This window comes from Kordia sp. (genome assembly GCF_050633145.1).
Lineage (GTDB): Bacteria > Bacteroidota > Bacteroidia > Flavobacteriales > Flavobacteriaceae > Kordia.
Window position 1 is genome coordinate 115,343 of sequence record NZ_JBOEFY010000026.1, and the last position, 57,671, is coordinate 173,013.

Here is a 57,671-nt window from a genome sequence, read left to right on the forward strand (position 1 = left end):
TTAGGAGGTATTTTTTAAATTTGATTTATATTTGCAAACGTAATAATTAATATGAACAGCAATTATCATGAGTAAAATTAAACTTGAATACATTTGGTTAGATGGTTATAAGCCAACTCAAAACTTACGAAGTAAAACTAAGGTTGAAGAACATGAGAACTTTCAAGGAACTGTAGAAGAACTTGACAATTGGTCTTTTGATGGTTCATCTACTCAACAAGCTTCTGGAGGAGCATCAGATTGTTTATTAAAGCCCGTTGCTATTTATCCAGATCCAACGAGAAGAAACGGTTATTTAGTAATGACTGAAGTTTTAAATGCAGATGGTACACCGCACGAATCTAACGGACGTGCTGCTATTGAGGATGAAGATAATGACTTTTGGTTTGGTTTTGAACAAGAGTACTTTATTATGGATAAAGAAACTCAATTACCTTTAGGGTTCCCAATTGGTGGATATCCTGGTCCTCAAGGAATGTATTATTGCTCTGTTGGAGGAAGAAATACACATGGTAGAGATTTTGTTGAAGAGCATGCTGATTTATGTATTGATGCTGGGTTGAACTTTGAAGGAATTAACCAAGAAGTAGCTTCTGGACAATGGGAGTTTCAATTGTTTGCAAAAGGAGCTAAGAAAGCTGGAGATGAAATTTGGATTGCTCGCTATTTATTAGATCGTTTAACAGAAAAGTATGGTTACTATATTGAATATCACCCAAAACCAGTAAAAGGTGATTGGAATGGTTCAGGAATGCATGCCAATTTCTCTAATACTGTATTAAGAACTTGTGGTTCTCAAGAAACATACGAGAAAATTTGTGAAGCATTTAGACCTGTTACTGCAGAACATATTGCTGTGTATGGGGAATTTAATGATCAACGTTTAACAGGAGATCATGAAACTGCTTCTATTCACGACTTTAGCTATGGTATTTCTGATAGAGGTGCTTCAATCCGTATTCCTATTATTACTGTGGAAAAAGGATGGAAAGGTTGGTTAGAAGATAGAAGACCAGCTTCTAACGGTGATCCTTATAAGATTGCAGGTAGAATTATTAAAACTGTAAAATCGGCTAATATTAAGTAATTAGCTTTGATTTTTTAGATATAAAAAAGTGCTTACGATATGTAAGCACTTTTTTTATGCTGTTATTTCGTATTGTATATACTTATTTTATTTTTTTAATGATTCCATAATCAACGATGTCATCAAATTTTGTAGTTGATCTATATACGTAGCTTCCATTTTTTAAGACATCAATAATTTCAACGTGAATTTCTTTTCCTATTAAATGCTTCAACCTTGGTTCAGTCATTCTTTTATACGTTAAAACATACGTACAGTTTGACAACCATTTTATAGAATATATTTGTTTATCATCTGCTCCAATTTCTTTTTGCACTTTTCGCTTTCGCTTGATTTTTACTCCTTGATACAATACATGTTCATATCCAAAAAGCCCCGTTTTAAATTTCTCGCAAGCGTAACATTCTTCTTTACTTAAACTCTTATCTTCATATTTATAATTTATATATGTAAATGTAGAATCATAACAATTGTTTTTCAACTTACTGTCTGAATAAAATTGAATTCCTAATAAATATTCACGAAGAAGCTTTATATTCTCTTCATTCTTATACGTAGTTTTATCTTTATCAATAGTAACCTTACTTATTTTCGCTTCGTTATCCACACAAAAATTAACAGTTACATATTCAACACCTTGAATGTCGTTCACAAAGATTTTTTTTTGAACTTGTCCTGTTAGTGTTAAGGAAACTAGCAAGCATATACATACTATACTGTTTCTAATTTTTTCTTTTGTGAATACGATTTTCATGGTACTATTATCTAAAATTAATATCTATTAAAAAACCGTATATATAAAGAATATGTATGTTAAAAATAATATGATTCCTTGATAGCGATCAATCGTAAACTTTTTTGGAATTAGTGTAAACGGCAAAAGAATAAAAGCAAAACCTAGCATCCAAAAGATGTCTCTTGCCAATATTTGTGGTTCTATTACTGGAATTTCTTTGATGATAGACGTTAATCCTAATACAGAAGCAATATTGAATATGTTGGATCCGATAAGATTCCCTAAAGAGATTGCTTTCTCTTTCTTTATTGCTGCTATGATTGAAGCTGCCAATTCTGGTACGCTTGTACCAATAGCAATCATAGTAATGGAAATAACACCTTCACTCACGCCCATATTTTGTGCGACTGCTTTGGCTCCTTCCACCAAAAATTCTGAACCAAAGTATAAAGCTGCACCACCAATAGCCAACCAAAGAAATATTTTTGCATACGAAACAGTTGCGGCAGCATCATCTACTTCTTCAATGTCAACTTCGTCTTTGTTTTTTCGCGCAGAGCGAATTAGAATTACTAAAAACAATATTAGTCCTACTAATAAAACAATGCCTTCCCATCGTGCTAGTAGGTTTCCTGTCCATAAAAAATAATAGATTATTAATGAGAAAATCATTAATACTGGCCAGGTAAGTTTATAAAATGTATTGTTAATTGCCAACGGACCAATAATAGCCGTAATTCCTAATACTAGCCCAATATTGGCTATGTTTGAACCAATGACATTGTTAATGGCAATAGCGGGCGAATCGTTGATAGCCGCATTGATACTTACTAATAATTCGGGTGCAGAAGTAGCAAAAGATACCACAGTAAGACCAATGACCATTTTAGATATGCTCAATTTAAAAGACAATCCTACTGAAGCTCTTACAAGAAATTCTCCTCCTAAAACCAATAGCGCTAACCCTCCAAGCACATACAATATGTTTTCCATTAAAATATTTTTTTTGCGAAGATACTATTTCCTTTTACATGTGAAATAGGAATTGTGAAACAGAAGAAAAACGAATTAAATAAACATACGATTTTCTAAATACGTTTTTTGTACCTCGTTTTATTTTTTTTGTAATTTATTTAATTGATCTGTTGCATAGGTATTTTTGTGAATAGCATTTGATTTTTTAAAATTTTCAATCGCTTTTTTTGTATTTCCTCGTGTTACATAAAAATCTCCTAGTGTACTATAAACATAGAAATCGTTTGGATAATTTGTAATATTGAGCTTTAAAAATTGTTCAGCTTTTTTAAATTGTTTCATTTCCATAAACCGATATGCTATGTCTTCGATATAGTATTGTTTTGGTTTGATTTCTCTCCCGAATTCCTTTGATAATCGTTGGTAATACTTTTTTACTTTACCTAAAACATCGTTTTCTGAATTCATTAGCTCATCCTGCATAATATTTAGTTGATAGAAATCAAAAATATAACGCAAGGCATCATACGTTGCTATTAGTGGTATAGAACCATGCGTATCATCTTTATAGTATTTCCTTTTATAGGATACATTAGTAAGAATGTCTTTTTTTAATACTGAATGTAGTTCTAATATAGCTCTGATATGCCTAGTAGCATACGTTGTGTCTTTTTTCACTTTTATGGTATCCATTTCTTTGCTCATGGTATTAGCTACTGCTAGAAAAAGTGATTTATTACTGTATTTTTCATCAAACTTTGTATTCTTTATTGTGCGCAAGAGATTTTTATTATCCCACCACATTGAAGGATCAATAGCAACATACGCATTAAACAATTCAGGTTTGTGTATTAATGTATTCATAACCGTCAAACCTCCAAGAGAATGCCCAATAAACACGCGATATGATTCTGTGGCATATTTAGAATCTATATAAGGAATTAATTCTTTTTCGATGAATGAAATAAATGCTTCTCCTCCACCCGAGTTTTCAACCATGTGGCGGCTTAAATGTGAAGATTTTTTGCTTGGTTTTGTAGGTGTTAAATCTCTTGTTCTATTGGTATTTAATATTCCAACTATTATCATTTCTGGGCAAATCGTGTTTCCTTTTGCAGGACTTAATTGATGCATCATTCCTACTACAGAATGAAAATGTGAACTTCCATCTAATAGATAAAGAACTGGGTATTTTTTCTTTTTTGTAACTCCATCATAATCACCATCAGGAACATGAATCCATATGTCTCTCGTTTCATTCAATATTTTAGACTGTATACTATCAGTTTTACCAATAGTTATCATATCATCTTGCGCATTCACATAGTTAAGACAAAAACAAACCAAAAAGAGTATCTGTAGTTTTTTCATAGTTGACTGATATCATTTTATATAAAAAGCTCAAGTGATCACATATCTTAGTGACTTCCCATAAAAACAAGTTTCTTATTTCACTTTACAATTTAGGAATGTTTTATAAATTATCTAATGGATTTTTAATCTTTCTAAAGTAATAGATAGCAAAGCGACGCCACAATATACCTAGCATCTTCCATTTTAACAACAGATATACATGCGCATTCTTTTTTGTTAAATAAACTATAAAATTCGTTGATTAACTATTTTTATAGTTGCGTAACTATTTTTTTAGTTTATATTTGTATTGAAATTAATTTTACATCACACCAATTTGTATTCAATTATGCAAAAACTCACAAATAAAGAAGAAGAAATTATGCAGATCATCTGGAAGCTTGAAAAGGCTTTTGTAAAAGATGTGATGGCAGAAATTCAAACAAAGAAACCACATTACAATACCTTATCGACTATTGTGCGCAATTTGGAAGAGAAAGGATATGTAGGGCATCAAGCATACGGAAATACGCATCAGTATTTTCCTGTAGTGACCAAAGAAGCGTATCGAAAAAAATATATGGCTTCTGCTATTCAGCATTATTTTAATGATTCATATAAGAACGTAATTTCCTTTTTTGCGAAAGAAGAAAAAATTAGCGTTGACGATTTGAAAGAGATTATTAATCTGATAGAAAAAGAACAGTAATGGAAGAGTTAGCTATTTATTTTACCAAAAGTACTGGAACCTTACTGCTATTTTTAGGCTTGTATTTTTTAGTGCTACGCAGCGAAACCTTTTTTAAAGAAAATCGTTTTTTCTTGTTGACTGGAATGCTTATTTCACTGGTTTTACCGTTTTTGGTGATTACTAAGTATATTGAAATTCCTGTGATGAGTTCTGAAACCACAGGTACATTTATATATGCTACCAACAATGTTCCGATTGAAGCTAGTATTTCTTGGACATCTATTTTATTATATACGTATGTAGCTGGAATCGTTTTCTTCTTTTGTAAGTTTTTGATTGAACTTTTTTCGCTGTTCCGATTACTTTGGAAATCGACAGTTGCTAGAAGAGACGAACAGTTTATATATATTGAAACCAATGCTTCTTTTTCGCCTTTTTCATTTTTTAATTATATCGTGTACAATCCTGAGTTGTATTCTGACTCCGAATTGGAAGCTATTTTAAAGCATGAACAAGCGCATAGTCGTCAGTTTCACTCTATCGATGTTTTTGTGTCCAAATTGTATTGTATTTTCTTCTGGTTCAATCCTTTTGCATGGTTACACAAGAAATTCGTGTTACAAAATTTAGAGTTTTTGGCAGATAAAGCTGCTATCCAAGAAACGCCTTCTAAAAAAGAATATCAATTAACCTTATTAAAAGTTTCAGGCAATAGTTATTGTCCTGCACTTACCAATAATTTTTATAATTCACTAATTAAAAAACGAATAGTTATGTTACAAAAAACACAATCCACACATTTAAACCGATGGAAACAAGCGCTTATTATACCAATGTTAATTGCTTTTGTTTTTCTGTTTAATACAGAAGTTGTTGCAAAAGAAATCACTACCACTAGTCCAACTCCTATAATAGAAACTATTACTGAGCCGAATAACGCTGTTGGAGATTTGGTTGTTGTGATTACTAAAAATACTACTATTGAAGAGTTAAAGGCATATAAAAAGTTGTTCAAATCACAAAAAATTAAATTTGAGTACAACGACGTAGATTTTAATTCGAAAGGAGAAATTAGCAGTATTTCTTTAGTCTTAACTTCAAAAAATACTGAAACAGCCAAAGGGAAGTTTGCGACTATTGATGATAAAGCAATTTCAGACATTCAATTAGGAAAACGTGGAGATGAATTATTTATAAAGTCAAAAGCTATTGAAAGTGTTTCAAAAGGAACATATACATTTAAAGTAAATTCAGAATATCACGAAGGTGATGATGAAGATCAGAGAATCGTCATTACATCAAGTGGCGACGGAAATTCAACAGTAAATACTTGGGTACATAAAGATGGTGATGTAAAAACAATTGACATTAAAAAAGTAGATGGGAAGAAAGTAATTTTTGTGAATGGAGAAAAATTATCTGTTGATGTAGATCAAATTGTTGAAGATGCTATTGAAGGTGACGGACATAAAACTACCTACAAGTACGTTATTTCTTCCAATCATGATGATGATGATGAGAAGAAAGAAAAAAGAAAATTTAAAGTTGTAAAAGATAAAGAAACTAAGATTGTTTTTAATTCTTCAAATGGAAAAGACAAACCACTTTTTATTGTAGATGGAAAAGAAGTTTCAAACGAAAAATTTACAAAGTTAGACCCTGACACTATTGAATCTGTAAGTGTATTGAAAGGAAAATCTGCTACAGAAAAATATGGTGACAAAGGAAAAAATGGAGTTGTTGTTGTGAAAACAAAGAAAAAGAAATAGTTTTTACAAACTTCTATGAAATAGAAAGAGGCTGTCTAAAAAATTTTAGACAGCCTTTTTTTCATGATTATATTTTCAATCTTACAATAAGAATGAAATTCCATTAAGACTTGTCCAAGTTGTACTATAATCGAAGCATATTACAGTTCCATCTGCATAAATATCGACTCTAGCAATTTCATTTCCAGACACTATCGTCTGAAAAACTAATCGTTTGCTTGGTCTAAACCCTGCAGGCAATGTAAAAATGATTATTTGATTTCCGCCTATCGTTGGTGTCGGCGTTCCGTTACGTACTAAACCTTCCAAATAAACGACATCGTCTTTTTTGCGATATCTAGCTGTTTGAAATAAAGAACCTGGATAGTTTTCAACTCCATTCAATAATGTTGGGTTTTGCCACCCAGAATCACTTCCTGAAGTTACAATAGTTACTGCTCCTGTTTGCCCGTTTACGCTTGTTACAGGCGCATGCACTTCTGCTGCACGCTTTGCTCCTTGCGGTGTTACAGCTCTTTGGGTATCAGTTCCTGTTGTTACTTCTGTGAGTGTTGCTATTTCTATTTTCCCTTGAGTAGAAATAGTTGCATTTGGCACAGCATTGTCTACAATATGATTTGCCGTTTTTGGCGTAATATACTTTGTGTCATTTGTTGTTAATGCTTCTGCTAAACTTGCTTTGTCTTGCCCTCTATTGACTCCGCTATCAATAAGATCTACAAATTCGTCTTCTGTTGGGCGATCTCCTGTTTCAAAATATGATTTTAGCTCTGTTCTATTTTTTTCTGCCATGATCTAATTTTTTTATGTGTATTATATTTGTGAACTCGTTCAAACTTTTTCTAATAATCTGATAAATAGTTGCTGTTTTTAGTTTTACTTTTCGCTTGAAATTTTAAAGTTCAAACGAGTTCACGGGTTTTATCTAATAGTAAATGTGGTTCCAATAACCATATCTCCAACACCTCCAATGTCAATCCAATTGTCTTCGTTTGGCATTGTTAATATGTTCTCTTCAGTACTTTGCATTCCAGATGTGTTTTGCGCCACAACTTTGAAATGGTGATATACAGTGTTTCCATTAGCATCTTGTGTTGCGAGACTATGATCTTGCAGTGTTGTGTCTGCTAACAAGACGAAAACTTCTGACTCATTGGTGGTAACTTCATGTATTTTTACCCAGTTTCCTTGTGCGTTCATTTTGTACACATGATAGGTTCCTTTGTAACATGTTTTTTCCCACTGCAATGCTATTTCATTGATATCTCCATTTGCCGCAATTGGCTCAGCAATATATTTCATTGTTGGTGCTGGCGGATTTGCAACTTCTACCATCATAGTCGCTACAATTTTTGAAGCTTGTGATGGCGCATATTCTGTGACAATTTGTGGTGAATTGGTTCCATAGTCAGCTTCCGAATATTCTATTTGTCTTGACACTGTCAATCGGTAGAATAATCCGTCGCCATACGGTACTTCATCCAAGTCATTAAAGTCGTCATATACAGTCCATAACTCATTGCCTTGTAATCCTGCAGCGTCTACATCAATAGTATCTACTAAGGTCATTGTTCGAATAGATTGTGCATCTAATTTGTTGAATGCGCGATAGATATTTACTTTTTTGATGTCCTGAATTTCTGGATATGAATTAATTTCCAATTGAATCCTTGATGACGTTCCTAAGACTACATTTTCTAAAACTGGCATAATGCGTTTTACCTCTGGTGCTTCTGGAGCATTTGAAGTAACTAGCTTTATTGGTCCTAAAGCACTACTGAATTCTCCCAATTTCATTTTCGAACTTAATTCTCGTGCCGCATAGAAATAAATGTTGTTTGATGTTCCATCTAAGTTAAAGTCTGTAAACTGTGTTGTGTGCGGACTTGTACTTGTGGTTTTCATCATTGGCGCCATTTTAAATGCTGGATCGGTAGGCATTAATACACTACCATTTTCATCACGCAATACTTGCTTTTCATTGACAGGTTGATGATCTGGTCCATTTATGTATGCATATACTACTGGCACTTTGGTCAATGGTACAAATGCATTGAAAATGACTCCTTTTATAAAACCTAACAATCGTGGATCTCCAACTGCAATATTTCCAACGTCTGTATTTGTCGCTTCAGGATCTGCCTCAAAAGGCGTTACTGGTTGCGGTGGCGGAAATGCTGTATTGCTATTGATTCGATCAATAATATCATTTGCCCATTCAAATAACGCTACCTTATCAGGATTTGGAAATTTGTAATTGTTGTCTGGATCTACATCTACTGGCGGATAGGTTCTGAAATCGCCTTCCGAACTTAGTGTTGCAAAGTCTAAGAAATTTTCCCAACGATTTGCGAAATATTGCTCATTGTTTCCTCCCAGAACTTTGAGCGCTGACCTGATTTCGCGAACTGTTGCTTTTTCATAGAGTGCATTTAAGATAGCTTCGTCATTTGCTCTGTAGAACAATACACCATGCGGTTTGTGCTGGTATTCCGTTGTGATCGTATATGTTGAACGTCCAAAGAAATCTGGTCGTGTTGCATATTTTGCTCCGTCCGGTTGTTCTGGTTGCAATGCTGGCACATCTTTTTGCGCAAACATGATTTTCGGAATACTGATGTTTGAATAAAACGGATCTGCTGTTTGATGACTTCGCAATCCTATAATTGAATTGTGTACTTCTTCATCGTCGCCAGGCAACAGATTTGCTTCTGTTAAACCGTATGTTTGATTTTCGTATAAGTACACTTTGTATCCAGGATAGAAGTTTACCGAAACATTTGTTCCAATTTGAATTGGATCATAGTTAGTATCATCAGAAAATATTGGATCAAAAGCAAGTACTTGTACATCATTTCCAGTAGCATCTCCACTATATTTAATGTTTAGAATTTTTGCTACTTTCAATACTTTACGCTTTCCATTTGGATTACCATCTGTATGTACACGTACAATTCCTCGATACCATTCTACAGAATTGGTATTTCCATAATAGTCTTCATGCTGATCTAAGACAATTCCGTGGAAAGTAATATTATACATTCCTTTGTGCCCCATAATTGGATCGCCATTCGTATCTAAATCAATAACTTCATCTACTTCAGTAATTGTTGTATGATTGCTTGCTGCATCTGACCAAATTCCACGCGTCTTTTCTAAGTGACGTTCTTGTTCACCATTGTCACCTTCTACAATGACAACTTCACGGTGAATTTGATCAAAAGTATCTACTTTTACTTCTAATGGTTGCGGATTTGGTGCGCCCCAACTTGATGGAGTTTGCATGTTTTCAATCGCCATAAAAATACCATCATTCGTAATTTCAATTGCTTGCAATTCATCTGCATCTGCCGAAGGAATATCGTCTACCAACGCATCACTAATTTCTTTTTTGTATACTTTAAATTGTGGAAATCCTGATGTTTGAATTACTTCATGAATTATGTGTTGTTGTTCACCAATGATGAATACTCCACCTTCATAATTTGACTCTAATCCATTTGGAATACTTGGTGTTAATGTTTGATCAACACTTGACAGATAGTATTCATCAACCGTAACGATTGATACTAAATTGTTTCCTGGATCATCCACAACACTGATAACTTGCCCTGAGATATTGTTTGGTATTTCATTTCTGAAAAAGATATCTACATCATTTGCAAAAATTTCATCATCATCATCAAAAATAGACGTTGTATCTGTTACCAATTCTGCATCTGTAATTGCGGCATCTTCGGGTACTGAATAATCTATTAATTCTTGATATGAATGATAATCAAACGAGATTCTTACTAAAGTTTTATCCGAATTTGGATTCGTATCATAACGCTGTTGTTCTTCTTGCGATGTCAATAATAACGGCTGCTCCTTTTGAATGAGATGCGGCTGAATGTTTGACGGCGGCAATAACGGATTTGTTGGTTGTAAATCTGTAATAATTGATACTTCCGTTGGACTCGATGTTGCTCTTGAGAACCAGTTGATTCCGTACGAACCATAGTAATGCGTACCACTAATGATTTGTTTGTGAACAAATATTGGCTGTCCTACTTCTGGCAATGTAATAGGAAATGCTTCGTAACGTTCTGATGCATTAGAAACTGTAGGATCTAGATGTAAGTAACGCTTGTCATGCGAAATTTCAGGTTTCTCCCAAACACCTGGATCTGGCTGATTATTACGTTGCTTTCTATATTCTAATCCTCCATAGATTGGAATTGTATACTCTTTTGCTTCAAATTGTGTATTTTCTACATAGAATACAGGATTGTATACATCGTCTGGAATTTGGTCTGCGTATAACGTTACATACCTTTTTTTACCATCATGCGTATATCCGTCAACATCTGTAATACTTGAAGGTTCACTTGTTTCTGTTCCAAAATATGCTCCTGGAATTACTTCATCTAATGAAATTGGTAATGGCAAACGTTCGTCGGAAGTAGCCGTTGGCAAACTCATACTTAAATGCTGTACTTCACGTGCTCCTTGTCCATCTTCCAAATCGCCAAAAGTTACATATTCTGCAATGTATACAAAGTCACCTTGTTGTACTTGTGAAGTTGTGTCTAAGAAACCTAATCCTAACATACGTGCAACATGATAGTCAAAAGACGCAATGTTTAGCATGTCGAGATTCGAAATTTCCATTACATCATCTTCATCTTCTACGACAATGTTTTCGTCTACAGGAATTTCTTCAATGGCTTTCGGGTTGTCAATATCGTCACTTAACGTGATGTATTGCTCAACTACCTGTTTTATGTTTCTATCATAAATATCTGGTTCAACTACATTCCATTTATTAATGTAGTTCGCAACATTTACTGCGGCATCATCATTGAATCGTGGCCAGTTTCCATTCACCAAGCCTGTAGATGGTTCTAATTGCTGTAATGCAACAGTATCTTCAAGCGTTAATGCATAACTTCCCATTGGTGTCCATGCTTCATTTTCGTTAGCATCTTCAATGAAATCGCCATACAATTCAATACGCACTTGCGTCATAAAAGTATTTGTACCAATACATCTAAATGTACGTCCATTTTCACATAACAATCGAATGTTTTGCAAAGCTGTCCCTGCGTACGTTTTTCTGTTGGTTGCTTTTTTGAGTGCAATTAACGTGTTTGTAGATACCGACAATGTTTCAGTTTGTAATGAACTGTTGGAAGCTGACGAACTTACTTTTGCTTCTACTGCAAAGAATAAGTGTCGTTTACTTTCTACTTCAACCAACTCACTACCATAGTTTTGCATGAATCCTTGCGCATTGGTTGCGGGATTGATCACGGCGCGAACTTGCGTATATTTTGTTTGATTTTTAAAGTATACATGAAAGTCTTTTCCATCAACATTATAAATCCATAAACCATTTGCATCGTCTACAATGTTTGGTGCTGTTGTTAAGTCAATCGTTTTTACCACTTTTTTGTATGGCGCTCTATACACACGTACAAAGTCATCTTCTTTGTTGAAGTTGTTCATATTGCCCGCGTAGTTTCCTTTTGGCAAGTGCTTCTCCCCTAAAGCTCCTGAAAAGATCCAACGTGTATGAATTCCTTGTGCGCTACCATCGTTCCCTGTTGATCCGGCAGCTTGTAAGTAGAAATTAGGCGACTGAATTGCTGTATGTTCACTTGGTGGAATTGAAGTTGTATTACAATTCTCACTACAGTAGTCATTGCGTTCAGAGGCTAATTCTGTTACGTTAAGAGATGTATTTTGAAATGTGTGTGGTAAATCGCCAATAGTAGGTGCAAAATCGTCTGTAGTATACGTTTCTTGTACATATGGTGTTTCCGCAACATCTACTGAGATACAGTTTTGTAACTCTAGATTAGTTTTGGCTAAATATGCTGAGTTCGTTCCTACAATTCCTCCAACTAGATATAGTTGTTGGTCTGCATCATTAAACAACTGACTGATGCTGTTTTTACTTTCAAAATCGAGCTTTCTTCTCCATAATTCGTTCAAGTTATAATCGTACTTTATTACTTCTGCTGCACGACTTGAATTGTAATTTGCGATACAATAAAAAGTTCTATTCACACCTTTTACAAGTCTTACTGATGCACTCAATTTGTCTGATGCACTTCCTAAATTCGTAGTTTTTACACTGTAGGAAGTTGAAGCGTTATCGAAACTGGTAAGGAATAATTTGTTTGTATTATCATGAATACCAGCAACAATATATCGATCTGACACTGAAGATGTTGAAATAGCTCCTGTTGTATAAAGATATGTATTGTTTCCGAAACGTTTTCCCCAGTTTAATCCTAAGTTATCATTGAAAGATAATACAATACCATGGCGAATTGTTTGCCCTCCTGGTGTTGTAGCAGAACCTAAAATTGTAAATCCGAAAGGTGTAGTTACAACGCCCATGACTTGCTCATCAGAAACACCAGCTACTTTTCTAGAACTGACCATGTTTCCATTTTCATCGAGCTTGTACAATTCCATGTCATCAGTAGAACCAGATTGATTGAACCAAGCCGTGATTAGGTACTTTTGTGTTCCTCCACTATAGTCAAGCGCTTTAATTCCTGTACTGAATCGAGTATTTGGAGAGTATAGTAATTTAGACCATACAATTGTTCCCGTTATGTCAATTCTAAAGACTACTAAATGCGCTCTGTTTGTTTGTCCTGTTCCATAATGTCCAAGCACAATTGCACTTTGTCCATCTGGACATACTGCCACAGAAGATAACCCTAAGTTTCTTTCAACTAATACTATATGTTTACGCCATACAACATCACCATTGTCTGTTAATAAGGTTACAACTCCTCCGTTTCCGTTTCCACCAACTGTTAGTATACGATTGCTTCCAAGCTTACACACAGAACTATTACCGTCAAATACACCATTACTTCGGAATGAACTCGTGAAATAACAATCACTTGAAATGTAAAACTCTACAGGTGCAACTTGTGAACTTTGCGCTCCGTTGAGTGTAAAACTAGTAACTGCAATTTCTTCTACACTTGTTGATTGTAATATGGATGTGTAGCTTCCGTCATTGTTATCAACCGCAGCTGTAATGGTTCCTTTGTTTGTGGTAATTTGCACATTTTCGCCACCAGAAGTAAGGTTGTTTCCATCTGCATCTTTTAGCTGCACCGTAATTGTTGAAATACTGGTTCCATTTGCTGGAATTGCCGTAGGATTTGCAGTAATTGTACTGTTTTCCAAATCTGGTTCTGGAGTAGCCAAACAAAGTTCTACACTTTCATTGTTTTCGTTTGTTGCTTCTACAGCTTCGTGTCCTTGTTCTGTAATTGGAAAAAATTCAAACTCAAAACTTCCTGTTTCTCGAATTAGATTTTCTTTTGTAAGTGCGAAATTACTATTCTGATTCACACGAATACACGTGTTTTCATCTAATTCTGTGTCTGCTTTTACGATTGATTGATTGTCCCAAACATCATTGTCGTATCCAGTTCCAAAAGGAATGAACATTAATGCATCGTCAAGTGCATAGAATGTATCTGGATGCAAACTCATTTTATCAATCGTTTTTGACCATTGCAACGCTCGATTGAAGCCGTATTTATGAACTATTGTTGATCGCGGCGAAGTTGAATTGTCTGTATTGATTCGATAAAAACCATCATCAATATTAAATAGTTGCGAACTGTAGTTGAACGTATCGTCGTACCACATTGCGCTGGTTGCTTGTGGAAATGTGCTTCCATAAGGGAAAGACAATAAGAAAATTCTGTTTCCTATATTTCCCGAAGTCATCAGTGTTCCGTTGTTTTCAAACCCTGCTGTTCCAACTGCATACGGTCCTGAAGGTACAAATACTGTAGAGTATTCTACATTTTCTGTAGTTACCAAGTCTCCGTTTAGTTTGGCTAATGATACAACTCCACGTCTTCCGCTAGGAAAAGAACTTCCATTTCCAATAACAACCGCTTCTCCACTGTTGTCTACTACAACATCTTGCACACTTCTTGAAGAGGTTTCTACAACACTCTTAAGTACGTTTCCATTGTCGTTTATTGTAAAGAATAGGTTGTTGGCCCAAACCAAATAGTTAGGACCATTTGGTTTGAGCTCAACTTTGTATGAGTTATATATTGTTGGTTCGTGTTCATACGTTTTGAACCACAACATGTTATCATCGCTATCTAATTTTATGATACAATATTTATCACTTTGTTCACTATTGATATTGTTATAATATCCTGCTATCAATCGATCTCCATTGGGTGTTCGTACAATACTTTTTAAGAAACCAGTTCCTACTTCGCCATTTGTATATGTTTTTACCCAAATGAGCTCTAGATTACTATTGGTTTTTATAAGTGCTATTTTGTTTGAACTTACAGATGATCTTGTGCCCCAGTAGAAAAACCCATCGACTTCTCCTATGAAGCTCACATTAGCATAGCTATTGTTTACTTTGATTTTCTTTATAAAAAAGTCATTACTTAATGCCATCTTATTATTTTTTAAACTGTCAATTTTTATTTTTTATTACTGTGCTAGCAAGATATCTTCTGCTTTTGCAGTATCATCAATTACGTATTTGTTTACTTCCCAAATCAGGTATCTGAATTTGAAGCTTAACATTTCCGCTGTGATTTGCTTACTGTCATGCATGATGAATGCTTGTGAATAGTCTTTTGAGTATAATACCTTGTAAGTATCATCATCTACACCAGTTGCTTTGTCAAATACACGTATTGCGCCTCGATGTCCTACCGTACTTCCGTCTTCAAATATTTCTTCTTCTCCATTGATTTGTTCAATTGGAATTTTTGGAATATTGAATGGTTCTGGGTTACGAATAAGGATTGCAATTAGATTTCCGTCGCCATCAAGAATTTTGTTGAATTCTGTGTTAACTGGCGGATCTAATGGTGTCATTCCTAATACACCTTCTAATAGTCTGTCAAAGACATCTAGATATTGTGTTTCTAACGCATCACTATTTGCATCTGGGTTTCCATCTACAATGTTGTAAGCCGTAGTAATATCAGCTGGAGTTACGTTTGGAAGTTCCACATTAAATACAGCTTGTCTGTTATTGTCTGTGTTTTCTTCATCAATTAACATATAACTGTTTACTTGCGCTTCAAAGTTCTGGTAGCGTGATGTTTGGAATACGTAATTATGAACTTGCGCACTTGATACAACATCGTTGCTTTCCGTTTCAAACGCATTGTAAATCAACGCTGTATATAACTTTTGTGGTTTTAAATTCGTTAAGGTTACAGAGTATGCATAGCTTTGTGGCTGAATTGCATTTCCTATATCAAACGTACATTCGATTGCATCGTTGTTTTCGTTGATGTAGTTAATGAAATTGTTTAGCATTCTAATATTTAACGGAATTCTTGGGTCGTTATCATCAATCCATGGTACGCCACCTTCTCCATTTCCTTCTGGTAATGGTACAGTTTCGTCATTGAAATCGATTGGCAACGGATATGGAATTACCACATTACTTACTGGATCTTTGATTGCAATGTGCATTGAACCTGTTAATTCTGGCGAACCTAAATACGCTTCCCACGAACGTAACATGTGATATGCTAGTGGTTTTGTAAAGTATAGCGTAATTCTACATTGTTCTTGTCCGTAGAATACTGGTTTTGCTTGCAATAAGTTTCCATCTGCATTCGGATACGATTTGTCATAATCAATGTATTGACGTAACGACGTTAACGGATATGCATCTGGGTTTGTAAGTGTTCCTGATAAACTCGGATCTCCATTAGTATCTACACGATTTATAATTGTGTTGACATTCGTATTATCCTCATATTCATTCCCATACGTTACACCATCTGCATTGTGGAAGTGCCCAATTGGTCCTGCCGTTTTGAATCCGTAGTAATAGTCAAATAATTCAGAATTAGCGCCATTATCAACTTCATCTTTTAGTTGATAGTGAACATAAAACGTTGAGTTTGGTCTCCAGATAGGTTGTGCAGTTCGTTGTACTGCTTCTTCCATATCTTGTTGTTCTCCCACTATTTCTTCATATCCTGGAATTGTTTGATTGTACTCATGTTGTTCTATAGATAACCAACATACTTCTTGCACAGATGTATTACATATATGTGGTTCTTCAGTTGTTCCGCCACCATTACATCCGCAATCTCCAGCTTCTTCAAGAAGTTTTATCAACTCTATAGCAGAAGCATTCAAATCTCTGAATCTTAGTATTTGTTCATGATGCCCAACTAAACCTTCTATTCTGTTCAGTATGACAACATAGTTATCATATTCCGTTGATATTGCTGCTGGTAATGTTACACCTGGCACATTCGCTAAGTCTTTAATTACTTGTCTGAACGCTCGGAAACAATCTATGTTTGCATCTACTTGCTCGCTTGTTTCTGTATTTAAGAAACATTCATTGTAAAGACGAACCAATTCGTCATACGCTTCACAGATTATAGGATCTTTTTTACAATCTCCTGAGCAATCGCAATTGCCAAGCTCATACATTTTATCTAAAATTGTATTTGCATAGCCAACTGCAACATCTAGCATTGGTGGTCTTGCAATTTCTGGATATCTAATGAGTGTATTGATATCTGCATCTAATGCAACCAATAGTCCGTACTGCGGATTTTGCGCGTCAAATGATTCCATACTCGCAATCATTTTTAAGAAGCAATCCCAATTGTCATAGAACTGATCTTTTGCATTGTAATCGATACATGTAAATAATGCCTTTTTTAATAGTGCTTGGAAGTTGCAAAGCGTTTCATCTTTGTCACAGTCTCCATTTCCGCCACCATCATCTGCTGGACATAATTCGTCAATTAACTTTAAGTTTTGCTCTAACGTTCGAATCTCACTAATTATTTTTGGTTGCACTTTGAAGTCACCAATATTAGCATCCTGTTTTACATACGTGAATTCACGTTTTGGCAACTCAGTTATTATTTCTGATTTCTTCGTTACACAACTCGCCAAGTCTTCTTTTAGCAATGCTAAATATTCACTTGTTATTAATGTGTAATTCTTTTGTTGCTCATCATACCAGACATCTTTGATACCAGATAGTGTTGTTGGCGTATTGAAATCGAACTCAGCATCAATTGCTAAACTTTCATCACTTTGAATGCTAACTCTGTAAATTGGAGCTGCACTGTTGGCTACAATTACGCTATTCGTTTTATCGGAACCTGTAAGTTTCCAATTTTTGAATATTGGCAATTTACGAGAGCTGTATTCTTTGAATTCTTTGTCGTTGTACGGTATGTACGTAATCGTCGATTCTGAAGCCGTGATATTGTCAAGGATGAAGTATAATCTTTCTTCATGCATGATCATATCTGTGATTTCAACTTGTGATTTACTATTGATGAGATAGTTGAATTTAAGTTGTAAGCTTGCATCAAAATGTACAATGATACTACTGTGTGGATTTGGCGAACTTGTAGACCTTCTACGAATTCCAACAAGCAATCCTCCTTTAGGATCTAAACAGCTTGCACCAACTTCATACCAGTATTTTCCTCCGTTGTTTAATCCTGTTTGATTGACAACGTTACCATTTTCGTCAATTTCTAGTACATATAAAACATCTCTTCTGCTTGATAGACATGTGATAAAGAATGTTCTTTTTTGTGTTTTTACTACAGACATTCTATGTTCATCTAAACCTTGCTCACACGTAAAGTAACGTTGCCACAGAATGTTTCCGTTTGTATCTACTTTTAAGTAATATAATCTTCTAGAGTATCCTCTTCCGATGATTAATAGGTTTCCATCTGAAAGTTCTTCAATTTCCTTGAATCGGATTGGTTGTGAACCATCAATGTAATATGCCTTACTGAAAATTACTTTTCCGAACGCATCTAGTTTTGTCAATACACCATCGTTGTAACTCGATCCAGCTACATTTACAGATGGATATCCAACAGCATAACAGTTTCCTCCAATGAATTTCATTTTAGAATACCAGTTTACACGTTGTGAATTCGTTTCTGCATGTGTGTATTTGTACGAATTAAAGATTGTATTAGAAATACCAATATTAGTCGGATTTACTACAATACTTTTACTTGCCGCTAAGGCTATTGGTTGCTCCTCACCTTTGGTTTCACTGCAACCTACTTCTCCAATGACCATTGTACTTGTAGCTAATAATAGCTTGAGTCTTGCAATTTCGTTTTCACATTCTTTAAGCGTGTTAAAGTATTCTATACGTCTTGCTATTACTTCTCCTGTACTATCGATTACGTTAAAATAGTATCTATTGTCTACAGTTTCTTTGATTTCTATACTATCATTTTCATTAAGAACCGTAAATACAGATGTTTTTAATTCTCCAATTGCTGCTTCTTTTGAGTAATAACGTGTGCTACTGCTCAATACAATTTCACATTTTTCATTGTACACTCTGAAACGATATTCATCAATTCCATCGTTGTCAATTTCATTGTAAATTTCAGCTACAATTCGTTGTTTTGGTGTAGTATCTGTTTGTATAGAACAACCTTCTGCTTCTAGCTGTGCTAGTTCTGCTTGCAATGCTTCTAATTGTGCTTGTTGCTCTGCTGTTAGCGGAATAATTTGCCCTGTTTCACTATCATATGTAGCTTCTTGCAATTCTGCAATTTGTTCGCGAACAGCACGGATTAAGTGTGCATTTGCAGATTTTGGCGTTACCGTAATTTTCGAAGTTAATTCGTCTTCGTTTGTATACATAACTACGCTGTTTAATTCTGCCTTGGTTTTGTATACTTCTTCGATTAACTCATATTGCGGTGTACTCGCTGTATCACTTAAGATTGTTTTGTAGTAACGAATGGTTACTCCTTCTGCATAGGTTGTTAACTTTAATTTTGTTGTTACCGATGATTCTGGTAAAATGATGATTAATCGATCTGCATTACTAAATTGTAACGATTGTGCGAAATCGTGATTGTTTTCTACATCAGTCACTTCCATACAACCAACTGCAGTTGGTTCGTTTGATGAGATTATTAATGTTTCTGTTGTATTAGTGATTGATCCTAAAACCGAACTTGATCCATTTGGTCTAAAGCGCTTTAAGAATAAAGTGCTAAAGAATAATTCGTTTGTTCCTGTTGTTGGAAATGGATAATCTGCTTTTACTTCTACATTTACCGTTAATGTTCCGTTCTCGGCAGTTACATCCGTAATACTTAAACTATTTAGTGGTTCACTATCATTGTCTAGAAGGAAGGTGTTTATTGCGGTTAGGTATTGCTCTGAAATTTCAACAAGATTTGTTGCAACTCCATTTTCTAACGTATAAAAATCTTCATTGACACCAAGAGTTACATACGAGTTTGTTCCGTTAATTCGCATACGCATACGGTCAAAATTAGCTCTTGTAAATTCTTGTCCGCTCCCTGGATGAATTAAATCAAGTGACCAACTCATGTTTTGCACATAGATTGTTTGTTCTAAATCTCCAGTTCCTTCTTCAATAGAATAGTATGCACCATCAATATAGTGACCTACATAACCGTTTGGTCTGTAATATTTACTTCCTAATGGTTTTTCTAAGAAGTCTGAACAATCTCCTGTTTCTTCAGTTGTAACACAGTATAATTCTGATGGTGTAATTCCATATTCTTCAGGAATAAACCATCCTGGCTCACCAGCTTCCATATATGAGAATGGATTTGTAGCTAATAATCTGATAGAATCATATTGTTCTCCATTTCGTTGCCAGTATCCAATACGTAAGTGATTTACACTGTCGCGCTCATCAGTTGGTACTACTGCTTTAAATGGATGATATGGTCTCCAATTGCTTCCATCTGCCATAAATATTTCTATGTTTTCAATAGAATATTTGTGTTTTACTTGACGTAATTCGTGTCCACCACGTACTACTTTGTTTGGCGGAATTAAGTCTGTAAAGTTTTTAGCAGCGCCTGTATGTCCTCCAATTTTTTCAGAGACTTCACCTGGCACTAAACCTTTCATCGCTTTGAAATCGATATAAGTATCTAAAGGAATTACTTTATCAATATTGCCTGCACTTGGAACACTTGAGAAATAGTTGAGTTCAAATGTTTCATTCGTCATCATGTGAACACCTTGTACTGCTTCTTTTGTTCTGTCTGGGTAATTTGGATTGCTTCCGTCTGATAGCGCTGGAATTGGCGTTCTGTCTACCGAATTATCTTTTTCCCACTTCAGTTTAACCTTGAATGTTTTACAGATTTTCACAATGATTCTGATACATACACGGATACGAACTTGTGCAAATAGTAAGAATGGTTTTGCCGCTTCCGCAGATAGAATCGCATCGAGACTCACTCGGAATCCAACTAATTTCCATACACTAATAGCGATTGTTCCTCCAAAGGCAATATAACCTCCTAATTGGAATCGCTCAAAGCTTATAAATCCGCCAACTTCTACATAGGCACTAATTTCAACTTTAATTCCGAAGAAATTTTTCTTTAATGATATATCAACTCTCGCACCGGCTTCTATTCCTCTTGCCGAAAGCATTAAGTATGATTGCGCCGTTATGATTGTTAATACTCTTGCCGTAATTGGTGAATCTTTTGTACCAAAGTTAAGATACCAAGCAGACGGATTGTTAAAGAAGAATCCGGCTTGTACTTCAGCATATAAATCTATAATCCAACCATTAGATTTTGGTAATTGGTAATCGGCACCAAACCAGAATTCGAATGAATTATCTCCTACAGCTACACCTGCAAAGAATGGAGGTTCTGTATCGTCTATAATCCCTAATCGTTCTCCAAGTACATTGGCTCTACCATCTAAAATAAATACAGATGGTAAGGATAGGATTGCCATGAGTCGTGTGGAAAATAAGAATCCATCATCGTGCATAGTTCCTAAAACCGTTCCAGCTCCGACTGCAACTGGTAAGTCGTATTGATCGGTTCGCGGTGGCCCACTAAATTTCTCAATATTTACACCACGTTTTGGGTAGGTATAGTATTCGTACCAAGTATTTTCGCCCGATACTAACCCAACTGCTTCTTTTTCGGCAACATACTTGTATCCAAGTAATCCTCCAAATCCGTAGAAAGCTAGTCCTGTTGCCGCCAATGGAATTGGCGTTGGCATTTCAATTCCTGCTTCAATGATGAATGCAGGTTCTTTTGGTTGCAAGCGCATTTGTGCTGCTCCACTGATTCTTGCTTTTGGAAGTTTTAATCCAATTTTTCCGTGATATTCAGGAGATTCTCCTGGCTCAGGAATAGATAACATTCCGTTGATAATTGCTAAGGCAGAATCTGGATCTGCAGTTCCTGGAATGATTAAGTCAACCTCAATTGTTTGAATACGTAAGAAGCTGTCTTCATAGTCATCTTCATTTCCGCCATACAGATCAACCATTTCATCATTATCAGTAGTGTAATAGTATTTGATTCCTTCTCCACGTGCGTCAATTCCTAATGGATCAAGACTAATTGCTCCGTCAAATCCCCAATAGTTGTATTTACGCATCACGCCATCTTTTTCTTGCTGATGCGATCCGAAGTGAATTCCGGTAACGGCAATTTCAATTGGTCCAAGATTTAATGAGATATTTGTTGGAATGAATGCATTTCCTCCTACAATTTCGATAGATCCATCTTCGTATACGCGTAGTTTAGGTAATACAATTTTTTGATCGCCTAAAACTCGTTGCATGATTGCATTTTGGAACGAAATTTCGCAAGATGTTCCTAAGAAGAATTTATCATCATCTTTCCCAACTTCTGCTGTTAAGAAATTGATTGTCATAAAGTTGAAAAGTTTCAACGGAAATCCTGACGGTAAAAATGTAGCTGTTAATGAGAAATCATCTTCACTATACCAATGACCTTCTAAGTCTATGATTGCTTTTTCTGTAGGATTGTCTGGCTTTTTGAACTTTGGAATTTCAATTCGTGCTTTTAAGTTCGATTCTGTTACTTGTCCGTGATAGAACGTTAAGTCAAATCGGTTGAAACCTAATCGCCATGCTTTGTCAGGATTACTTCCTAACTGAAACCACATGAATTGATTTGGATCAATCGTGCTAATGAAATTGTTATAATCTGCTTCCTTTTCAAAGTTTAATACACCTGTATTCGTTGTGATTGATAACGGATACTTGAATTTTAATTGATATGGTGTGTTTAAAGTGTTGATATGTGCAACTAACTCAGGTAAAGAGTTTACCGTTTCTTCTACATTATTTGAAGTTACCGTTGTTGGATAGTTGACATCAAAATATTCTGAGAAATAATCTGTTACTTGTCCAGCCGCATCTACTGCATAGGTAGCTCTTAGTGCTATAGTACCTGACATTCCGCCAGTTCCTATAAGTAATCTTTCACCTGTAATTGCTAGTGTTTGTCCAGTTTCTTTTTTGAACCATTTTTTTGGCAGATAGATTGTAGTCAAATCAGTATAAACACCCATAAATTCTGGTGGTCTATTGTCTAAATCTGCTTCTACAATGTTAGAATTCCTACTTAAATCAATTTTTAAGTTTTGAATATCTATAATGAGTCCTGTATTTCCAATTTGTGCAGGAAAGTTGGTATTTAGTACTAAATCTAAATTATACCCAAATCCTTCTTCGGTATCTGCATAAAATAATGCTTCTCCAAAAGTCAACATTACTCTTGGTCCTCCATCTGCATCTTCAGGTAATTCCGTTAACGGTTCACCTGTTAGCGTGTTATCACAAGGATTGACTCCAAATTCGTCATATACAGGTTTTAGAATGCTTCTAGGAAATTCGATTCCTGCTGATAGTGTGAGTGTTGCTCTTGCTTTTGGAATAAGAATATTTTTGATGTATTCTTCAATATCTTGTGGCAATAACGATCGGAAAAACTCTTTTAGTTTTACTTTCGTTTCATTTAAATCATTCTTTAAAACGTAGGTTATAAAACCTATAAGCGTAGCATATTTTTGTGTTTGCGCATGTATTTCGGAAACAATATCTGTTAGTTTCGTTTCTTGCGTAGGCGTTAGTAAATTAAGATCACTATTTGCTGCATTGATGTCATTTACAAATTGTTCTAGACTTGTTGTAGTGTCGTCTATTGGTTCTGTAAATGTATTGATAAAGTTCGCAATAGCTTGCTCTTCTGATATATTTAGTACGCGTAATGCTATTTCAAAGAATTCTTGAGGAGCGAAAGAGAAATTATCTAAATTAAAGTCTCTTAAGTAGGCAAGTATTTGCCATTCGTATTCTACTGTGATTGGGAACGCAGATATTGATGCGTCGTCGGCATCAGGATTTAGTACTAAGTAAATTCCTGTGCTTGGTAATTCGATATCTAAACGTTGCGATACGATTGATAAGCTGTAAAAAGCCGCATCTCCTCTAGGGCTTTTATTGTATTGTAAATCCTTGTAGTGTATTTTATCGAACAAATACACGATTCCATCTTTGATGAAACCAAGAATATCCGGTATATCGTCTGTATTGACTACAGACGATAGTTTTGGATAATACCTATGCGCTACAACCGCTGTATTATTATTTTGACCTGACATATTATATTTTTTTATTTTTTGTGATCTTTTTTATTACAAAATTTGAGTTTAGCCAATAACCTTCTAACCCAATGACTATTAATCACTGAATTACAATGTATTACGGATTCAAATTGTTTTAGAAAGGATTATATCCCTCTAAATGGAGTCCAATCCTAGCTTCAATTAAGGATTTTAAAGAACCCTTTCCATTTTCTGTGTAATTAGCTTGAGTAGGATTATTTAGTATTTGATATAAAGGTGGATTATCTCCTTCATCTAAATACATAAATACGGGTCTTCCGTGTGAACTTAAATCGATAAAATAATGTGGTCGAGATATTGTAACACTATATAAACTAGTAAGTTCAGATCTTTCTTCATCTTGCATTTCTTGTTGACTATCATAAATACTAAAGTCAAGAAAGTTACAAAAGTTACCTGCTAGATAAAGTAGTTCTTTAAGCACTTTTGGAAAAGGATTTCCACTATTGTATAATTGTTCTAATTGTAGGATTTCAGTCTCTTGAATTCCTTCATCTATTAAACCATCTATCTGTGGATTATCTCTTAAAGTTTGTAAATATTCTATAATCATAACTCTTAATTTATTAATTTCTTAGTTTTACTGATAGTGGTAGCTCTTGGATCAGAAATCACTTCAAAAACTATACTTTTATTATACTTTTCTGCTAATTTTTGTAAATATACTAGATAGCCTTGGCAACTTGTACACGTATATAATGTAGATGCCGCCTTAATTTTAAATCGACTTCCGCTGTTCCAATGTTGTTCTAAGAAGCTAAAGATATATTTTAATTCAGTATCATTGTTTCTTGCGATATTGTTAGGATGTGTTCTATCTATCGCTTTTAATGTAAAAATATCAAACAAATCTTGATCTGGTGGGTTCGTGAGCCAATTAGGCACATTATTAGCAAACTTACTATTGACTGTAGTAATATCTCCAGAGACAAAATATTCATCCACTGTATTTAATAAATTACCATCATTATCAAATATTTCAGTCCTAGTTATATACTTATTTACCTTTTTAAGTTTATTCTTAATATTACTTGCTAAAGCATCGAATTCACCTATATTCCCTTTGTAAATATTATTTAATCCAGTTTGATCCATTATAGTATTTATAATGTTTCGCAGATATCTATCATTTGCTTTTCTTAATGCCATTGACATTTTAATATCCAATAAATCTACATGGATATCTATCAGGTCTGACTCTATAATTTTTTTAATATCAGCATCTTTAAATTTATCTACATGAATGGCTCTAGGATTGTTCATGTGCGATACCATCAAATTCATTCTTGGAGGGCTATTATTTATTTTATTAAGAATTTGATCCGTAAAATTAAATGGACTTCTATTATATTTCTGAATAAACTTTATCCTATCCGCAGAGTTCAAACTACGTAAAAAATCATTAATATTTGATTTACTACAAAACAGAATAAAACCATCATATAGACTATCGTTTGTTAGTATATTAATATTTTTTCTGTCAATAACATCTAAATCACGTAGTGCTTTCCATCGTTCAACAGCAACAGCATCATTTTGGGTTAATTTTGATAATGTAGAATTTGAAGATCCTAAAAAATCATCCATAAAGGCTATTTTGCCGTCAACATCTAACCCTAAATCATCTAATTTGTTTGCAATAGCTGGGTCAAGATCTGCTAAAAAATCAGCTAGATCAGCAGCTACATCATCAATTTGATTTAACTTATTCTTCAAGGCAATTAAATCTTGATTCTCAGGAGTATTTGGTAAATTATCTGGAATATTTTGATTTAATTGTCTTGTTGACTTTTTAAATAATCTTTTTGCTAAAAGGTCACCTGATAATGTTACTACTTCAAGAATTAATAACCATTTATTAATTTCTTGGCAACGCTTAAACTCATCATACTCAGGAGTTCCTTGAGCAGGTGGTGCACAAGGAGAATTACTATAAATAGTACAACCACCAGTAGATATTGAATATGCTAATGATGCTGCTCCTAAAATTAATTCCCAACTTTGAAATGCTATTTTTCTTAGTGTATTAACCGCAGCTGCTTCTAAGACTTCTCCAGCTAAAAATCTTCTAAGTACTCTACCTCCTCCAGTAGCTAAGTTTTTATAAATACCTATTCCTCCAATAAAAGTAAGAGCCACGTCTACTACTACTCCAACTGTTTCTTTAAAGTCACTATAATCACCTAAATCATCAACATATTTAAGATAAAAAATAGGAATTTGATTTTTATTTTCATCTTCTGCTGATAAAGCACAAGGTGTATCGACATTTTCTGCTACAGGAATTCCTATAATAGTTTCTAAATTCCCTGTACGAGCTATAGAAATAGGAGTGAAAATGTCATAAAACCCGAATGGCACATATTTAGTTGCGGAAATTGGTTTAAAAGGTATTACTAAAGACCAAAAAGAATCTAATAAAAGTTCATCAAAATCTTTATATTCTTCATGCATAGCTACAATTTTATCTCCTTTGAATGGAAAATTAAAATTATCGTTATACCATAATAAAACTTTTTCTGATTCATAATTGATAAGTTCAGGTGAAGCAGTTTCATCAAAAGTTGGCGGACCAACTAAAGTTTCGTCTTCAAATTCCCAACTTGCATTATAGGCTGTATATGAATGTGGTACTAATGTAGCTGATGGTAAATCTGTATTATTTGGATTGTACTTACTATTTAACCATAATAAGTATATCGATTTTACGAATTGCCCTTTATTCCCTTTTCCATCATCACCAAAAAATGTATTATCATTGACTTTATCATACAATATTTGATAATATGATTTTTTTGTATCTGTTATAAAACTGGGTGGTTTACTCAACATATCTAAGAAGTCATTTATCTCACTATGATTTAAGTTACCATTATCATCCTCACTACTAATAGATTGGATAATTTTCACTACTACTTCTTCTTCTGTTAAGTTTAATCCTGAGAAGAATGGATTCCAATTACCTTTGAGCCAATAATTGTTTTTAATCATATCTTCTAAAAGCTGTATTTTTGTTTGATATGATAATTTTGATAATTCTAAATGGCTAAATAAACTAACTATTCTTACTACAAAATCTATCTTACTAGGTAAAGAAAATATATTAGTAAAAAGAAAATCTGGTTTAAATGCGACAGAATCTACCCATTCTTTGTATTCTATTAAACGAAGCCTTAATAATGAAAAATATTCTCTCGTAAATGTTGAATAATATTCTTGTTCTGTAATTATCGGATTTGTTGCAGAAAGACTAGCTTTAACTAAATCAAAATGATGTTGAAAAGGGGTAAAAAGATCATTGTTATTTAGATATGTTAAGTGTTCACTATCATCAAACAGTAATTGTTGAAATAAATGAACTATATCTGTTATTAATGTAACATCGTAATAGTAATTAAAACTTGTTGTTCCATCTGGATTTAGAAACTCTTTGTTTCGAGCTTCAAATACGTAATCAAAAAATTCAGATTGTAAATTTGATACTATTTCAGTTTCTTCAAAACCATCAAAACTCGAATCTACATCATAAAATTCAAGCGGTTTCCCATTGAATAATACACGATTTCCATTAACCTTGAAATTCTCTGGAGTAGGGTATTGAGACGCTGAGTTTTTAAAATTAAACTTCTTTATTTTAATTTTGATCTCAAGGTTTATTAAATCACCATCATCATTAAACTCCCAATCCATGTCCTTCACAATTAATAATACTTTAGTATTCTGTTCAATTGTTTGAAAGTGGTTTATAATATTTGGTCCCCAATCAACAAGATTAAAATACCTAAAATCACGTTCACCTACACCTGAAATTTCATTATTATTCTCTTTAGGTCTTTCTTTTTCCCAAAATTCTACTTCTGGAAAATATCCATTAAATTTACCAGTTGCTGAACTATAGATAGCCTTATAATAATCATTGTTTGTTATTCCTTGATTTCCCTTAAACCTTCTTACTCTACCAGTTTTTATACTAAATAAGACATCAGTATTTTCGGTATCGAATGTCTCTGTTTCGCTTATCTCATCGAGATAAACAATATATCCATCTTCTAAAATGACTGTTTCTCTCATTATATTTCTAATTTTGTATATGATAAACCTCCGTAAATATCTCTTTGATATTTACTATATTCTTCTGAAAAGATGGCTTTTCCATCTATTGTGTATACTTCTATAGGTTTGTACTCTGTTTCTCCAGTTTGAATTACTGGTTGATGAAGTTCTAGATTTCCTTGGCTATTTTCTCCTACAACTAAGAGTTCATAAATATTATATTCAATCTCTTCTGGAGATAAGAACTCATTGCTATTATTATAATTTGATTGCATAAAAAATATTTTAGCATTAGATAAACTATTTGCCAGCAATGCGTCTATTAACCTTTGATTTTCAGAGTCTGTGATTCCTAATATTCTTTTTATAGAATTATCATTTTCTAGCACTTTCAAAGTCAATCCTCTAACTGAGATATCTCCGTCAGTAAATAAATTTATATCATAATAATAAGGCAACTTTGGCTGATAGGATTGATATTGACCGCCACTATAATTATTCATACTACTTTTTGCACTATCTAAAGTAGAAGAGCTATTTTGTCTATAAATGGAAATATTTCTATTTATTGAATCTATCAGTGTTTCATAAGTGACTCTATTTACAAATGAGTCATCTCCTCCTAATAGTATTCTATCTTTTACTCTTTGATGTTTTACAACACCTACATCACTCTTCTCAGATACAATAGAAAAATTAATAATCTGTAACTTCTCATCTACAATCGTTGGTAATTGCCCATCATTTACTTCTGTATTTACTATGGATGCATCTAGCAACCCAAAAACATCGTCAATATCTTTGATAACTAAATCTTGTGGATTAGCCGTTGGATCATTTACTGGAACATACGCTTCAACAATCATTTCTCTCCCTTCAAACAAAACATTCACATAAGAAGCTATTACATTACTTGTTGTAGCATTTACATTTACTACAATATCCTGTGTAAAGGTTTGGTCAACTTCTGGATCTTGTTGTAATAAGTTCTTGTCTCTAATAAAGTTTTCTTCATGCTCCGAAGCGACTCTTCCCAATTGCACATACATAGAAGCATCTGCATAGTTATCTGTCGTTAACTGAAGAGTGAAAGAAGTGTTTTCTGCTGGATCACTTACTGTTGTTGTTGTTTCATGAATTGGCCATTCAAATGTTCCAAACGTAGTTTCTGATAAATTAGCTGTATCTACTCCAATTTTCATATTGTTTGAATTGGTATCTGATATCACATAGTTATCATAGAAATTATAGGAACGCTGACGATTTGCTTGAATGTAGACATAAATCTTATTTTTAGAATAAAACCCATTCATCATTCCATAAATAGCATCTTTCGTTGTTAATAGAGTAGCATTATCTCCCACATATAACTTTCCTGCTCCATTTGCATGCAATCCGTACAATGCTGCTACATCAAGAAATGCAGTTGCATTTTCTTTGTATAATTTTTTCTGAAAATTGTTTGTAATCGTAGATGCATTCAAACTATAATTCTCGGCTCTTGCATAGGCTAAGTCAAGTTTGAAAGGGTTTGGATCGTTTTCAATATAATAATCTCCACGATTCAATACGATATCTATTCCTATTTCGTCTTCTGCATATCCTAAATGTATTCCTCTTGGTATTAGAGGAAATTCATAAGCTTGAGCTGGCTCTTCTTCACCTGTTGCTTCATCTAGTACAGTTGTTATTTTGAAAAAATATTGATCTATTAGATGAGTTGGATCTTGTGCTGTTAATTGATCGGTAGTATGTGGAAAACCTATAAAGTTTGCCATGAAATCAGGTGCGCTTTCATCTACACCATCTGTTCCATAAAATTGAAGAAACTCGGACCATATATATTTTACAAATCCTGTTCCTGTTGTCTCACTGCCTGCGACTTGACCACTATTGGTCACAAAATCGCTTTTATTCAATCCTCTATAAATGATATATTTTATAGGAATGTTTGAAATAGGCTGCCTAAAGGGTCTAAGTATAAGGTTTACCTTATTTTCATTACCAGTTCCAGTTTGCGGCTGTATAAAAACCGTTCCTTGGCATAACGCGTATACTTCCTTTTCTCCACTGAATCTCAATTTACTGGTAGTATTAAACTGATTCAGTGAAACTGCTCCAAATCTCTCTGACTCCAACTGAGAAAAACTTGAGTCTTCTAGAAAAAAATGTGATTTTGGCTGTAATAGCGGCATCACATTGCGTCCTTCAGAAGAAGTCGTCAAAGACTGGTACTGTTCACTTGTTTCTGCTGTATTTGGCATAATAATTTACCTAATTTATTTTACATTATTTTAAATATTGAAAACACTAATATTTTCAATTAAAGTATTTATGAATGAATAGTGTAAACCATTCACTTTGATCACTGTTGGTAGTTAATTTTGATGGGAGGAAATAATTAGCTTTTTAAACAATAGCGAATTATAGTTTTTAAAAAAGGAGGGAATATTAAATAGCTTAGGTTAAAACTATTCAACTCAAAGTTAGTAAAAAATCTTACACTAGCTTACTTTAATTTTAAAAAATCTGTTATTTTAATGTTAATTTATTAGAACTTTCATAGGGAAATGAGAGTTTTTCGTTAAAAAAACCAGTTTTTTAAACCAATAAAAGAATTTTTTCTCCTTTTATCCATTCATATTTTCAACAAAGAACCAAATAATTATTTAAAATTCTAATTTTTCAATCAAAGGCATCCTGTAGTTGCAGTATTTACGCAAAATAATACTCTTACTTACATTTTATAACTTTTTTCACTTATAACCATTATTGTTTTTTATAAGAATGAAATAGAAACTGATAATTTTGAATTGTTTTTACTATTTTTATGATAATGAAAAAGTCATTTTTTAAAATACTAGCAAAGTTGAATAAGGTAATATTACCTTCTTTTTCAAAAAAACAGTTAGACTTAAGCAAGGCGTCTAAATTTCAATTAGCCATTATTGGTTGGCGTTATTACGTCACTACCAAAGCTTTAGATTAAATATCCTATTTGTATTTGTCAAACAAGTCATTTTATAAATATGTAAAAGTTTAAAAAAGGATGTATTTTTATACTTTATAGTTTGGTTTTATTATAAAAAGAAATATATTTGCACCCGCAATAAGCAATAGGCCTCGTAGCATAACTGAATAGTGCACTTGATTACGGCTCAAGAGGTTGCAGGTTTGAATCCTGCCGAGGTCACAACAAACAAGAAACCACGTCAAATGACGTGGTTCTTTGTTTTTAGAACAAAGGCAAATCTCATTTGAACTTTGCTCTAAAAATGAAAAACTAGAGCGGAAGCTCGTGGTTTCTTTTTTACAACAGCTAAAAGAATCACAGAGAATCTTATAGTGATTACAAATAAAGCTATCTTTCCTTACTCCTGTTTCATTAACTATTATGCTTGATTTCCAAATACCATAACTACTGTTATCATATTGATGTTCTATAAAATGTCTATTACTTATGTTTTTTCCTGTTTATTCTATTCGTTACTTGAGATCATTAATTAATCTTAAAATCATTTGTTATGAAAAAACACATTAAAAAACTTAGTATCAATAAAACAAGTTTGTCAATTTAAATACAGAATCAGTGAACTCTATTGTTGCAGGTGGCATAAAGCGCTCTCAGGATTTAAATAGTGAATGCTGGTACTCAAAACATAGAGATTGTACCTTAGTTAGTAATAGCAATTGTGATGTTTCGTGTAAACAATCTTTTTGTATTAGATGTTAATTCTCAATTTATATATTTTACATCTTGACACAAAAAATCAATTGTAGACAAATTGGTACTGCTAAACAAAAGCTTCACAAAACATGAGGCTTTTTTAGTTTTAAAAAGAGCACCTGTATTAATTGAATTCATCTTTTATTCAACTTAAAGTTTAACATGTATATTTTAAACTATAAAATAGGTACTTTTATAGTCTTCATATTTTAATACACAGATGAGAACACCCAAATTTATACTTCTTGTTGTTTTTTACTTGATTGTTACCATGATGAATGGTCAAAATATAGATTCTATTCAACAAAAAGTAAATTACTATATCTCACAAGCACAGTTAGATTCTGCAAAATTATATATTGAATCCAATCTTAAAACACTAAATAAACAAGAAGATAAAACTGCGCTCAATTATCAATTGGTAAAAGTGTTTTTTATACAATCATCTTATGACAAAGCTTTAAAACAGGCTTTTAATTCACTAGACTCAGTTGATGATGAAGCTCAAAAAGTGAAATTTAATTTCATGATTGGTGCAATTTATTCTGCGATTTCTGACTACGACAAATCGATAGAATATTTTAACCAAGTTGTTACCAATGATGAAAATCCATCGTTGGCAGTTCAAACACATCTCTTATTATCAGATTTATATTTAGGTAAGAAAGACTCTATTAATGCTGGAAAATCTCTTGCTGAAGCATACAAAATAACCAGAAATTTTGATGTAAATGTTAAGATGAGCGATCATGTAAACATGCAGTATAATTTTTTTAATAAAAACTATGAGATTTGTAAGCAGCTAAACTTTAAAACCATAAAAGATTCTACTAGTTTTTTAAATGCTAAAAGCTATGCGTATTCCATGATTGGAGATTGTTTAATTAAGCAAGATTCTTTACAAGAAGCTACTGCATATTTTGATGAATTTTTAAAATTAACCTTTGAAACCAAAGATCCAGAACAAATAAAAGTTGCTGCAAATAAGCTTATTAAAGTATACGAAACATTAGGCGACCAAGAAAAGGCAAATGCATATCACAAAATTTATAATGAAGCTGAAAACGATTCGTTAAGCTTTTCTATAGAGAAATATAGAGACTTATACGACATTGAAAAAAACAGAGAATTAAATACTATTAAAGCTGAAAACTCTAGAAAGTATCTAATTTTCGGTGCTATTCTTTTATTGTTAATCTTCTTAGCCGTCTATTATTACTTTAAAAGTAAAAAGAAGGTGCTACATACTGCTCCAGAAAAAACACCAAGTAAAAAAATTACTATTAGTGATAGTGAAGTTAAAAAAATGGCAATTGCAATCGATCAGTTAAAAGAAAAGCAACTGTTTTTAAAGCCTAACATTACTAGGAAATCTTTTTGTTCGGAGAGCAATATAAAATCTGAACGTTATCTCAGTCAATACATCAATGAAAACTACAAAAAATCGTTTTCTGTTTTTATAAATGATTTACGAATCGAATATGCGTATAATCGTATCCAAAACGATAAAAAATTCAGAAACTATAAAATTGAAGAAATTGCAAAAGCCTGCGGATTTGGATCTAAAAAAAGTTTTGAACGTGTATTCTCTTCTAAATACAACGAAACACCTTACAAACTCATTTCGCAGTTAACTAATTAATATTAATACACTTATAGAACGTCAATTCGCGAAATGACGCAACAAGTCACAAAATCATATTCCTAATTGTTATTTCTCATTTCTTTTTTTTGATAAATTCGAGACACAAGAAAATACTACAGTATAGTTTTTGCCCAAAACTCAATAGAAAATGAAAAATACAATTATCGTGTTAGCCTGCTTAACCCTTTTTTATAGTTGCAAGGAAGCTCCCAAAAACACTCAGGAAACATCCAAAACCACTCAAAAAACATCCGAAGTAAAAAAGGGTAAAACCTATACGCCAAGTTTAGATTGCGAATCATTTTATCAATCAATAGATTTTTCTTCCCTTTGCTTTACTTCAGACAAAACACCGAAAATTCAAAAGGCAAAAAATGGTTCGGGAGATAGATGTCAATACAAAATGCTTTTAGAAGAATTTGGAACAGAAATTTATGTAGTAGTTAACTATGCTAACTATGAAAAAAGCATCTATAATGATCCAAAAATGGCAAAAGATATCCATGAACAAGCTTTTCTGAAAAATCGTGAAAGTGTCTACACATTTACAAAAACAACAGATGTTGTTATTGAAGATGCAGCGTATTTTGGATATCATGAGGAGCATAAACAAAAAAGTTTACATATACGAATGGGGAATGTTGTAATCGCTATTCAGGTAGAAGGAATTGACAAAACAAATCCATGTGTATTGTCAAATGATGAACTTATCAAATTTGCAAACCTACTTATAAACCAAGTCAAAAAATAACTTGTTTTAATCCCAATTCATCCTTAAAATAATTACCTATGAAATGTATTTGTGCTATCATATTCACTTGTATTTCCAGCTTCGCATTCTCTCAGAGAACTATTTGTCCAGATGTAGAAGGCGCAGTAGACCATCCGTTACTTAGTAAGTATAAAAACAGTTGTATTGTTGCTTATGACGAATCTAAATTTAATCAAGTTACATTTCCTATATCATTAATCAAATACAAAAAAGGAGAATGGAAAGCTGATAAGGAAATTACAGAAGAAGGGAAAGTAACGAGTATTATTTATGGAATTGAAAATACAGGAAGAGCAACGGTACTTGAAGTTCAACGAAATTATGAGCAAGCACTAAAAAAGGGTGATTTTGAAATAGTATACTCTGCTTTTGGTAAAAAAAATATCGCAGGAAACTCCAAAATTGGACGTTCTTATAAAATATTTGCAAATCAAGAAGCTCTAGACCGTTACCAATACACAAAAACAAAAAGTTATTTTCGCTTCGCTTTTAGCACTACCGGAAAAAATGTTGATGCAGACGACGCCTTTTTTGTAGCGAGAGGAAAACGTGATGGAAAAGCATTCACTGTTGCTCTATTAATACATAAAAGCACCACTTCATGGGAAGGTTTAACAAACAATATTTTTGTTCAAGCCATTATTGTTGAAAGAGAAGATATGGAAACTGGTCAAGTATCTGCTGCTTCAATTGAAGAAAAAATTAAAAATGAAGGTAAAGAAGTCTTTCATAATATTTTATTTGATTTTGGGAGTGCTAATTTGACAAAAGAATCATACGCAGTTATTAAAACGCTATCCGAATATTTAAAAGCCAATCCAAATCAAAATTACTATATCGTTGGTCATACAGATAACATTGGATCGTTAGCTGCCAATCAAACTCTATCTGAGAAAAGAGCAAAAGCAGTTTTGGTAGCTTTAAACACAAAATATGGAATTCCTAAAACGCAAGTGTCAGCTCATGGTGTTGGGCAACTATCGCCTTTAGCCATAAATACTACAGAACAAGGAAGAGCATTAAACAGACGTGTAGAAATTGTGTTAAAATAAATATGATTCCCCGTATATAAACTGTTATAAAGGTTTCACAGAAATGTGAAGCCTTTTTTAATGTCTTTATCAAAAATATATTTTGACAAAAAAACACTTAAAATTCATAGAAAGTTTATAAAAAAAACTCACAAGATTTTCATTTTGTTATCTCAAAGACAAGAAGTAAATTACACTAAATTTAATTAGTGTGAATACGTATACATTTAGCACTATAAATATAGATAAAGACCCAATATTCAAAATGATTATTCAACTACCAAATGATTAAAAAGAAATACATAATAGTCATATTATTAATCGCAATTTTAGGAAGTTGTGTCAAAAATGCAAAACAAACTGAACAAGAAATTGATCATCTAGCATTCAGTGAAAATGTGTTAAACTACAAAGTTACTCCCAAGCATAAATTTGATAAAACTGGTTTAATGTTTTCAGATCAAGGCGCTTGGTTTGCATACAGTTTACCTGATTCTATAGGAAATAACGCTGGCTTTTCTGGCCCTTTTTTAATGACGCAACAAAACGGAGTTTGGAGCAGTCAATCACTTGCAAGCTTGACTCTAAAAGGCGAAAACAATTCTAAAATTATAGATTGGAAGACTTCTTTACAATCGCAACACAGTTTTTCTAGTCATTTAGAACAAATCTTTCAAAATGAAAAACTTCAAGTAACACAAAAACTTGTATATGCATCTGGTCATACTGCGCTTCAAAAAACAATCATTACAAATACATCTTCTAAAGGCATCACGCTTCATCCTTCGGTAAGCGGAAAATTATTTGACATTGATGTCACTTGTACTCTCGAAGATAAAACTATTGTGCTGTCTTCTAAAAAATCAACTGCCAAAGGATATATAAAATTTCTTGGAGAATCAACATCGATATTAACTGCAGAAGATTTTTATAATGCGCATTTTGAAACCTTATTTTTAAAACCAGGAGAATCAAAAACTTATATAATAAGTCAAACTTTTATATTTCCTGAATATTCATGGGAAGACGAAAAAAACAATATAGCTTCTAATAATATTGATACCATTTTAAAAGAAAGAAAACTAGAAAAAAAGAAGCAGTTAAAAGCACTTATAACGAACTTAAAATCTCCGTTCAAAGATTCTATTTACAAACAAGTTATAACGAAAGCGCAATTGACATTACAAAACAATTGGCGTATTCCTGCAGGAGAAATTAAACACGAAGGTTTATTTCCGAGTTATCACTATAAATGGTTTAATGGATTTTGGTCATGGGATTCTTGGAAACATGCCGTTGGTCTCTCCTACTACGATATTAATTTGGCCAAAAAGCAAATTAAACTAATGTTTGAATTTCAAGATGTTGATGGCTTTGTTGCCGATTGTGTATATAGAGATACAACGATTGAAGCACATAATTATAGAGATACAAAACCACCTTTGTCAGCTTGGGCTGTTGCCAAAATTTATGAAAAAGATAAAGACATTGAGTTTGTAAAATACATGTATCCCAAACTAAAAAAATACCATCAATGGTGGTACAACAAACGCGATCATGATACAGATGGATTGTGTGAATACGGTTCAACAGACGGTAGTTTGATTGCTGCTAAATGGGAAAGCGGAATGGACAATGCTATCCGTTTTGATGATTCAAAAATTCTAAAAAACAGCGAAAATGCATATTCGTTAAATCAAGAAAGTGTAGATTTAAATGCGTATCTATATGCTGAAAAGTTATTTTTAGCACAACTTTCTGAAGCATTAAAAAATGAGGATGCAGTACACTACAGAACTGAAGCAGCAGCTTTAAAAACAAAAATTCAAACACAATTTTATGATGAAATTGATGGTTGGTTTTACGATACTTCATTAGACGGAAAAACATTTATAAAAGGAGAAGGAAGCGAAGGTTGGACAGCACTTTGGGCAAATGCAGCAACTCAAAAACAGGCAGAAGCAGTCAAAACTAAAATGATGAATCCTGCAAAATTCTATACCAAAGTTCCGTTTCAAACAATGAGCGCAGACCATCCAAAATTTGATCCTTTAAAAGGCTACTGGCGAGGACCAAATTGGTTAGATCAAGCCTATTTTGGAGTAAAAGGATTGCGTAATTATGGTTTTCATACAGAAGCAGACAAAGCAACAATTCAAATTATAAAAGGCGCAGAAGGTTTGCTAGGAAAAGGAAAAGCAATTCGTGAAAACTACCATCCATTAACTGGAGAAGGTTTACATGCACAAAATTTTAGTTGGAGCGCTGCTCACATCATACAATTACTATCAAAATAATATGGATTACGGCACTATAAAAATCACAACAGAACAAGCTGAAAACATTCTCTTTAAGCTTTTTAATATAAAAGGAACAGCTACGACTCTTCCCGGTGAAGTAGATTTTAATTTTAGAATAAAAATAGACAACGAAGAAGGCTATATTTTAAAAGTATCACGTCCTGATGAAGATGAAAACTATATAGATTTTCAGCAAAAACTATTACAATTTTTAGAACGCAATGATAAAAATCTCATTGCGCCTAGAGTTATAAAAGACACAAACGGAAACGCTATTTCTAAAATAAAAGATGATGTTGGTAATACGCGAAAAGTACGCTTACTAACGTGGGTTTCAGGAAGAGTTTGGAGTAGTGTAAATCCACAATTAGATACTTTACGTTTTAGTTTGGGAGAACAATGTGGCTCCTTAATAAAAGCGTTGGATGGATTTGACCATTCAGAAGCGCATCGCGAATTTGTTTGGGACATTGCGCAATCACTTTGGACAAAAGAGCATCTGAGTTTATTTACTAACGAACAACAAGCAATTCTATCAACGTTTCAACAGCAATTTGAAAACTATCAAGAAACATATTCTAAGCTACGAAAAGCTGTAGTACACAATGACGCGAATGATAATAATGTCATTGTTTCTGATGATGTATTGAATCCGACTGTAAAAGCTGCTATCGATTATGGAGACGCAATTCACACACAAATTATAAATGACGTCGCCATTACTTGTGCGTACGCGATCATGCATCACAACAATCCTTTAGATGCAGCTTTACCAATACTAAAAGGATATCATTCCAGGTTTCCTTTGCAGGAAGAAGAACTAGCTCATTTATATACAGCTATTGCAATGCGTTTGGTAATTTCTGTAACGAAATCTGCTATCAATAAAGTTAAAGAACCCAACAACGAATACTTATTAATTAGTGAAAAACCAGCTTGGGAAGTACTAACAAAATGGCATTTGATTCATCCTGAATTTGCTGAATTTAATTTTAGACAAGCTTGTGGATTTACAGCGCATCCAAATCAAAGTGTATTTGAAAATTGGGCGCACAAAAATGACTTTAAACTATCCAATCTGTTTCCAACTATTGCTAAAAATGAAGTATATCATTTAGACTTAAGTGTATCTAGCAAATGGATTGGACATCAAGAAGAATTTAACGATTTAGATCTATTTCAATTTAAAATAAATCAACTTCAAAAAACAATTCCGAACAAAATCATTGCTGGTGGTTACTTAGAGCCGCGCCCAATATATACCTCAACAGAATATGATACCATCGGAAATAAAGGTAGAGAAAGTAGAAGTATTCATTTAGGAATTGATTATTGGTTACCCGAATATACTCCTGTGCATGCTTTATTTGATGGAGAAGTCATTATTGCAGTAAATGATGCAGGTAATAAAGAATATGGAGGATTGGTGGTTTTAAAACACACAACTCCTTCCATCGAATTTTATACTTTATATGGTCACTTAACGGTTACAAGCGCAACGCAGCATACAATTGGAGATCATATCAAAAAAGGAGAGAAAATAGCTGTATTAGGTAACTATCCAGAAAACGGAAATTGGGCGCCGCATTTACATTTTCAAATAATGCTCTCTCTTTTTAATTATACAATAGACTTTCCTGGAGTAGCCTATTTTAGTGAACTAAACACTTGGAAAAGCATTTGCCCAAATCCAAATTTGCTGTTTAAATCGGAAGCCTTACAACAACGTGATAGTATTTCTAATGAAGAACTAATCAACTACAGAAAACAACATTTAGGTAAAAGTTTAAGTCTTCAATATAAAGTGCCTATTAAAATGGTTCGTGGTGCAGGACAATATATGATGGATCAATATGGGCGAAAATATCTCGACACTGTAAACAATGTAGCACATGTAGGTCATGAACATTATAATGTGGTAAAAGCTGGGCAAGAACAAATGGCGCTTATCAATACCAATTCGCGTTATTTACATGAAAACATTACTATTTTAGCCAAAGAATTAATTGAAACCTTACCGCCAGAACTTAGTGTATTACATTTTGTAAATTCGGGAAGTGAAGCCAATGAATTAGCAATACGAATGGTAAAAGCTAATACTGGCGAACGTGATATTATTGCCAGTGAAATAGGATACCATGGCAATACAAATATGTGTGTTGATATGAGTTCCTATAAGTTTGATGGAAAAGGCGGAAAAGGCGCTCCAGAATACACGCATATATTTCCATTACCTGATACTTTTAGAGGGAAATACAGAGGCGAAAATACAGCAGATGCGTATGCTGAAGAAGTGCAAAAACAAATTGATATTGTTCATGAAAAAAAACGCGGTGTTGGCGCATTTATCATTGAACCAATAATTAGTTGTGGCGGACAAGTAGAATTACCAGAAGGTTTTTTAGCCAAAGCTTATAAGAAAATTAGAGCAGTTGGAGGTTTGTGTATTTCTGATGAGGTACAAACTGGTTGCGGACGTATGGGAAAAACCTTTTGGGGATTTCAATTACACAATGTAATTCCAGATATTGTAACCATTGGAAAACCTTTAGGAAATGGACATCCTATTGCTGCTGTAGCGTGCACTCAGGAAGTCGCTAACAAGTTTGCAAATGGAATGGAGTATTTCAATACTTTTGGAGGAAATCCGGTTTCTTGCGCCATCGCAACCGAAGTATTGCGAACTGTAAAAAGTGAGAAGCTTCAAGCAAATGCGTTAGAAGTTGGCGAGTATTTAAAATCAGAACTTAAAAATTTAGCAATAAAATTTCCAATTATTGGCGATATTCGCGGACAAGGTTTATTTTTAGGAATTGAATTTGTTGATACCAATATGAAACCATTGGCTGCACAAACAGATTATGCTGCCAATAGAATGAAAGATCATGGGATTTTAATGAGTACCGACGGACCAGATCATAATGTGTTAAAAATAAAACCGCCTATTGTATTCACTAAAGAGAATGCAAAAGAATTATTATTTTATTTAGAAAAAATCCTTGCAGAGGACTTTATGAAATAAACCAAAGACCCAAGACCAAGTTAGAGTTTAGAGTTTAGAAAATATATTTTTTATTAAAACAATCAAACAGAAATGACCAAACGTTTATTTAATTTTTCAGCAGCATTCCTCCTACTCTTTTTAGTTGGATGTAAATCTACGCAAGACATTCAAAAAGTAGTAAAAGAAGCTTCTACTTTTGAAAAATTAGCAAGTATCAAAAATGTTATCAAAATAGAAAAAAGAAGTCCTGTCAGCCATTTTAATGAAAATTATGAAATCTGGTTTGAGCAACCTGTAGATTATTCCGATGCATCTAAAGGAACCTTTCAACAAAAAGTATATGTAGGTTTTGAAAACAATACACTTCCTGTATTTGTAGAATTACAAGGATATGGAATTTACACTGAAAGAGCTGGAGAACTTGCCACACATTACAATAGCAATCAATTAACAATAGAACATCGGTATTTTAATGATTCGCGCCCAGAAAATATTGAATGGAATACGCTTACCATAGAAAATGCAGCAAAAGATCAGGCGAACATTATAAATGCAGTTAGAGACGCTATTTATCCGAATGCAAAATTCATCACAACTGGAATTTCAAAAGGTTGCCAAACGACAATGGCGCACCGCAGATATTTCCCTGAAAACGTAGATGCCTGTGTTTGCTATGTAGGACCATTAAACTATGAAAGAGAAGATCCGCGCGTATATGAATTCTTAAAAAATGTAGGTACTAAGGAAGAGCGTACTAAAATTGCTGACTTCCAAAAACTATGTTTTGAAAATAGAGCTGAATTGCTTCAAATTTTAAAAGATACCGCTAAAAAAACAGGAATGACTTGGGAATTTGGCGTAGAAAAAGCGTTGGATTACACCATTTTAGAATACTCTTTCGCATTTTGGCAATGGGGAGCTAAAACTGAAAACATTCCGCTTCAAGCGACAAATCCTGAAACAATATACAATCATCTAATTAGCATCGTTGGATATGGTTTCTTTGAAACTGAATCTGTAGAAGACTTACAACCTTATTTTTGGGCAGCGCTAACACAACAAGGAATTTATGGATACGAAACGGCTCCTTTTAAAAAATATTTAGGAACTGATGAAGTATATAAATTTGATTGGGCTTTCCCTGAAGGAATTTCTAAAGAATACGATCTAAAACCGATGCAAGAAATCAAATCATTTTTAGATACTGATGCACAAAAAATGATGTTTATTTATGGTGAATACGATGCTTGGAGTGCCACTGCTGTAGAACTAAAAGATGACGCACAAAGTCGTGACATGTACAAATTTGTAAAATCTAAAGGAGATCACAGAACTCGAATAAAGAGTTTTTCGAAAGAAGAACGAGAAAAGATATATGCTATTATTGATAGCTGGCTTAAGTGATGTGAGTTTTCTTTAAATCTTTCATCAAAAATTATAATTTAAAAACTTAAATAAAAAAGCAAGCTATTTCAGCTTGCTTTTTTATTTGTTTGTAATATTGAGTCTTCAAGATCTATTTTTTGATGAAGGATTTCAAAAGAGAATGGTTTGTTTGCAAAAGCACATACGGTCAATTATTTACAGAAAATATCTTTATTTGATAATTTTTGAAATATGATTTCCTTTTTCCGATTGTACTTTTAATAGATATATACCATTTGCCAATGCATGTACTGGTATTGAAATATTTTTTTGACTATTTTCAACAGCAATATCTAAAAGTAATCTACCCTTTATGTCATATATTGATACGTTGTTTAAAACATGATCTCCTTTAACTTGCAATATATCTTTAACTGGAATTGGATACACTACTATACTTTGATCTTTACTAGCATCTATAATACTTAAAGGATTAGCGACAACAGTTTCGGCCAAGTCTGTAATGATAGGTGCGTTAAAATCGAAAAAGATATCTGCTTTATTGTTAAAAGTATCATTTATCATTAAGGTGTTTTTTGTTTTTATTTTGAATAATACATACCCATCATTATTGGCATCATCAAAAGGCAAATTTATATTTTCAAAAATGAATTCTACTTTTTGTCCTTGAATTCTTGTTGAGAAAGGATGACTTCCGCTTAATGGTTGTAATGTACTTATATCATAATACGCATCATTTATATCATCTTTTACAACTATATTAATTGCACTTGCAGTACCTGTATTTTCAAAACGAATCATATAGTGTATATACTCTCCAACTTTATCTTCTGTTATTGTATCACCTTCTAGACAAATTTTATCGTTAGGGTCAAACGAGTTAACAACAGTTTGGTTGAGTGTCATTACATTATCTACTGGTGTTTCATCATTTGTTACAGGATTGATGGTCGCAGTAAAGTTAATAACATCATCTTGATTTAAAGGGAAGCTCGCATCGGTTGGCGCATTTAAAGTCATCGTAAAGTCAATTTCTCGCACTTCTTGCGGAGCTATGTTAGAATAATTCCATGTAAGTTGCCCAGTGTTTTGTGTATCTGAAGAAGGTGCCGCTGACATAAAATTCATGTAATCATCATTAAAAAGTAAATCAATACTTCCCGATAAGATTGTATTTCCTTTGTTACGGTAAACTATTTTATAATCTGTATCAAAACCAGGACGAGCAGCATTTACAGGAACTACGGTTACTTCTAAGTCATTGTGAACACCATTGGGTACAATACAAAAATCTTGTGTATAATCACTAGCAGATGATAAATTTACTGAAATAAAATCTGGTGTAATGGTATAATAATCTGGATTTTCTAATTGTGGCGCTATGTATGTATACGCTTGAAGTACCGGAATTGAAAAGGTACCGTTTGGATTGGTTACAAATACACCTGCTGTACCACTACTTCCTATTGCTATTCGTAAATTTCCAAAAAGTGGATCATTCATATCACAACCATCCATATCTGCATCTAAAATAGCACTACCAGAAAATGTAATAGTATCTCCTCCTTGACTAAAAGAGCAGTAGGTATTAACAACACAATCTGTATATCCATACACATCTAAATAAGATGTTTGTAACACGTCAATATCCTGCTCATCTGCACATAAATATACTAAGTCTGGGTTCCCTTGAAAGGACAAGGTATTGATGTTAAATGGACCATTTTTTATATTAAGACTTGTTAATTCATTAAAACTACAATTTAAATACGTCATTCCTGTGTGCATAGAGATATCTAAATCGGCTAGCAAATTGCTATTGCAATTTAAAAACCCAAGACTATTTTGGTGCGATAAATCAATTGTAGTTATTTGATTTGCGTTAAATGATAAAGTATGCATCAATGGATTTTGCGAAATATCTAATATAGTGAGTTGATTTTGCCCTATGTTTAAACTCTGTAATAATGAATTTTGACTAAGATCGATAGTCGTTAAACTGTTATAAGAGATAAATAAATCTTCTAAAAGCGGGTTTTGAGTAAGATCAATCTCAGTTAATCCTCCTGTTGTACTATCGATTCCTGTATAACTTAATTCTTTTAAGTTTGGGTTTTGAGTTACATCAATAGCAGTAATTAAATTTCTACCACATTGCAGTTCTTCTAAATTAGGTAACATACTTACATCAATAGTAGTTAGTAGATTATAGAGGCAATTTATACTCTTTAAATTTACATTTTGACTTACATCTAATAACGTTAATTGGTTTCCTCCACATTCAAGCCATTCTAAATTTGTATTTTGACTTATGTCTAACATAGTGATGCCAGCATTTGATATTGCAAGCCCGACAAGATTTACATTTTGTGTCAAATCGGTATTTCCAATTGGATTTAAAACACTTTCAAAACGTTCTAAATTTATGTTTTGAGTTAGATCGATACTTCCAATGTTATTATACTCTATTTGAAGTCTTATTAGTGCTGTGTTTTGTGTAACATCTATACTTGTAAGTTCGTTTCTTCCAACATCCAACCTTTCTAATTGAGTCAGCGCAGAAACATCTATACTTGTAATCTCATTATTATTAAGAAGTAATGTTTTTAAATTAACAAAACTCTCAATTCCTTCCACAGAAATCAATCCTTGATACAAGGCATTTACTCTGAGTCCAATAACTGCCTCAGCTTCGGAAACCTGAATTTCTCCATCACCATTGGTATCTACAGGACTACTATAAAATCCGTCATCATTTAAATCAGCAACTGAATAATTTACGAGACGATCTTTAAAAACTGGGTCGGGAATGTTTATTATTTGTGCTGTAGAAAAGTTATAGAAACAGCACATAAAAAATAATGTGTAAAGTTTTTTCATGTATTTTGGTATAAACCGGTTTATAATTAGCAAATATAGAGTATGAAGGGTTGCAAAGCACAAATTTACTCTCTCAGATATGGTAAAACCTGCAACCTATTAAATTATATGTATTTCATTACTGTAAATAGTTACATTAATTTTATTTTTTCTTCATCTAATGGTAATTTTTCTCTTATAAATTATTTTAATCATTAGTAACCTCAACAACATCCAAACCCACAACCTCTTGAGCCGTAATCAAGCGTACTACTCAGGAAACTTCCTCCTAATCCCATCCAAACATAAATTATGAATACTTCCAATATGTGTATGCTTTTTTGATGCAGCCGAACTATACGTTCCATCTTGTACTTGCTTCCCAATTTTTTGATACGCTTCTCTAAAAGAAATGCCTTCAACCACCAAATTATTAATACTATCTACTGTAAAAAGGTATTTGTATTTTTCATCATTCAAATCAATCGCTTTTACGTTCACTTGTTGAATGGAATAATTGAATATTTCCAACATGTCTTTTGTGTCTTCAAATGCAGCAATCATGTGTTCTTTTAGCAATTGATAATCTCTGTGGTAACCACTTGGTAAGTTATTCGTAATTAAAAGCATTTCTGTATACAAAGCCTGGATTTTATTGCATTTCCCACGAATCAATTCAAACACATCAGGATTTTTTTTATGTGGCATAATGCTACTTCCCGTAGTTAATTCATCTGGAAAAGAAATAAAATCAAAATTCTGACTCATGTACAAGCAAATATCCATAGCAAATCGTGCTAAAGTATTGCACAAACTTCCCAAAGCCATTGAAATGGTTCGTTCACTTTTTCCACGACTCATCTGCGCTGCAACAACATTGTATTTTAAGGTTTTAAAATCTAGTTCGTTTGTTGTAAAAGCTCTGTCTATTGGGAATGAACTTCCGTAACCTGCCGCAGAACCTAATGGATTCTGATCTACGGTTTTTATGGCTGCATCTAACAAATAGACATCATCAATTAACAATTCGGCATACGCAGAAAACCACAATCCGAAAGAAGATGGCATGGCGACTTGCAAATGTGTATAACCAGGCAACAAAGCTTCTTTATGTGTTTCAGCAAGTTTTAAGAGCGTGTCAAAAAACGTTCTAGTATGCTCTTTAATTAACTGTAAATTATCCTTATAAAATAAGTGTAATGCTACCAAAACCTGATCATTTCGAGAACGTGCCGTATGAATCTTCTTCCCTACTTCACCATACTTCTGAGTAAGCTCAAATTCAATTTTTGAATGCACATCTTCAAACTGTGATGCTATTTCAAAAGTTCCGTTTTCCAATTGCGATTGCAGTGTTGCCAATCCTTCAATAAGCTGTTGCAATTCCTCTGTAGAAATACTATTTATTTTATGCAACATTTTTGCATGCGCTAATGAAGCCTGAATGTCATACGTAGCAATATGTATATCAATTTCTCTATCGTTTCCAACAGTAAATTCTTCAATCTTTTTATCTATGTTAATTCCTTTATCCCAAAGTTTCATTTGTTTTCTCTTTTGTCATTCCTGCGAAGGCAGGAATCTGTTTTAGTAGTTAGTATTGAGAAGCGTTCTATGAAAAATCTCAATACTAAAATCTCATATCTCAATTCTATTTTATAATATCTCTTCTAATATTTTAATGTATAATTCAATGCCTTTTTCTATTTCATGTACATAGATAAATTCATCCGCTGTATGTGAACGCGTACTATCGCCAGGACCTAATTTTAAGGAAGGACATGTCAAAACCGCTTGATCGGACAGTGTTGGAGAACCATACATTTTTCTACCTAATTTTATTCCTGCTTGCACTAACGGATGCTTCTCTGGAATAGCTGATGAATTCAATCGTAAACTTCTTGGAATGATTTCCGCACAAGGCGCTTCTTTTTGAAGAATCTCCACAACTTCTTTGTTACTATATGCATCATTCACACGAACATCTACAACTAAGTTTACGTTTGCCGGAACAGCATTGTGTTGTTTTCCTGCATTGATTTGAGTAACGGTCATTTTTACATCACCTAACACTGAAGATGTTTTTTTAAATGTGAATTCCTGAAACCATTTTAAAACGTCAATGGTGTTATAAATAGCATTATCTGTATTTGGATGTGCGGCGTGACTTGGCGTTCCTTTTACAACTGCATCAAAAACAACGAGTCCTTTCTCTGCGATTGCCAATTGCATTAACGTTGGTTCGCCGACAATTGCCACATCAACTTTTGGAATGATAGACAACACACTGTTCAAACCGTTTTCGCCGCTGCTTTCCTCTTCTGCGGAAGCGACAATCACAAGATTATAGTGCAAGTTTGGTTGTTTATAAAAATAGGTGAATGTTGCTATGAGAGAAACCAAACAACCGCCAGCATCATTGCTTCCCAAACCGTATAATTTTCCATCTTCTATAATGGCTTCAAAAGGATTTTTTGTATATCCATTATTCGGTTTTACGGTATCGTGATGCGAGTTCAATAGCAGAGTTGGTTTGTTCTCATCGAAATGTAAGTTGGTTGCCCAAATATTATTTTTAGTTCTTTTGAAAGGAATTTTATAGTGCTGAAACCAATTTTCGATATGTGCTGCTGTACCTTCTTCTTCCGAAGAAAACGATGGTGTTTCTATAAGTTTTTTTAGCAACGAAATTGCTTGGTTTGTTAATTCTGTAGAATTCATTTTTGAATTGTTGTGTGTGTTAGATTTTTATTTAAAAGCATTTCCGATTTCCCAATATGGACTTTTTCCACCTGATGATGTATTGCATGAAAACAATTGGTGAGTTTGGGTAACATTCCATCCGAAATAATCTTGTTTTCGAGTAATGTTTGATAGTTTTTTGTGTCAATCGTTTCAATCACTGAATCGTCATTATTGACATCTTCTAAAACGCCGTTTTTTTCAAAACAATAATACAGTTCAGTCGTATACTCATTTGCAAAAGCAATGGCTAATTCTGAAGCTACTGTGTCTGCATTGGTATTTAGTAATTGTCCGTTTTCATCATGTGTAATTGCACAAAAAACAGGTGTAATTTCCTGATTTAGAAGTATTTTTAAATTCCCCGTGTTTACTTTTTTAATATCGCCTACAAATCCATAATCAATCGTTTGTACAGGACGCTTTTCAGATACAATACAATTGCCATCAGCTCCAGAAAAACCCATCGCATTATTGTTTCTTGCTTGCAATTTTGCGACGATTTTTTTATTAATATTTCCCGCATATACCATTGTGATAATGTCCAAAGTTTCCGCATTTGTAATACGTCTTCCTTCAATCATTTGCACTTCAATATTCATTTGTTGCGCAAGTTTAGTAGCTGACTTTCCACCGCCATGCACCAAAATTTTAGGTGAAGTTACTTGAGCAAAATCATCTAAGAAAGCATTCAAAGCAACTTCATCATTAATGATATGTCCGCCAATTTTCACAATTTTCAATGTTTCCATAGCTATAAGTTTTCTAAGATTTTTTTCAATACTATTTGAGCCGAATACACTCTGTTGTACGATTGTTGAATGACAACAGAATTTTCACTATCCAACACAGCATCTTCCACCACAACATTTCTTCTCACAGGCAAACAATGCATAAATTTTGCTTCTTTCAATTTCTCTTTTGTTAACATCCAATTGGTATCTTCATGCAACACTTTTCCATACGATTCGTAACTACTCCAGTTTTTTACGTATACGAAATCGGCATCTTTCAGAGCTTCTTCTTGATTATAATGAATAGGAATATCCAAAGTCAATTCAGGATTGAGTTCATATCCTTTCGGATGCGCAATACTAAAATCAACATCCAACTCTTGCATCATTCCTACAAACGAATTCGCAACAGCTTGCGGCAATGCTTTCGGATGTGGCGCCCACGATAAAACCACTTTCGATTTCTGTTTCGTCTGCAACTCTGTAATTGTAATTGCGTCTGCGAGTGCTTGCAACGGATGCATGGTAGCGCTTTCCATGTTTACAATAGGAACGGTTGCATATTTTACAAAGCTGTTCAAAATCCATTCGGAAGTATCTTTTTCCTTGTCTTCTAATGTCGGAAATGCTCTGATTGCTATAATATCTCCATATTGCGAAATGACTTGTGCAGCTTCTTTTATATGCTCTGACGAATTTAAATTCATCACCGAACCTTCTTCAAATTCTAAATTCCAAGCGTCATTTACGTTTAAAATCATGACGTCCATTCCTAGATTTTTTGCTGCTTTCTCTGTACTTAATCGCGTTCGCAAACTCGCATTAAAGAAAAGCATAACCAATGTTTTATTTCTTCCTAACAATTGAGTCGAAAATGGATTTTCTTTTAACTGAATTGCTTCTTGAATCGTTTCAGGAATGTTATCTAGATCGTAAATAGTAGTATACTTTTTCATATCAACGCCTTTTTTAAGGCTTCAAAAAATACATCTACATGTGCTTTCGTAATGGTTAACGGCGGAAGTATTCGCAATACATTCGGGTTGGAAGCACTTCCCGTAAAAATTTGATGCTTGTGAATCAGTTTTTTACGTATTTCCGCCACAGGAAAATCAAATTCCAATCCTAACATCAATCCTCTTCCTTTTGTGTTTTTGAGTTTAGGGAGTTTTTTCGCTTTCGCTAGAAAGTACGCAGAGATCTCAGTAGCGTTTTGCAGTAACTGCTGTTCTTCTATTACATCTAATACTGCTAAAGAAGCACTGCATGCCAAGTGATTTCCGCCAAATGTTGTTCCTAATAAACCATACGAAGCTTTGATTTTTGGGTGAATTAAAATACCGCCAATGGGAAATCCATTTCCCATACCTTTTGCCATAGAAATGATATCTGGCGTAATGAGGTGTTTTTTAAATGAAAAGAAATCGCCTGTTCTTCCAAAACCAGCTTGCACTTCATCAGCAATCAATAACGTATTGTATGTTTTACAGAGAATTTCCAATCCTTGATAGAATGCTGTGGTGCTTTCGTCCAATCCGCCAACACCTTGAATACACTCTATAATTACGGCGCAGGTGTTGCCTTTTTTCAATACAGTTTCTACAGCTTCTAAATCGCCCAAATCGACAAAATCTACTTTTTGCTGTGCGTTTATAGGCGCTACAATTTTAGCATTATCTGTAGCAGCAACTGCCGCTGAGGTTCTTCCGTGGAAACCATTTTTAAAAGCTAATACGTTTGTTTTTTTTGTATAGAATGATGCCAATTTTAAGGCGTTTTCGTTTGCCTCTGCTCCCGAATTACACAAAAACAATTGATACCCTTTACAGTTAGACATGCTTGTTAGTTTATCAGCTAATTTTTCTTGTAATGGATTTTGAACAGCATTGCTATAAAACCCTATTTTTTGCAATTGATTGGAAATAGCTTTTACATATTTTGGATGTGAATGCCCGATTGAAATCACTGCATGACCTCCGTATAAATCAAGGTATTTTACATTATTCTCATCGTATACATACATGTCTTTTGCAATGAAAGGAACTATATTGAATAATGGATATACATTAAATAAACTCATATATTGTGTGTTGTTAAAAAAAGTTAGCTTTCAATTGTAGTCCTTCTGTTTCTTCAAAATCAAACATCAAATTCATGTTTTGAACTGCCTGTCCAGAAGCACCTTTTAAAAGATTGTCAATACTACTTGTGATTAATAATTTGTTTTCGTGTTTGTGAAGATGTATCAAACATTTATTTGTGTTGACTACTTGTTTTAAATGCACTTCATTTGTGCTCAAAAAAGTAAATACTGCATCTTTATAGAAACTTGCGTATAGTATTTCGGCTTCTTCTAAAGTTCCTTCAAATTTGGTGTACGCTGTTGCGAAAATACCTCTGCTAAAGTTTCCTCTATTCGGCATAAAATTTACCTCAGCAGTAAAGTCATTTTGTAATTGTTGTATGGTTTGATGAATTTCACCTAAATGTTGATGTGTAAAAGGTTTGTAATAGGAGAAGTTATTATCTCTCCATGCAAAATGTGTTGTTTTAGACAATGAAGTTCCTGCGCCAGTTGCGCCAGTTACTGCATTGATATGTACATCATGTTTCAATAGTCCGTGATGCGCTAATGGTAGTAATGCTAATTGAATCGCGGTAGCAAAACAACCTGGATTGGCAATGTGTTTAGCTTTTTTTATCGCTTCTTTTTGTAATTCTGGCAATCCATATACAAAAGATGCTTCTCCCAGATTTTGATCGTTTTTCAATCTAAAATCATTGCTTAAATCTATAATTTTAGTGTTTGTTGAGAATGTATGTTTCTCCAAAAAAGCTTTCGAATTTCCATGTCCTAAACATAAGAAAACAACAGCTACATCATGATTAACTGTATTCGTAAATGACAAATCTGTAGAACCTACCAAATCTTGATGAATGTGACTGATTTTATTTCCTGCATTCGAAGTACTATATACAAAATTGATATTGACTTTTGTGTGATTCAGTAACAATCTAATGAGTTCTCCTGCTGTATAACCAGCGCCGCCTATGATTCCTACTTCTATCATATTCCTGAATTTACTTGTTGATAAATTTTGTTTTGATTCCCAAGAATCTTGATGAATCCTTTTGCTTCGTCGGCTGTCCAACCTGAGTTCATTTCGCCATAGCTACCAAACTTCGCGTTCATTAAATCGTGTGCAGATTGAATTCCATCTAGTGTAAAATGATATGGTTTTAATGTGATGAAAACATCTCCAGAAACTTTTGCCTGACTACTTTCTAAATAGCTTTCAATATCACGCATCACAGGATCTAAGTATTGTCCTTCATGCAAATGCATTCCATAAAAATTAGAGAGGTATTCTTTGTGCTGCAACTGCCATTTGGTGAGCGTGTGTTTTTCCAATAAATGATGCGCTTTGATACAAATAATGGCTGCCGCTGCTTCAAATCCTACTCTTCCTTTGATGCCAACAATGGTATCTCCAACATGAATATCTCTTCCAATAGCAAAAGCTGAAGCCAATGAGTTAAGAATTTCTATGTTGATTTCTGGCGCATTTTGCTCACCATTTACAGCGACCAATTCTCCTTTTAGAAAAGTGAGTTGCACTTTTTCTTCTTTTTGTTTTTCTAATTGTGATGGATATGCTTCTTCAGGCAATGATTTGTGAGAAGTCAACGTTTCTTCACCGCCAACACTTGTGCCCCAAAGTCCTTTGTTAATGGAGTATTTTGCTTTCTCCCAAGACAAATCAACTCCATTAGCTTTTAGATAATTGATTTCTTCTTCACGTGTTAGTTTTTGATCTCTAATTGGCGTGATAATTTTAATTTCAGGCGCCAAGGTTTGGAATATCATATCAAAACGCACCTGATCGTTTCCTGCGCCAGTACTTCCATGCGCAATATGTGTTGCATCGATACTTTTTGCATATTCAATAATTTCGATGGCTTGCACAATACGTTCAGCACTTACGGATAATGGATAGGTGTTATTTTTTAATACGTTTCCAAATACTAAATATTTGACTACTTTTTCATAAAAAGTATTGACTGCATTGATATTTTTATACGTTGAAACGCCCATTTTATAAGCATTCTCTTCAATAGTTTTAATTTCTTTTTGAGTAAACCCACCTGTATTTACACTTACAGCATGCACTTCAAAATGCTGATCTTTCGTAAGATGAATGGCGCAATAGGACGTATCTAATCCGCCACTATATGCTAGCACTAATTTTTTTGGAGTATTCATTTTTTATCTTTTTTTAGAAACAAGTTTTGTTTGATGCTTTTTAATCTTTTAAAAACCGTTTCTTTTACTTTCGTTTTTTGTGTTGAATCACTTGAATTTGGATCATACAGCATGCCTGTGCACAAGCACATTTTTTGTTGCGTACGTTTTAGTACATCAAAGTTTTTGCATGTTTGGCAACCATTCCAAAAGGATTGATCTTCTGTTAATTCTGAAAATGTCACAGGTTTATAGCCTAACTCACTATTGAGTTTCATGACTGCTAATCCTGTAGTAATGCTGAATACTTTTGCGTTGGGGAATTTGGCTCTTGAGTGTTCAAAAACCTTTTTCTTGATTTGTTTTGCAATGCCTTTTCCTCTGTAGTTAGGATGCACAATTAATCCAGAATTGGCGACAAATTTTCCATGACTCCAAGCTTCTATGTAGCAAAAACCTACGAACTTTTCGCCATCTAAAGCAATGACTGCATTTCCTTGTTCCATTTTTGAAATGATGTATTCAGGCTTTCGCTTTGCTATTCCTGTTCCTCTTACTTGAGCAGCTTGTAAAATAGTTTCACAAATAGTTTCAGCGTACACGCTATGTGAATTGTTAGCTATGACAATTTCCATTGTGTTGAATTAAAAATGATTAAAATTTTGTTTGATGTATCTTGAAAAGAAGAACTGGACGCACCGAAGTTCCCAATATAAAAATGTACCCTTACGGGCGGCGTGTAAAAAAGCGGCGTGCGGGACTATTGTTATTGTTTAAAATAACAGGAGTTTGATGAAATGATATGAATATTAAATGATACAAAAAGTGAAAAATAAAATTACTGAATAGAGTGTACTGCTACATTGAAGAATTAGCGGCGGCGGTTGCGCAAGCGCAAACTGGGTTTTCTATTGTATATTTTATTTTGTGTAATCATTACTACAAACCTACAAATTATAGTTGTATGCGATGTACTAAAAGATAACTTTTCTTGAAATTTTATGAATACTCTAAAAAACAAGCCCTTATAATATCGTATTGTTAAAGTTAGTATACTTATACTAATTATTTTTTATAAGAAACTTATTTATCATCACTATCATGTAAATTTTGAGCTGTAAGTTCTGCAATTTTATCATTTAAGTCTGTAACCAACTGTTGTACAGTAACTGGACGTACTCCATGATGTGCTCCTGCATGCAATACCTCATCATGAATTTCTATTTGCCTTGCTGTTGCCGGACCAGCTGCTTTTATAGCTATAATTCTCCTAATGGCTGTCTTAAGGCTTCTCTTAAATCTTCCTCTCTTTTTCATTACTTCTGCATGCTTGTGTACTAACTGTGTAACAGGAAATGATGATTGTGAATCTTTTAATTGTGCTGTTTCTAAAATATTTTGTGCTTTCAATTGTGCAACAGCTTCTGGACGATTGTCTTCTAATTGAACTGTTTGCTTAACTTCTTTTTTCTGCGCAACTGCATTTGCAACAGCTTGGTTTTTGTTTTTGTTTAATTTGTCTGCGTGCGTGTTCATAATAAATACTGTTTCTTCTTAAATATACATCGAAACAAGATATTTATATTGTTGATATTTAATTAATAGCACACCTGTCTACGAATTGTATACGCTTTGATTTGAATCACAAAAAATTGTACCTAAAACTGATCTGATAAAAAGCGAAAAGTCAGACGTTTCCATCTGACTTTCCTATTGGATTGAGTTAGTAAAAATATACATATTCTCAATTTTGAAGAATAAAGAATAGCTATCTTTAATTCGTACGAGTGTTTTCTTTTAGTGTAAAATCTTTGTGTCCTGTTTGCCAAAATGCAAATGATAACATGTCTTGTAATTCTGCACTACGCTTTTCAGCACTGGCATCAAAACCATGTCCACTTTTAAAATCTACATTGAATACAATCGGTTTATTGGAAGCATTTGCTTCAATCATTTTTGCTGTAAATTTTCCAGGTTGCCACGCAGGCACTCTAGTATCGTTCATTCCTGCTGTCAATAATAAGGCTGGATATTCTTCACCTTTTTTTATATGATGATACGCGTCCATTTCCAGTAAATATTCAAACTCTTTCGGATCTTTTATAGTTCCGTACTCTTTGATTCCGTTGAGTCCATTTGGTGTATTTTCAGAACGCAATGTATTTAGTTGCCCAACACGTACAATTGCTGCGGCATACAAGTCTGGACGTTCTGTTATAGCTCGTCCAATTAAAATTCCGCCTGCACTAGAACTCCAAGCTGCAATTTTTTTCGGATTCGTATAGTTTTGGTCTATTAAATATTCGGTACACGCTATAAAATCTTTCCAAGTATTAGGTTTCGTTTTTTTAAATCCTGCTTTATGCCATGCATCTCCTTTTTCGCCTCCGCCACGCACATGTGTTACTGCGTATATTCCGCCTTTATCAATCCATTGCATCATTAAAGGATTTACTGCTGGCGTAAGTGAAAACGCATAGGTTCCATAACCGCGCATTAATACATGATTGTTTCCATCTTTTTGCGTGTCTTTATGATAAATCAGCGAAAGCGGAATTAACTCACCATCATGTGACGGCACTTCCACTTCTTCCACAATAATATCGTCGTAATTTGTTGAGGTTTTCTTCGGATAGAGGTTTTCTTCCACAAATGTTTTGTCTATCGAATTGTATTTGTAACGTACTTCATTGGTTGTCCAACCATTAATTTCTACCCATAAATCGTCATAATCAGCTCCTTTAGTCAGTAAGTAAATAGCGCCAGCTGGTTTCGGAATTGGAATTTCTTCCGTTTTTCCATCTTGTAAATGATAGAGTTTGGATGAGACTCCATTTTTCGTCTTCACAAAAAACAATCCTTGTTTGGTGATCACAAAGTCTGAAATTGTTGCTTTTGGATCTTCCACGACTAAAACTTCTGGATTGCGTATATCAGGATTTTTCAAAGACGTTTTGCATATTTTAAAGTTTGAAGCATTCCGAGCCGTCACAAAATACAACTCATCTCCTACTACATGAAAAAATGGAATTTTATCTTCCTGCTTAAATAAAGGTTTCCAGCTTATTTTTTTATCGTATAAATTATCATATTCCGTAAAGTAATATTCGTAATACGCGCTTGCGCCAGAAACATTACTAAATAAATATGTATCCGTTGGATTTTGCAAGATTATTTCAGGAAAATCGCCCGAGTTCATCTGCATTTCAGGGTTATTCTTTTTAGAAAAGTATACATTCCGTTTTTTTGGATTGCTTCCAATTTTGTATAAAACAGTTTCTACATTTTTTAGATATGTATCTGAATCGCGATTGGTTTCTGGAAGGTATTCATAGAAAAATCCGCTATCATCTTTTAACCATCGTATGCCACCAAGTGCCGCTGGCCAAGCATTTTGTATGACTTGTGGATGTTTTTTCTTTGTTTTAGTGTCTAAAATGATCATTTCAGAAATTTCTTCATCGTCTTTAGACAGACTGATCACAATTTTACTATTGTCCCAACTTGGATTAAAATAGTTAATGTAATATGTATTGTTTGATGTTGATTGATAGTTTTCAGGATTGAAGATTAAGATTTCTTCTCCTTTTAATTTGTACCTGCAATACAGTTTAGCAGTAGCTTCTTTTGCCGATTTTTTAAGGTAATAATAATGGTCGTCGTTTGTAAAAGTAAATCTTGATATTTGAATGTTTGATTCGTTTGCTTCGCTATGAAACAACTCACGACCTGTAATGTTTTTAAGTATGCTTTGCGCGTACTTTGTTTCGTTTTTGTACCAGTTGAGAATCGTGGAATCTTTCATGTTTTCCAACGGTCTAAACATATCTACAATTTCTTTCCCGTGATAAGTTTCAGCAGTATTATTGTGAATATTTGCAGGAACAGTTCGTTGAAACGAATGTTCTTTTGAACAACTTACAAGAATAATACAAATAATGCCTAGCACTTTTTTAGTCATAACATTGGGAAATTAATAAGTGTACAAATCTTGGTAAAGGACTTGCACACTTTTAGCACTCTAACATGATTTTACATATATACAAACGCATCTTGAAATTGTACTTGAATTTGTCCAATTCCATTCTGGTTTGAATTTCCTGTTTTTGAGTTCGTTCCTCTTTTGCTTCGATTATGAGCTCCTAAAATCATTTGTTGCTCACTTACTTTTGCTACTCTAACTTTTGATAATAGCAATTTGTTTAGGGATTTGGTTTGGTTTCTCATTCTTCTTTCGTTTTAATGTTATACTCAAATGTATGACCTTAATTGGGTAAAAAGCAAATGAAACTACACAATATTTATAAATTTTAAGTAATTAACATTTAATTAACCACCTGATTTTTAGTTGTTTAATTTTTTTATTTTGTTTTTTAGTTGTCGTACAAAAAATGACGGTTTTACACCTGTTTTCTTGTAAAAAGCCGCAGAAAACGACTGTTGTGTCTTAAATCCGCACTCTTCCGCAATGGCTTTTATGGTATACTCTCTAAAGCGAGAATCGTTTGTAATACGCTCAATAGCATATTCAATTCGCAGTTGATTTAAGTAGTTAGCAAAGTTTACTTGTTTTGTTTCATTAATTACTTTTGATAAGTAAGTCCCGTTCGTATTTAACTCTTTTGCCAATTGTGGTAAGGTGTATTTTTTCTTTACAAACTTATCTGTTGCTTCAAACTTTTCAAGTTTTGTCAAAATATCATTGACTAAATCTTCTGGCAATTCTTTTATATTATTTTCAATAGCAGTTGGCTTTTTCTTGACAATTAGTCTTTCTTTTTTCTCTAACACTATACGTTCTTGCTTTTTTTGCTGCTCTTCTAATAATTTATGGAAACGTTTTTTATGAATTACTTGCTTTCGAAAGAAATAATAAATTACGCCTGCAAACGCTAATAATAAAGATAGTAATACGATAATAATCATATTATCCTTTTCTTTAATCTCCTTAATAATTTTATTTCTTTTCTTTTCTAGAATTTTGTTGTCATAATTCGTCACAATATCTTTCACCAAATCTTGATAGTTATGCTGAGAAATTTTACGAAATTTTATT

General features: G+C 33.5%; 32 protein-coding genes and 1 tRNA gene (1 of these 33 cut by a window edge). 11 read left to right on the plus strand and 22 right to left on the minus strand.

Translation table 11 applies throughout. The features are described from left to right. Positions 1-67: 67 nt before the first annotated feature. Positions 68-1,087: a glutamine synthetase beta-grasp domain-containing protein gene (locus tag ACRBBL_RS13885; RefSeq protein WP_431369668.1), complete on the plus strand. Its 1,020-nt coding sequence runs from the start codon at positions 68-70 to the stop codon at positions 1,085-1,087. Positions 1,088-1,169: 82 nt separating this feature from the next. Here the strand turns inward: ACRBBL_RS13885 and ACRBBL_RS13890 are convergent, their stop codons facing one another. From ACRBBL_RS13890 to ACRBBL_RS13900, 3 genes are all read right to left on the minus strand, one after another. Next, complete coding sequence (locus ACRBBL_RS13890) at positions 1,170-1,841, minus strand: hypothetical protein (RefSeq protein ID WP_431369669.1); 672 nt, start codon at positions 1,839-1,841, stop codon at positions 1,170-1,172. Between the two features lie 27 nt (positions 1,842-1,868). Further along, on the minus strand, positions 1,869-2,816 hold the full coding sequence (locus ACRBBL_RS13895; RefSeq protein ID WP_431369670.1) for a calcium/sodium antiporter: 948 nt from the start codon (positions 2,814-2,816) through the stop codon (positions 1,869-1,871). A 120-nt stretch (positions 2,817-2,936) separates the two neighbouring features. Next, positions 2,937-4,169, minus strand: a complete 1,233-nt coding sequence (locus tag ACRBBL_RS13900; RefSeq protein ID WP_431369671.1) for an alpha/beta hydrolase-fold protein — start codon at positions 4,167-4,169, stop codon at positions 2,937-2,939. Between the two features lie 331 nt (positions 4,170-4,500). Between ACRBBL_RS13900 and ACRBBL_RS13905 the strand changes: the two genes are divergently transcribed. After that, on the plus strand, positions 4,501-4,860 hold the full coding sequence (locus ACRBBL_RS13905; RefSeq protein ID WP_431369672.1) for a BlaI/MecI/CopY family transcriptional regulator: 360 nt from the start codon (positions 4,501-4,503) through the stop codon (positions 4,858-4,860). Continuing rightward, the gene (locus ACRBBL_RS13910) at positions 4,860-6,611 is read left to right on the plus strand and encodes a M56 family metallopeptidase (RefSeq protein WP_431369673.1); all 1,752 of its coding nucleotides are present in this window, start codon (positions 4,860-4,862) and stop codon (positions 6,609-6,611) included. Before ACRBBL_RS13905 ends, ACRBBL_RS13910 begins: the two co-directional genes overlap by 1 nt. A gap of 81 nt (positions 6,612-6,692) precedes the next feature. Here the strand turns inward: ACRBBL_RS13910 and ACRBBL_RS13915 are convergent, their stop codons facing one another. The 6 genes from ACRBBL_RS13915 to ACRBBL_RS13940 form a co-directional block, all read right to left on the minus strand. Beyond that, a complete protein-coding gene (locus ACRBBL_RS13915) occupies positions 6,693-7,403 on the minus strand; it encodes a hypothetical protein (protein ID WP_431369674.1) in 711 nt (236 codons plus the stop codon). A gap of 129 nt (positions 7,404-7,532) precedes the next feature. Beyond that, positions 7,533-15,065, minus strand: a complete 7,533-nt coding sequence (locus ACRBBL_RS13920) for an Ig-like domain-containing protein (protein WP_431369675.1) — start codon at positions 15,063-15,065, stop codon at positions 7,533-7,535. Between the two features lie 36 nt (positions 15,066-15,101). Next, entirely contained in the window at positions 15,102-24,095 is an 8,994-nt protein-coding gene (locus tag ACRBBL_RS13925; protein ID WP_431369676.1) for a hypothetical protein, read from the minus strand. A gap of 118 nt (positions 24,096-24,213) precedes the next feature. Then, on the minus strand, positions 24,214-24,672 hold the full coding sequence (locus ACRBBL_RS13930) for a hypothetical protein (RefSeq protein WP_431369677.1): 459 nt from the start codon (positions 24,670-24,672) through the stop codon (positions 24,214-24,216). Between the two features lie 5 nt (positions 24,673-24,677). Beyond that, on the minus strand, positions 24,678-28,190 hold the full coding sequence (locus ACRBBL_RS13935) for a hypothetical protein (RefSeq protein WP_431369678.1): 3,513 nt from the start codon (positions 28,188-28,190) through the stop codon (positions 24,678-24,680). Further along, positions 28,190-30,436 (minus strand): hypothetical protein, encoded by a 2,247-nt coding sequence (locus tag ACRBBL_RS13940; RefSeq protein WP_431369679.1) that lies wholly within the window; start codon positions 30,434-30,436, stop codon positions 28,190-28,192. The genes ACRBBL_RS13935 and ACRBBL_RS13940 overlap by 1 nt, the downstream gene beginning before the upstream one ends. A gap of 572 nt (positions 30,437-31,008) precedes the next feature. Between ACRBBL_RS13940 and ACRBBL_RS13945 the strand changes: the two genes are divergently transcribed. The 8 genes from ACRBBL_RS13945 (at position 31,009) to ACRBBL_RS13980 (ending at position 42,055) form a co-directional block, all read left to right on the plus strand. After that, on the plus strand, positions 31,009-31,161 hold the full coding sequence (locus ACRBBL_RS13945) for an SsrA-binding protein (RefSeq protein ID WP_431369680.1): 153 nt from the start codon (positions 31,009-31,011) through the stop codon (positions 31,159-31,161). A gap of 130 nt (positions 31,162-31,291) precedes the next feature. Then, positions 31,292-31,365, plus strand: a tRNA-Arg gene (locus ACRBBL_RS13950). Positions 31,366-32,119: 754 nt separating this feature from the next. Beyond that, complete coding sequence (locus tag ACRBBL_RS13955; RefSeq protein WP_431369681.1) at positions 32,120-33,541, plus strand: helix-turn-helix domain-containing protein; 1,422 nt, start codon at positions 32,120-32,122, stop codon at positions 33,539-33,541. 151 nt (positions 33,542-33,692) lie between these two features. Beyond that, positions 33,693-34,295: a hypothetical protein gene (locus ACRBBL_RS13960; protein ID WP_431369682.1), complete on the plus strand. Its 603-nt coding sequence runs from the start codon at positions 33,693-33,695 to the stop codon at positions 34,293-34,295. 38 nt (positions 34,296-34,333) lie between these two features. Continuing rightward, the gene (locus ACRBBL_RS13965; RefSeq protein ID WP_431369683.1) at positions 34,334-35,368 is read left to right on the plus strand and encodes an OmpA family protein; all 1,035 of its coding nucleotides are present in this window, start codon (positions 34,334-34,336) and stop codon (positions 35,366-35,368) included. Positions 35,369-35,631: 263 nt separating this feature from the next. Further along, entirely contained in the window at positions 35,632-37,644 is a 2,013-nt protein-coding gene (locus ACRBBL_RS13970) for an MGH1-like glycoside hydrolase domain-containing protein (protein ID WP_431369684.1), read from the plus strand. Further along, positions 37,589-40,669 (plus strand): aminotransferase class III-fold pyridoxal phosphate-dependent enzyme, encoded by a 3,081-nt coding sequence (locus ACRBBL_RS13975; protein WP_431369685.1) that lies wholly within the window; start codon positions 37,589-37,591, stop codon positions 40,667-40,669. Before ACRBBL_RS13970 ends, ACRBBL_RS13975 begins: the two co-directional genes overlap by 56 nt. Positions 40,670-40,741: 72 nt before the next feature. Beyond that, on the plus strand, positions 40,742-42,055 hold the full coding sequence (locus tag ACRBBL_RS13980) for a S28 family serine protease (RefSeq protein ID WP_431369686.1): 1,314 nt from the start codon (positions 40,742-40,744) through the stop codon (positions 42,053-42,055). Positions 42,056-42,247: 192 nt separating this feature from the next. Here the strand turns inward: ACRBBL_RS13980 and ACRBBL_RS13985 are convergent, their stop codons facing one another. The 13 genes from ACRBBL_RS13985 to ACRBBL_RS14045 all read right to left on the minus strand — a co-directional run. Next, positions 42,248-44,917 carry a DUF7619 domain-containing protein gene (locus ACRBBL_RS13985; protein ID WP_431369687.1) on the minus strand — a complete coding sequence of 890 codons (2,670 nt, stop codon included), beginning with the start codon at positions 44,915-44,917 and terminating at the stop codon, positions 42,248-42,250. 249 nt (positions 44,918-45,166) lie between these two features. Continuing rightward, positions 45,167-46,441 carry an argininosuccinate lyase gene (gene argH, locus ACRBBL_RS13990; RefSeq protein ID WP_431369688.1) on the minus strand — a complete coding sequence of 425 codons (1,275 nt, stop codon included), beginning with the start codon at positions 46,439-46,441 and terminating at the stop codon, positions 45,167-45,169. A 111-nt stretch (positions 46,442-46,552) separates the two neighbouring features. Continuing rightward, complete coding sequence (locus ACRBBL_RS13995; protein WP_431369689.1) at positions 46,553-47,617, minus strand: M20 family metallo-hydrolase; 1,065 nt, start codon at positions 47,615-47,617, stop codon at positions 46,553-46,555. After that, positions 47,614-48,390, minus strand: coding sequence for an acetylglutamate kinase (argB, locus tag ACRBBL_RS14000; RefSeq protein ID WP_431369690.1), 777 nt, complete (start codon positions 48,388-48,390; stop codon positions 47,614-47,616). Before argB ends, ACRBBL_RS13995 begins: the two co-directional genes overlap by 4 nt. A 2-nt stretch (positions 48,391-48,392) precedes the next feature. Further along, complete coding sequence (locus ACRBBL_RS14005) at positions 48,393-49,328, minus strand: acetylornithine carbamoyltransferase (RefSeq protein WP_431369691.1); 936 nt, start codon at positions 49,326-49,328, stop codon at positions 48,393-48,395. Next, entirely contained in the window at positions 49,325-50,452 is a 1,128-nt protein-coding gene (locus ACRBBL_RS14010) for an aspartate aminotransferase family protein (protein ID WP_431369692.1), read from the minus strand. The genes ACRBBL_RS14005 and ACRBBL_RS14010 overlap by 4 nt, the downstream gene beginning before the upstream one ends. A gap of 13 nt (positions 50,453-50,465) precedes the next feature. After that, on the minus strand, positions 50,466-51,443 hold the full coding sequence (gene argC / locus ACRBBL_RS14015; protein WP_431369693.1) for an N-acetyl-gamma-glutamyl-phosphate reductase: 978 nt from the start codon (positions 51,441-51,443) through the stop codon (positions 50,466-50,468). Beyond that, a complete protein-coding gene (locus ACRBBL_RS14020; protein WP_431369694.1) occupies positions 51,440-52,636 on the minus strand; it encodes an argininosuccinate synthase in 1,197 nt (398 codons plus the stop codon). Before ACRBBL_RS14020 ends, argC begins: the two co-directional genes overlap by 4 nt. Next, positions 52,633-53,250, minus strand: a complete 618-nt coding sequence (locus tag ACRBBL_RS14025) for a GNAT family N-acetyltransferase (RefSeq protein ID WP_431369695.1) — start codon at positions 53,248-53,250, stop codon at positions 52,633-52,635. The genes ACRBBL_RS14020 and ACRBBL_RS14025 overlap by 4 nt, the downstream gene beginning before the upstream one ends. A gap of 448 nt (positions 53,251-53,698) precedes the next feature. After that, complete coding sequence (locus tag ACRBBL_RS14030) at positions 53,699-54,151, minus strand: hypothetical protein (RefSeq protein WP_431369696.1); 453 nt, start codon at positions 54,149-54,151, stop codon at positions 53,699-53,701. 238 nt (positions 54,152-54,389) lie between these two features. Beyond that, complete coding sequence (locus ACRBBL_RS14035; RefSeq protein ID WP_431369697.1) at positions 54,390-56,576, minus strand: prolyl oligopeptidase family serine peptidase; 2,187 nt, start codon at positions 56,574-56,576, stop codon at positions 54,390-54,392. 71 nt (positions 56,577-56,647) lie between these two features. Then, positions 56,648-56,842, minus strand: coding sequence for a hypothetical protein (locus ACRBBL_RS14040; RefSeq protein WP_431369698.1), 195 nt, complete (start codon positions 56,840-56,842; stop codon positions 56,648-56,650). 117 nt (positions 56,843-56,959) lie between these two features. Then, positions 56,960-57,671, minus strand: partial view of a helix-turn-helix domain-containing protein gene (locus ACRBBL_RS14045; RefSeq protein ID WP_431369699.1) — the final stretch only. It continues 1,016 nt past the right edge of the window; 712 of the gene's 1,728 nt are visible here — the last part of the coding sequence; its start codon lies beyond the right edge, outside the window; its stop codon occupies positions 56,960-56,962.

Coding starts and splice junctions, on each gene's coding strand:
- ACRBBL_RS13885 (WP_431369668.1), top strand. CDS start 68: ATGAGTAAAATTAAACTTGAATACATTTGGTTAGATGGTTATAAGCCA.
- ACRBBL_RS13890 (WP_431369669.1), bottom strand. CDS start 1,841: ATGAAAATCGTATTCACAAAAGAAAAAATTAGAAACAGTATAGTATGT.
- ACRBBL_RS13895 (WP_431369670.1), bottom strand. CDS start 2,816: ATGGAAAACATATTGTATGTGCTTGGAGGGTTAGCGCTATTGGTTTTA.
- ACRBBL_RS13900 (WP_431369671.1), bottom strand. CDS start 4,169: ATGAAAAAACTACAGATACTCTTTTTGGTTTGTTTTTGTCTTAACTAT.
- ACRBBL_RS13905 (WP_431369672.1), top strand. CDS start 4,501: ATGCAAAAACTCACAAATAAAGAAGAAGAAATTATGCAGATCATCTGG.
- ACRBBL_RS13910 (WP_431369673.1), top strand. CDS start 4,860: ATGGAAGAGTTAGCTATTTATTTTACCAAAAGTACTGGAACCTTACTG.
- ACRBBL_RS13915 (WP_431369674.1), bottom strand. CDS start 7,403: ATGGCAGAAAAAAATAGAACAGAGCTAAAATCATATTTTGAAACAGGA.
- ACRBBL_RS13920 (WP_431369675.1), bottom strand. CDS start 15,065: ATGGCATTAAGTAATGACTTTTTTATAAAGAAAATCAAAGTAAACAAT.
- ACRBBL_RS13925 (WP_431369676.1), bottom strand. CDS start 24,095: ATGTCAGGTCAAAATAATAATACAGCGGTTGTAGCGCATAGGTATTAT.
- ACRBBL_RS13930 (WP_431369677.1), bottom strand. CDS start 24,672: ATGATTATAGAATATTTACAAACTTTAAGAGATAATCCACAGATAGAT.
- ACRBBL_RS13935 (WP_431369678.1), bottom strand. CDS start 28,190: ATGAGAGAAACAGTCATTTTAGAAGATGGATATATTGTTTATCTCGAT.
- ACRBBL_RS13940 (WP_431369679.1), bottom strand. CDS start 30,436: ATGCCAAATACAGCAGAAACAAGTGAACAGTACCAGTCTTTGACGACT.
- ACRBBL_RS13945 (WP_431369680.1), top strand. CDS start 31,009: ATGAAAAAGTCATTTTTTAAAATACTAGCAAAGTTGAATAAGGTAATA.
- ACRBBL_RS13955 (WP_431369681.1), top strand. CDS start 32,120: ATGAGAACACCCAAATTTATACTTCTTGTTGTTTTTTACTTGATTGTT.
- ACRBBL_RS13960 (WP_431369682.1), top strand. CDS start 33,693: ATGAAAAATACAATTATCGTGTTAGCCTGCTTAACCCTTTTTTATAGT.
- ACRBBL_RS13965 (WP_431369683.1), top strand. CDS start 34,334: ATGAAATGTATTTGTGCTATCATATTCACTTGTATTTCCAGCTTCGCA.
- ACRBBL_RS13970 (WP_431369684.1), top strand. CDS start 35,632: ATGATTAAAAAGAAATACATAATAGTCATATTATTAATCGCAATTTTA.
- ACRBBL_RS13975 (WP_431369685.1), top strand. CDS start 37,589: ATGCACAAAATTTTAGTTGGAGCGCTGCTCACATCATACAATTACTAT.
- ACRBBL_RS13980 (WP_431369686.1), top strand. CDS start 40,742: ATGACCAAACGTTTATTTAATTTTTCAGCAGCATTCCTCCTACTCTTT.
- ACRBBL_RS13985 (WP_431369687.1), bottom strand. CDS start 44,917: ATGAAAAAACTTTACACATTATTTTTTATGTGCTGTTTCTATAACTTT.
- argH (WP_431369688.1), bottom strand. CDS start 46,441: ATGAAACTTTGGGATAAAGGAATTAACATAGATAAAAAGATTGAAGAA.
- ACRBBL_RS13995 (WP_431369689.1), bottom strand. CDS start 47,617: ATGAATTCTACAGAATTAACAAACCAAGCAATTTCGTTGCTAAAAAAA.
- argB (WP_431369690.1), bottom strand. CDS start 48,390: ATGGAAACATTGAAAATTGTGAAAATTGGCGGACATATCATTAATGAT.
- ACRBBL_RS14005 (WP_431369691.1), bottom strand. CDS start 49,328: ATGAAAAAGTATACTACTATTTACGATCTAGATAACATTCCTGAAACG.
- ACRBBL_RS14010 (WP_431369692.1), bottom strand. CDS start 50,452: ATGAGTTTATTTAATGTATATCCATTATTCAATATAGTTCCTTTCATT.
- argC (WP_431369693.1), bottom strand. CDS start 51,443: ATGATAGAAGTAGGAATCATAGGCGGCGCTGGTTATACAGCAGGAGAA.
- ACRBBL_RS14020 (WP_431369694.1), bottom strand. CDS start 52,636: ATGAATACTCCAAAAAAATTAGTGCTAGCATATAGTGGCGGATTAGAT.
- ACRBBL_RS14025 (WP_431369695.1), bottom strand. CDS start 53,250: ATGGAAATTGTCATAGCTAACAATTCACATAGCGTGTACGCTGAAACT.
- ACRBBL_RS14030 (WP_431369696.1), bottom strand. CDS start 54,151: ATGAACACGCACGCAGACAAATTAAACAAAAACAAAAACCAAGCTGTT.
- ACRBBL_RS14035 (WP_431369697.1), bottom strand. CDS start 56,576: ATGACTAAAAAAGTGCTAGGCATTATTTGTATTATTCTTGTAAGTTGT.
- ACRBBL_RS14040 (WP_431369698.1), bottom strand. CDS start 56,842: ATGAGAAACCAAACCAAATCCCTAAACAAATTGCTATTATCAAAAGTT.